This is a genomic window from Granulicella sibirica, from assembly GCF_004115155.1.
GTDB lineage: Bacteria > Acidobacteriota > Terriglobia > Terriglobales > Acidobacteriaceae > Edaphobacter > Edaphobacter sibiricus.
Window position 1 is genome coordinate 686,353 of sequence record NZ_RDSM01000002.1, and the last position, 57,671, is coordinate 744,023.

The 57,671-nt window shown below is 61.5% G+C and carries 45 protein-coding genes, 2 tRNA genes and 1 pseudogene (1 of these 48 running past the window's edge); 30 read left to right on the forward strand and 18 right to left on the reverse strand.

What is annotated here, in order from left to right; all coding sequences use genetic code 11:
* From ftsZ to tsaE, 5 genes and pseudogenes are all read left to right on the forward strand, one after another.
* Positions 1-551: pseudogene (gene ftsZ, locus GRAN_RS13750) on the forward strand (cell division protein FtsZ); its annotated part reaches 676 nt to the left of the window's first position; the annotation flags it as partial.
* Between the two features lie 1,295 nt (positions 552-1,846).
* Complete coding sequence (locus GRAN_RS13755) at positions 1,847-3,145, forward strand: penicillin-binding transpeptidase domain-containing protein (RefSeq protein ID WP_241654585.1); 1,299 nt, start codon at positions 1,847-1,849, stop codon at positions 3,143-3,145.
* A gap of 159 nt (positions 3,146-3,304) precedes the next feature.
* The gene (locus tag GRAN_RS13760) at positions 3,305-4,348 is read left to right on the forward strand and encodes a VWA domain-containing protein (protein ID WP_128913585.1); all 1,044 of its coding nucleotides are present in this window, start codon (positions 3,305-3,307) and stop codon (positions 4,346-4,348) included.
* Between the two features lie 47 nt (positions 4,349-4,395).
* Complete coding sequence (locus tag GRAN_RS13765) at positions 4,396-6,045, forward strand: NAD(P)H-hydrate dehydratase (RefSeq protein WP_338323438.1); 1,650 nt, start codon at positions 4,396-4,398, stop codon at positions 6,043-6,045.
* Positions 6,042-6,497: a tRNA (adenosine(37)-N6)-threonylcarbamoyltransferase complex ATPase subunit type 1 TsaE gene (gene tsaE / locus GRAN_RS13770; RefSeq protein WP_128913586.1), complete on the forward strand. Its 456-nt coding sequence runs from the start codon at positions 6,042-6,044 to the stop codon at positions 6,495-6,497. The genes GRAN_RS13765 and tsaE overlap by 4 nt, the downstream gene beginning before the upstream one ends.
* Here the strand turns inward: tsaE and GRAN_RS13775 are convergent.
* Genes GRAN_RS13775 through GRAN_RS13800 form a run of 6 tightly spaced genes read right to left on the reverse strand, consistent with a single transcriptional unit; the run spans position 6,494 to position 13,377 of the window.
* Complete coding sequence (locus tag GRAN_RS13775) at positions 6,494-7,240, reverse strand: class I SAM-dependent methyltransferase (RefSeq protein WP_128913587.1); 747 nt, start codon at positions 7,238-7,240, stop codon at positions 6,494-6,496. The two genes, tsaE and GRAN_RS13775, sit on opposite strands and share 4 nt — an antisense overlap.
* Before the next feature lie 3 nt (positions 7,241-7,243).
* On the reverse strand, positions 7,244-7,591 hold the full coding sequence (locus tag GRAN_RS13780; RefSeq protein WP_128913588.1) for a metal-sulfur cluster assembly factor: 348 nt from the start codon (positions 7,589-7,591) through the stop codon (positions 7,244-7,246).
* A gap of 13 nt (positions 7,592-7,604) precedes the next feature.
* A complete protein-coding gene (locus tag GRAN_RS13785; RefSeq protein WP_128913589.1) occupies positions 7,605-8,558 on the reverse strand; it encodes a polyprenyl synthetase family protein in 954 nt (317 codons plus the stop codon).
* On the reverse strand, positions 8,551-10,209 hold the full coding sequence (locus GRAN_RS13790) for a glycosyltransferase family protein (protein ID WP_128913590.1): 1,659 nt from the start codon (positions 10,207-10,209) through the stop codon (positions 8,551-8,553). The genes GRAN_RS13785 and GRAN_RS13790 overlap by 8 nt, the downstream gene beginning before the upstream one ends.
* Before the next feature lie 9 nt (positions 10,210-10,218).
* The gene (locus GRAN_RS13795) at positions 10,219-10,734 is read right to left on the reverse strand and encodes an MOSC domain-containing protein (protein ID WP_206662763.1); all 516 of its coding nucleotides are present in this window, start codon (positions 10,732-10,734) and stop codon (positions 10,219-10,221) included.
* Positions 10,735-10,755: 21 nt separating this feature from the next.
* Positions 10,756-13,377 carry a penicillin acylase family protein gene (locus GRAN_RS13800; protein WP_128913591.1) on the reverse strand — a complete coding sequence of 874 codons (2,622 nt, stop codon included), beginning with the start codon at positions 13,375-13,377 and terminating at the stop codon, positions 10,756-10,758.
* 93 nt (positions 13,378-13,470) lie between these two features.
* Between GRAN_RS13800 and GRAN_RS26295 the strand changes: the two genes are divergently transcribed.
* Positions 13,471-13,662: a hypothetical protein gene (locus tag GRAN_RS26295; protein WP_241654587.1), complete on the forward strand. Its 192-nt coding sequence runs from the start codon at positions 13,471-13,473 to the stop codon at positions 13,660-13,662.
* Positions 13,650-15,095 (forward strand): Na+/H+ antiporter, encoded by a 1,446-nt coding sequence (locus tag GRAN_RS13805; protein ID WP_241654590.1) that lies wholly within the window; start codon positions 13,650-13,652, stop codon positions 15,093-15,095. Before GRAN_RS26295 ends, GRAN_RS13805 begins: the two co-directional genes overlap by 13 nt.
* On the opposite strand, the gene GRAN_RS13810 is transcribed toward GRAN_RS13805, so the two are convergent.
* Both GRAN_RS13810 and GRAN_RS25525 read right to left on the reverse strand, forming a co-directional pair.
* Complete coding sequence (locus GRAN_RS13810) at positions 15,096-16,238, reverse strand: CPBP family intramembrane glutamic endopeptidase (protein ID WP_128913592.1); 1,143 nt, start codon at positions 16,236-16,238, stop codon at positions 15,096-15,098.
* A gap of 68 nt (positions 16,239-16,306) precedes the next feature.
* Entirely contained in the window at positions 16,307-16,477 is a 171-nt protein-coding gene (locus tag GRAN_RS25525; RefSeq protein WP_161570974.1) for a hypothetical protein, read from the reverse strand.
* A gap of 290 nt (positions 16,478-16,767) precedes the next feature.
* Between GRAN_RS25525 and GRAN_RS13815 the strand changes: the two genes are divergently transcribed.
* Entirely contained in the window at positions 16,768-17,634 is an 867-nt protein-coding gene (locus tag GRAN_RS13815) for a phosphoesterase (protein WP_421800820.1), read from the forward strand.
* 7 nt (positions 17,635-17,641) lie between these two features.
* On the opposite strand, the gene bla is transcribed toward GRAN_RS13815, so the two are convergent.
* Complete coding sequence (gene bla, locus GRAN_RS13820) at positions 17,642-18,505, reverse strand: class A beta-lactamase (protein WP_128913594.1); 864 nt, start codon at positions 18,503-18,505, stop codon at positions 17,642-17,644.
* 157 nt (positions 18,506-18,662) lie between these two features.
* Here bla and GRAN_RS13825 point away from each other — a divergent pair, with 157 nt between their 5' ends.
* The 4 genes from GRAN_RS13825 (at position 18,663) to GRAN_RS13840 (ending at position 23,060) form a co-directional block, all read left to right on the forward strand.
* Positions 18,663-20,588 (forward strand): CocE/NonD family hydrolase, encoded by a 1,926-nt coding sequence (locus GRAN_RS13825; protein ID WP_128913595.1) that lies wholly within the window; start codon positions 18,663-18,665, stop codon positions 20,586-20,588.
* Positions 20,589-20,663: 75 nt separating this feature from the next.
* Positions 20,664-21,662, forward strand: a complete 999-nt coding sequence (gene fbp, locus GRAN_RS13830) for a class 1 fructose-bisphosphatase (protein WP_241654592.1) — start codon at positions 20,664-20,666, stop codon at positions 21,660-21,662.
* Positions 21,659-22,882, forward strand: coding sequence for an alanyl-tRNA editing protein (locus GRAN_RS13835; protein WP_128913596.1), 1,224 nt, complete (start codon positions 21,659-21,661; stop codon positions 22,880-22,882). The genes fbp and GRAN_RS13835 overlap by 4 nt, the downstream gene beginning before the upstream one ends.
* Before the next feature lie 102 nt (positions 22,883-22,984).
* Positions 22,985-23,060, forward strand: a tRNA-Ala gene (locus GRAN_RS13840).
* Positions 23,061-23,162: 102 nt separating this feature from the next.
* On the opposite strand, the gene GRAN_RS13845 is transcribed toward GRAN_RS13840, so the two are convergent.
* Positions 23,163-24,023 carry a hypothetical protein gene (locus GRAN_RS13845; protein ID WP_128913597.1) on the reverse strand — a complete coding sequence of 287 codons (861 nt, stop codon included), beginning with the start codon at positions 24,021-24,023 and terminating at the stop codon, positions 23,163-23,165.
* 112 nt (positions 24,024-24,135) lie between these two features.
* Here GRAN_RS13845 and GRAN_RS13850 point away from each other — a divergent pair, with 112 nt between their 5' ends.
* The 3 genes from GRAN_RS13850 (at position 24,136) to GRAN_RS13860 (ending at position 26,335) form a co-directional block, all read left to right on the forward strand.
* Positions 24,136-24,996, forward strand: coding sequence for a sugar phosphate isomerase/epimerase family protein (locus GRAN_RS13850; protein WP_128913598.1), 861 nt, complete (start codon positions 24,136-24,138; stop codon positions 24,994-24,996).
* Between the two features lie 33 nt (positions 24,997-25,029).
* Positions 25,030-25,104, forward strand: a tRNA-Gly gene (locus tag GRAN_RS13855).
* A gap of 40 nt (positions 25,105-25,144) precedes the next feature.
* Positions 25,145-26,335, forward strand: a complete 1,191-nt coding sequence (locus tag GRAN_RS13860) for an acyltransferase family protein (RefSeq protein WP_128913599.1) — start codon at positions 25,145-25,147, stop codon at positions 26,333-26,335.
* A 471-nt stretch (positions 26,336-26,806) separates the two neighbouring features.
* Here the strand turns inward: GRAN_RS13860 and GRAN_RS13865 are convergent, their stop codons facing one another.
* Positions 26,807-28,450, reverse strand: coding sequence for a S41 family peptidase (locus tag GRAN_RS13865; RefSeq protein WP_128913600.1), 1,644 nt, complete (start codon positions 28,448-28,450; stop codon positions 26,807-26,809).
* A gap of 350 nt (positions 28,451-28,800) precedes the next feature.
* Here GRAN_RS13865 and GRAN_RS13870 point away from each other — a divergent pair, with 350 nt between their 5' ends.
* Together GRAN_RS13870 and GRAN_RS13875 are read left to right on the forward strand one after the other, a co-directional pair.
* The gene (locus tag GRAN_RS13870) at positions 28,801-30,891 is read left to right on the forward strand and encodes a peptidylprolyl isomerase (protein WP_241654593.1); all 2,091 of its coding nucleotides are present in this window, start codon (positions 28,801-28,803) and stop codon (positions 30,889-30,891) included.
* A 73-nt stretch (positions 30,892-30,964) separates the two neighbouring features.
* Positions 30,965-31,945: a 3'-5' exoribonuclease YhaM family protein gene (locus GRAN_RS13875; protein ID WP_128913602.1), complete on the forward strand. Its 981-nt coding sequence runs from the start codon at positions 30,965-30,967 to the stop codon at positions 31,943-31,945.
* A gap of 11 nt (positions 31,946-31,956) precedes the next feature.
* Here the strand turns inward: GRAN_RS13875 and GRAN_RS13880 are convergent, their stop codons facing one another.
* Complete coding sequence (locus tag GRAN_RS13880) at positions 31,957-32,847, reverse strand: 2-dehydropantoate 2-reductase (RefSeq protein WP_128913603.1); 891 nt, start codon at positions 32,845-32,847, stop codon at positions 31,957-31,959.
* A 96-nt stretch (positions 32,848-32,943) separates the two neighbouring features.
* Here GRAN_RS13880 and GRAN_RS13885 point away from each other — a divergent pair, with 96 nt between their 5' ends.
* From GRAN_RS13885 to GRAN_RS13925, 10 genes are all read left to right on the forward strand, one after another.
* Positions 32,944-33,579 carry an energy transducer TonB gene (locus tag GRAN_RS13885; RefSeq protein WP_161570975.1) on the forward strand — a complete coding sequence of 212 codons (636 nt, stop codon included), beginning with the start codon at positions 32,944-32,946 and terminating at the stop codon, positions 33,577-33,579.
* A 137-nt stretch (positions 33,580-33,716) separates the two neighbouring features.
* Positions 33,717-35,414 carry a DNA repair protein RecN gene (recN, locus tag GRAN_RS13890; RefSeq protein ID WP_128913605.1) on the forward strand — a complete coding sequence of 566 codons (1,698 nt, stop codon included), beginning with the start codon at positions 33,717-33,719 and terminating at the stop codon, positions 35,412-35,414.
* 354 nt (positions 35,415-35,768) lie between these two features.
* The gene (locus GRAN_RS13895) at positions 35,769-36,776 is read left to right on the forward strand and encodes a 4-hydroxy-3-methylbut-2-enyl diphosphate reductase (RefSeq protein ID WP_128913606.1); all 1,008 of its coding nucleotides are present in this window, start codon (positions 35,769-35,771) and stop codon (positions 36,774-36,776) included.
* A 52-nt stretch (positions 36,777-36,828) separates the two neighbouring features.
* A complete protein-coding gene (gene shc / locus GRAN_RS13900; protein ID WP_128913607.1) occupies positions 36,829-38,856 on the forward strand; it encodes a squalene--hopene cyclase in 2,028 nt (675 codons plus the stop codon).
* A gap of 94 nt (positions 38,857-38,950) precedes the next feature.
* Positions 38,951-40,081, forward strand: coding sequence for an adenosyl-hopene transferase HpnH (hpnH, locus tag GRAN_RS13905; RefSeq protein WP_128913608.1), 1,131 nt, complete (start codon positions 38,951-38,953; stop codon positions 40,079-40,081).
* Positions 40,082-40,089: 8 nt separating this feature from the next.
* Positions 40,090-40,536 (forward strand): hypothetical protein, encoded by a 447-nt coding sequence (locus GRAN_RS13910; protein ID WP_128913609.1) that lies wholly within the window; start codon positions 40,090-40,092, stop codon positions 40,534-40,536.
* A 46-nt stretch (positions 40,537-40,582) separates the two neighbouring features.
* Complete coding sequence (locus GRAN_RS25530; protein WP_161570976.1) at positions 40,583-40,726, forward strand: hypothetical protein; 144 nt, start codon at positions 40,583-40,585, stop codon at positions 40,724-40,726.
* Positions 40,727-40,930: 204 nt separating this feature from the next.
* Complete coding sequence (gene hpnA, locus GRAN_RS13915) at positions 40,931-41,956, forward strand: hopanoid-associated sugar epimerase (RefSeq protein WP_128913610.1); 1,026 nt, start codon at positions 40,931-40,933, stop codon at positions 41,954-41,956.
* Positions 41,953-42,696 carry a phosphorylase family protein gene (locus GRAN_RS13920; protein ID WP_128913611.1) on the forward strand — a complete coding sequence of 248 codons (744 nt, stop codon included), beginning with the start codon at positions 41,953-41,955 and terminating at the stop codon, positions 42,694-42,696. The genes hpnA and GRAN_RS13920 overlap by 4 nt, the downstream gene beginning before the upstream one ends.
* On the forward strand, positions 42,693-43,799 hold the full coding sequence (locus GRAN_RS13925; RefSeq protein WP_128913612.1) for a zinc-dependent dehydrogenase: 1,107 nt from the start codon (positions 42,693-42,695) through the stop codon (positions 43,797-43,799). The genes GRAN_RS13920 and GRAN_RS13925 overlap by 4 nt, the downstream gene beginning before the upstream one ends.
* Here the strand turns inward: GRAN_RS13925 and GRAN_RS13930 are convergent.
* From GRAN_RS13930 to GRAN_RS13950, 5 genes are all read right to left on the reverse strand, one after another.
* Positions 43,796-44,410: a class D sortase gene (locus tag GRAN_RS13930; RefSeq protein WP_128913613.1), complete on the reverse strand. Its 615-nt coding sequence runs from the start codon at positions 44,408-44,410 to the stop codon at positions 43,796-43,798. The two genes, GRAN_RS13925 and GRAN_RS13930, sit on opposite strands and share 4 nt — an antisense overlap.
* Before the next feature lie 5 nt (positions 44,411-44,415).
* Positions 44,416-45,294 (reverse strand): hypothetical protein, encoded by an 879-nt coding sequence (locus GRAN_RS13935; protein ID WP_128913614.1) that lies wholly within the window; start codon positions 45,292-45,294, stop codon positions 44,416-44,418.
* 126 nt (positions 45,295-45,420) lie between these two features.
* The gene (locus GRAN_RS13940; protein WP_128913615.1) at positions 45,421-46,857 is read right to left on the reverse strand and encodes a sigma-54-dependent transcriptional regulator; all 1,437 of its coding nucleotides are present in this window, start codon (positions 46,855-46,857) and stop codon (positions 45,421-45,423) included.
* A complete protein-coding gene (locus GRAN_RS13945; RefSeq protein ID WP_128913616.1) occupies positions 46,850-49,822 on the reverse strand; it encodes an ATP-binding protein in 2,973 nt (990 codons plus the stop codon). The genes GRAN_RS13940 and GRAN_RS13945 overlap by 8 nt, the downstream gene beginning before the upstream one ends.
* A 286-nt stretch (positions 49,823-50,108) precedes the next feature.
* Positions 50,109-50,504 carry a VOC family protein gene (locus tag GRAN_RS13950; protein WP_128913617.1) on the reverse strand — a complete coding sequence of 132 codons (396 nt, stop codon included), beginning with the start codon at positions 50,502-50,504 and terminating at the stop codon, positions 50,109-50,111.
* A gap of 254 nt (positions 50,505-50,758) precedes the next feature.
* On the opposite strand from GRAN_RS13950, the gene GRAN_RS13955 reads away from it, so the two are divergent.
* Together GRAN_RS13955 and GRAN_RS13960 are read left to right on the forward strand one after the other, a co-directional pair.
* Positions 50,759-52,942, forward strand: coding sequence for an alpha-ketoacid dehydrogenase subunit alpha/beta (locus tag GRAN_RS13955; RefSeq protein WP_128913618.1), 2,184 nt, complete (start codon positions 50,759-50,761; stop codon positions 52,940-52,942).
* Between the two features lie 102 nt (positions 52,943-53,044).
* The gene (locus tag GRAN_RS13960; protein WP_128913619.1) at positions 53,045-55,123 is read left to right on the forward strand and encodes a DUF1800 domain-containing protein; all 2,079 of its coding nucleotides are present in this window, start codon (positions 53,045-53,047) and stop codon (positions 55,121-55,123) included.
* A gap of 41 nt (positions 55,124-55,164) precedes the next feature.
* Here the strand turns inward: GRAN_RS13960 and GRAN_RS13965 are convergent, their stop codons facing one another.
* Positions 55,165-55,953: a hypothetical protein gene (locus tag GRAN_RS13965; protein ID WP_128913620.1), complete on the reverse strand. Its 789-nt coding sequence runs from the start codon at positions 55,951-55,953 to the stop codon at positions 55,165-55,167.
* Positions 55,954-56,153: 200 nt separating this feature from the next.
* Here GRAN_RS13965 and GRAN_RS13970 point away from each other — a divergent pair, with 200 nt between their 5' ends.
* A complete protein-coding gene (locus GRAN_RS13970; RefSeq protein ID WP_128913621.1) occupies positions 56,154-57,476 on the forward strand; it encodes a DUF1501 domain-containing protein in 1,323 nt (440 codons plus the stop codon).
* The last annotated feature ends 195 nt before the right edge of the window (positions 57,477-57,671 follow it).

The window sequence follows — 57,671 nt, forward strand, 5'->3', positions numbered from 1 at the left end:
CCGGCATGGGCTATGCCGTGATGGGTACGGCGATGCGATCGGGTGGAAACCGGGCGGCGGACGCGGCGATTGCGGCAATGGCGTCTCCTCTGCTCGAGGCGGGGGCTATTGACGGCGCGCGCGGGATTTTGATCAACATCACGGGGTCGAGCAGTCTGCGACTCAGCGAGGTCAATGAAGCTTCGTCGATCATCCAGAACGCGGCGCATGAGGACGCGAACATCATCTTCGGCGCGGTGCTGGATGAGTCGATGGGCGACGATGTGAAGATTACGGTGATCGCGACCGGCTTCCGGCAGGACTCGCACCCGCAAAGGCGCGAGAGGATGCTGGCGGAGGTGATGCTGCCGACGCACCGGGCGGCCGAGGTTCCGATCACTCCGCGTGCTGAAGCTTCCGCACCGGCTGTGGAAGCGCCTGAGCCTGCGGAATTTGCGGGTGAGATCAAAGAGGAAGAGGAGGCGGCTGCTCCCGCCGCTCTTTCTGCCCCCGAGCCTGTTGAAGAGGCTGTTGCGGCTGAGCCTGAGCCGGTCGCGGCTGCTCCGGAACCTGAGGCGGCCGCTGCGTCGGCCGTACCTGAAACTGTTTCGGCGGCACCCGCGCCCGAACCTGCTCCAGCACAACCGGCTGCTTCGGCTTCGCCCGAGCCGGTCGTGGCAGCGCCCGAACCTGTGCATCAGCCTGCTCCGGCTGAGCCAGTACCGGCTGCGCCTTCCTTCGAGCCTGCAGCTCCTGTCGAACTGGCTACGCTGCTCGAGTCAGCACCTTCTGTCGAACCGGCTGCAACGGATGCCCCTGCGCTTATCGCCGCAGCACCTGTAGCTGAGCCTGCACCTGTTCCGCAAACCGCTCCGGCTGCGGCTGAGCCGTTAGCGGCTACACCACAGCCTCCGCCAGCTCCTGCTGCTCCCGTGGTTCCGGCACCTGTACCGGCGGAGCCGGTGGCGGCTGTTGCTCCGGTTCCCGTTCCTCCATCCGCTCCCCCTATCATCATGGCGCATCAGCTTCCCGAGCCTGAGGATGCCAACGTCGTGCGTGAACGGTACGAACTGACTGCTCTGGAAGAGGAGGCTCCGCATTGGGAGCCGGAGGGATCTGAGTTCAGCTCGGCCTCGAATATTGAGGCGGATTTTGATGAGGAGTTCGCCCCCGCAGTGGAGGACGAGTATGTTCCGACGCCGGTAGTCACCACCACGCCTGTCGCAGCTGCCCCGGCGCCGATTCCAATGGTGCCTCCGGTGGCCGCTCCGGCACCTGTGGCGGTTGCTCCTGCACCTGCTCCGGCCCCGGCCCCGCCCGCGCCGCCGATCACGTCCGCCCCACCGGTTGCGGCCCAGGCACCTCCCCCCGTCGCACCGCCAGCCCCACAGCCTCCACCGCGTCCAGCGGCGGCTTCGCTTGTTCCGGAGCGGGTTCCGATGCGGGAACAAGCGAGAGAGCCGCAGTTGAAGCCGGTTTCGGCGTCCGTTTTCGATGATGATTTCTTCCGGCCTTCGTTTATCCGTGGAGCGCGTCCGGCGGAGCCGCCAGTCGAGGCTGCCCCGGCTCGTGCTCAGGAGGACTACGAGATTCCCAAGCCACTGCGTGCGCAGTATGCCGAGTCGAGACTGAACGCTCCGGGGTCAGCTCCGGTCGAACCGACGGTGCGTGTGCCATCGTTCGCAGGTGGCCAATCCGTGGTTCCGAGCCCCGATTCGGATGAGCTGGATATTCCGGCGTTTCTACGGCGGGGGAACTAGACGTATTGTTAGGCCAGGTTGGATGGAACCTCGACGCTTTGGCAGGGAACGTGCTTTCTCCTGGTCGTGTGTACGGTCATATTGGCGATGGATTAGAGGGATAGTGAATGACGGATCTCTGCGGGCGATGTTTTGCGGCGGTGCTTGGCCTGGTTTTGATGTTCGGAGGTTTGGGCGAGGCGTTTGCGGCCAAACATAAGCCCGCGCCTCGGGCGGCCATGAAAGCGTCGAAGACGGCTCGGTCTGCTCATCCCGTCCATCCTGCGCGTGCCGCCGTTGGACGCCGCGCTGTACATGCGATCCCGGTTCGGGGAAGAGCGGTGCGGGGCGGCCATGGACGCGGAGCTGGCCCGGTGGTTGCGGTGCGGCGGTCGCGTTTTACCGAGCGATTTACAGCTAGCTCCTTTGCCGACAATCTGACCGCAGGTGACGTAACCACGGGCGAAGATCCAGTCGTCCGGGCAGCGGCTATCGAGGCGCTCGGCAATATGAACGGTACCGCGCTGGCGATCGATCCTTCTAGTGGCCGCATCCTGGCGATGGTGAACCAGAAGCTGGCACTTTCTCCGGGTGCTGAGCCGTGCTCGACAATCAAGCTTTCGGTTGCGCTTGCGGCGCTCGAGGAGGGAATCGTCAAGCGGGATACTCCGGTCAGTCTTGGGGGTGGCTATCACCTCACGCTCACCGAGGCGCTCGCGCACTCGAACAATCTTTATTTCGAAACGCTTGGGCGGTCGCTTGGCTTTGAGCGCGTGAAGCACTATGCGAACCAGTTCGGACTTGGCGAACTGGCCGGGTACAAAATCGAGGGCGAGCAGCTTGGACGGTATCCTGACCAGGAGCTTCCGAAGGCGCAGGGTGGCGTGGGGCGGATGTGCTCGTTTGGTGAGAGCGTGTCGATGACGCCACTGCAGCTTGGGGCGCTCGTGTCGGCGATCGCGAATGGCGGGACGCTCTACTATCTGCAGCATCCGCAGGCTCAGGAGGACATCGCCTCGTTCGAACCGAAGGTGAAGCGGATTCTCGATATTGCGCCTCTGATTCCGGAGATGAAGCCCGGGATGGAAGCGGTGGTGCAGTATGGGACCGCTCGGTCGCTCCGTGCTAACTTTCGTGAGTTTCCAGTGATGGGGAAGACGGGGACGTGCTCGAACAACGGAACGCGGTACGGTTGGTTCGGGTCGTTCGCCGATACCCCGACCGGGCGAATCGTCACGGTGATCTTCCTGGAGGGCGGTCGGCCTACCTTTGGACCGAAAGCGGCGGAGTTGACGGGGCAATTCTATCGGTCTCTCTCGGCGCGGAACTACTTTACGCCGAAGCCCGGCTTTACTCCCATGGTTACGCCGGCTACTCCGACGGTGACACCGATGTCGGAGGGAAGCCCGGTTGCGGGAACACGGTAACGTTTCTGTCTAGCGGCGAGGCTCCCATGAGTAGGAGCCTTTGTTGTATCTGGGTGCCGGGTCTTCGACCAGCTCGTTTGCGTCTAAGTGTCTAGAAGCTTGCGGCTTGGCCGTGAGGGTTCGGGAGGCGACATACCCCTGCCCGGGCACGAGGGATTCATGCTGATCGACGTGCGCTTTCGCCTGCTTCTTCTTCTTTGCCTTCTACCGGCCTCCTCGGCGATGGCGCAACAGCCGGAAGTTGCCGCTCATCCGGATAAGGGGAGGATCAGCCTTGACGTCGTGGTTGCGGCTAAGAACGGACCACCCGTTGCGGGGCTGGAGCAGGGGGATTTCCTTCTGACCGACAACAAGACGGCGAGGCCGATGACTTCATTCCGAGCGATGGCCCGCGGGCAGGAGCCGGTGGAGGTCGTTCTGCTGATCGACGCCGTGAACACGAACTACGAGCATGTGAGCTACGAACGGCAGCAGATCGACCAGTTTTTGAAAGCGAACGGCGGGAAGCTGGAGCTCCCGACGGCTCTGGCAATCTTTACGGATACCGGAAGCCAGATGCAGCAGACATTCTCCAGGGACGGAAATTCCCTGGCTGACTCGCTGGATCACCAGACGATCGGCCTGAGGGAAATCCGACGGTCGGCGGGCTTCTATGGGGCGGAGGATCGACTGCAACTGTCGCTCGAGGCGCTTCGGCAGTTGATGGCGCGCGAAGGGCCTCGTCCCGGACGGAAGCTCGTTCTGTGGGTCTCGCCCGGGTGGCCGCTGCTTTCGGGAGCAGGTGTCGATCTTTCGATGAAGGAGCGCGAACGCATCTTTCGGACAATCGTCGATACCTCGACCGCGATGCGCGAGGCCGGAATTACTCTCTACAATCTGAACCCGCTTGGTCCGACGGAGAATCTCTCGGCAGCCTTCTACTACGAGAACTACCTGAAGGGGGTACCCAATTCGGGAAAGACGGATCTGGGAGACCTGGGTCTACAAGTGCTGGCGCGGCAGAGCGGCGGCCTTACGCTGACCTCGAGCAACGATGTCAGGGCAATGCTCCAGAAAGCCGTCTCGGATACGGACGCCTACTACCAGATATCGTTCGAACCGGCTCCGGCGGACAAGCCAGATGAATATCACCACATCGAGGTGAAGGTGGAGAAGCCTGGGCTCATTGCGCGGACGCGGGATGGATATTACGCGCAGCCCTAAACCAGGACGCGCATCGCCGGTTTCCTTCATCATAGAGATGAGGATTTATGACCATGATGCAGGTTCTGACGGCGGCGGAGATGGGCGCGGTAGACAAGCGAACCGAGGAGGAGTTTGGGATTCCGCTTGAGGAGCTGATGGAAAGGGCCGGAGACGCGGTGGCCCGGTTCTGCCTGCGGGAGTATCCCGAGGCGAAGCACGTGACCGTAATTTGCGGGAAAGGCAATAACGGTGGGGATGGGCTGGTTGCGGCTCGCCTGATCGCGCTCGCAGGATGCGAGGTCACGGTGCTTCTGCTGGCCGCGGAGGGTGATATCAAGGGTCTTCCTGCGAAGATGCTGGATGACCTTCGTGGCGCTGCGACGGGTGACGATGACGGACCAGCCGTTCTGATCGAGTTCTGCGCTGGGGAAGAAGAATTATTTGAGCAGAGCGCGGCACTTGAAGGGGCGGAGCTCCTGATTGATGCGGTGGTTGGGACGGGTTTCAAAGCACCGTTGCGTGGAGTGGCTGCCGTTGCCCAGGAACGGGTTAGCCGGCTCACGGCTCCGGTGGTGGCGGTCGATTTGCCCTCAGGCTGGGATGCGGATTCGGTTGAACAGAATGCGGAAGGTGCTTTCCGAGCGGATGCGGTCGTGACCTTTACGGCTCCGAAGATGGCACACGTGTTTGGGCATCTGGCATCGTCGCGGGTGTCGGGCGATGCGTTTGGGCCGGTGGTGGTGGCGGAGATCGGGTCGCCGGATGAGGCGATCCAGTCGGCTGGGCGGGTTAGTTGGGCGGGTGAGTCGAAGGCGATCGCGGAAGCCTGGCGGGATATCAATGGGAATAAAGGCAAGTTTGGGCATGTGCTGCTTGTCGGTGGGAGCTACGGGACGTTTGGCGCGCCTTCGATGAGTTCACTCGCGGCGCTGCGGACGGGTGCGGGGCTGGTGACGGCTGGTGTGCCGAAGATGATCGCGAACGAGGTGGGGAGGGTGACGCCGGAGTTGATGGTACGGGCTCTCGCCGAGGGAGACGCTGGCGAGGCTTCAATGGCGAATCTTGAAGAGGAAAAGCTGGCGACGCTGATCAAGGGGATCTCGGTGCTTGCTGTTGGGCCGGGGCTTTCGACGCGAGGGGAGGCGTCGGAGTTTGCGCGGGCGTTGGTGGCGAAGACGACGATGCCGGTGGTAATCGATGCTGATGCCTTGAATGCGTTTGCGGGGAAGACGGAGTTGTTGAAGAGTGCCGCGGCGGGTGGTAGGACGGTTGTGCTGACTCCGCATCCGGGCGAGATGGGGCGGCTTGCGGGGATGACGGTGAAAGAGGTTGAGGCGGATCGCATTGGGCTGGCGCGGAAGTTTGCGACGGAGCATGGGGTGACGCTTGTGCTGAAAGGGTGGAGGACGTTGATCGCGCATCCCGATGGGAGCATCGCGGTGAACACGACCGGGAATCCTTCGATGGCGAAGGGTGGGAGCGGCGATATTTTGACGGGGATCGTTGCCGCGATGATTGCTCAGTTTCCGCAGGATGTGGCGCGGGCGGTTGAGGCGGCTGTGTATCTGCACGGGCTTGCTGGAGACTTCGCGGCGCATGCGATGGACGAGCATACGGTGCTTGCGACCGATACGGTGTCCCATCTGAGCGACGCCTTCCGGTACCGGGTCCGTGACGAGGATGGGTTTACCTGGCTGGCGGGAGTGCATGAATGAGGGAGTGGACGCGGGAGAAGAAGCTCAAGACCAGGAGCGTGAACGGGACGCTCGCGCTGGGGGAGATGGTGTCGGAGATCCTGGTGAAGGCGGGCAAGCTGGTCATCCTCCGCGGGGATCTAGGGGCGGGCAAGACGACGCTGGTGAAGGGGATCGCCTCGGCGCTTGGAGCGGCTGAGGAGGAGGACGTCGTCAGTCCTACGTTCACGCTTGTGCATGCTTTTCAGGGGCGCAAGGTGAGGCTGTATCACCTGGACGTCTACCGCCTGGAGACGGAGCGGGAGCTGGCTACGCTTGGCATCGAAGAGATGGTCGAGGAGCCTGGGTCGCTTGTGGTAGTCGAATGGGGCGAGAAGTTTCCGAGCCTGGTCGAAGCGGCTGATGCCGAAGTGGCGATGGCGCTTGGCGAGGTCGAGAGCGAAAGGCTGCTGGAGTTGAAGTGGCGGGGTTAGCCGGTCTTCGTCTTCGCGCGGCCGGTGTATCGGTAGATCGCACACTCTTCGTCGCCGGTTGAGCCGTACATGGTCTGCTCGGCTATTGCGGCCAGGTCGGCGGCATGATCTTCGGGGGACATGGGGACTGGTCCGAAGAAGAGCCGCGTGAAGGCAGGGTGCGCATCGACCAAATTGGCGTGCTCGCTGTTCACGTAGAGAAGGTCGAGTGTGGCGGGGCGGTTGGCGAACTGTATCTCGATGCGGCGGAGAAGCTTGTTGAGGACGGGCGCTTCGAAGGGGTGAAAGAGGAAGAGGAGGCAAGGCGTCGAGGGGAAGTAGAACTCGGTCGCATCCTGCTCCATCAGGTTGATGGGCGCGAGGTGAGGCTGCGTCGCGACCCAGTGAGTCACGTTGCGCTGCGCCAGGGCGGCGAGGGCCGGGTTTAGCTCGATGCCGATGACCTGCTTGAAGGGGTATTCGCTGGCGACGAGGATGCCGCGTCCCTTGCCGGCACCGATGTCGACAAAGGTGACACGCTCGATGGAGTGCGAGGGTTGTGAGCCGAGCCAACGGTCGATGAGGGAGCGCAGGATCGACGGAGCTACGCCGTAGTAGGCGGTGATGTGCTCGTCGTTGGGGTGGCCGGTGGTGAGGCTTGCAGCGGGGATGAGGCCGCTGGTTTCAACGCCATGCGCCTCGTCGAAGGGGTGGACGGCCTCGGCGGTCTTGCGCTTCCGGGGCGAGGCGGCTGGCTTGCGCATGGGCTACTCGATGCCGAGGAGCTTGCGGCCTTCGGGGCTGATGCGCTGGGGGGTCCACATCGGCTGCCAGACGAGGGCGACATCTGTCTTGCTGATGGTGGGGAAGGCGAAGAGGCGGTTCTCGATCTGGGCGATGATCTGCGTGTGGGCGGGGCAGCCCTTCGAGGTGAGGGTGAGATCGATGTGGACACGGTGCTTCTGCGGGACGCCGGGGATGCCGGCTCCGGGAGCGTCGGGGTCGGGCGCGACGTCGACCTGGTAGACAAGGCCGAGATCGACGATGTTGCACGGGACCTCGGGGTCGTAGCAGTCGCGGAGAGCCTCGCGGATGGTGGTTTCGGTGAGTTGCATGGCGGGTTGCATGTTAGTGGGTGCGCTCGACCAGATACTGCGCAAGTGACTTGAGGGGCGTGGCGGCTTCGCCGAAGGTGGTAAGGGCTTCGAAGGCGTCGGCGATGAGTTGGGAGGCATCTGCTTTCGACTGCTCGATGCCATAGACGGCGGGCCATGTGGCCTTGTCGGTTGCGGTGTCTTTTCCCGCGGTTTTACCGAGTTGGGTGGAATCCTGGGTCATGTCGAGGACGTCGTCGACGATCTGGAAGGCGAGACCAGCTTTTTCGCCGAAGGTGCGGAGGCGGACGATGGTGTCGGCGCTTGGCGGATGCTCGGCTTCGGCCGCGCCGAGGAGACCGCCGGCGACGATGGAGACGGTGATGAGGGCGCCTGTCTTGGCGCGGTGGATGCGTTCGACGAGGTCGGCGGTGGGAGGCTTGCCGCCGGATTCGAGGTCCATGACCTGGCCGCCGATCATGCCTGGCGCGAGGGCTCCGGGGAGATCGGCTCCTACGCCTGTGCCAATGGCGATGGAGACGGCTCGGAGGATCGCGACGACGGTGGCTGGTGGGGCGGGGAGGTCGGAGATCGTTTGGAAGGCGAGGGTTTGGAGGGCATCGCCAGCGAGAATTGCGGTGGCTTCTCCGAAGGCTACGTGGCAGGTGGGCTGGCCGCGGCGGAGATCGTCATTGTCGAGTGCCGGGAGGTCATCGTGAATGAGCGAGTAGGTGTGGAGCATCTCGAGCGCGGCACCGAGGCGGGCGGCGCCATCGGGTGGCTCGGGTGTGCCTGCGACCATGCGCGCGGCTTCTATGCAGAGGATGGGACGGAGACGCTTGCCGCCGGCGAAGGTGCTGTGACGCATGGCGCGGTGGATGGAGTGAGGCTGGGTTTCGGGGCCGGGGAGCAGGCGTTCGAGTGCTTCGTCGGTCGCGATGGCGCCGGTGGTGAGTAGGTGCTTTACAGCGTCGGTGCGGTCAGGCATGTGACTTTGATGATAACCGAGTTAACACGAGGAGGAGGATGAGGGCCAACGCAGATAGGGCGTCGGCGGCCCACTCCAAGGGCGTTGTGACGAAGGCCAGATGGATGTGGGTGGTGCCTGCGGGGACGTTGATAAAGATGAGACCGTCCCTGCGATGTCGGTCGGAAGGACTCTCGGTCCCATTGAGCAGGATGTGCCAGTTGGGATAGGCGCGGAGGTTGAGGATGAGTTTCTGGGCCGTAGGGGAAGTGACTTTGAAGTCGAGCGGAAGGGGGCTAGGTTTGCTGTTGGGAGGAGCGGGTGCGCTGGAGTCGGGTGAGAGCCAGAAGGGGGGATTGTTTTCTTTGAGGAGGTCGTTGTCGGCGGTGGTGGGGGTGTATTCGTCGGTGGGGTCGGAGCCGGTCTGGGATTGATACACGGCCAGGCGAGCGGGGACTGTGTCGGGGTCGTCGCAGGATTGGCGGAAGGTCCGGGTGGCTGGGATGGTGAGGGCTGAGGCAATCGCCAGGGCGAGAAGGACTGTGGGGATGGGCCGCAGGGTGATTTGTTTTATGGCCAGAGCGACGGAGAAGCATGCGATTGCCGCGAGCACGGCGACGAAGCGCCATGGGAATTGCAGGAACTCCAGTTCGGGAGCGTGGTGCCAGATGGGGAGTGCGGCGCGGGTGAGGAGGAAGGTGATGATCGTGGCAAGGATCGCGAGTGGGAGGGCTGGGGCTTTGTCTTTTCGGAGGAGGGTGATCAGGAGGGCTCCGGCGGTGACGGCGATGAGGAGAATGGCAACGATTGACGCGCTATGGAGGACGGCGTCGTGCATGAGTGCGTCTTCGCTGAGACCAGTGTGGTGGAAGAGTGTGTTGTCGTCGATGCGCATGCCGGGGAGGATGACCATGGCGATCTGGACGAGGCGGCGGTCGCTGGCGGCGGGGATGATGTAGTAGGCGGCCAGGGCTAAGCCGAGGAGGGTTCCTGAGACGGTGATGAGGGCGAGCGGGAGGGCTTGCTGTTTCCGGGCTTGGATGAGGCGGATAGCGGCGAGGAGGGCAAGGGTGTAGGTGCCCATCACGGCAGCAGGGGCGTTCGTCAGCCAGAGGAGGGCCAGCGGGAGAGCGATCGCGGGGATTGCGGGGCGGGGTTTGAGGATGGCTTGGATGAGGAGGGGAAACCAGATGGCGGCGAGGAGTTCGGCGTAGGCGGTGCGCTCGTAGGCGGTGAAGAGCATGTAGGGGTTGGCGATGTAGAGAGTGGCGGCGAGGAGAGATGCGGTGGGAGTGGCGTAGGCGCGGGCGAGGCGGTAGAGGCTGAAGCCGGAGGCGGTGAGGACGATCCAGGTGTAGAGCGTCGGGATTGCGGTCCAGGAGCCTAGTGTGTGGCCGAATACGGGGGTCGTGACGAGGAGGCCGAGAATGGCCCCGAGGGTCCAGGAGATGGGTGGGTAGAAAAGGAAACGGGGTTCGCCGGCGTTATAGGCGGGGGAGACGGCCCACTGCGGATGGAGGTTGCCGTGGGCGAACTGGGTAGCGACTTCGAACCAGTTGAGGATGTGGAAGTCGTAGTCGTGACCGCAGGAGGGGCCTTGCAGAATCAGGGGAAGAACGGCGATGAGGGCGGCGACGGGAATGAGGATCCAGAAGAGACGGTCGCTGCGCATTTTTTGAGTTTAGACGGGACCGAGCGGACGATGGGGGAGGGGCGGGAGGGTGATGTGGATGGGGTCGCCTGGGTGGATGTCGCCGGAGGTGAGGACGATGGCCATGATGCCGGCGTTGGGCTGTTTGCTGGGCGTGAAGACGGCATTCATGAGGCCGGGTCTTAGCCCGTTGATCTGGGAGCATGGGGTGCGGTAGCCGGTGATCTCGAGGGTGGTGGTGCCGATGTCTAGGCGGGTGCCGACGGGGAGGCTGTGCAGGTCGAGGTGGCGAGTGGTGAGGTTCTCGCCCATTTGTCCGGGCTCGAGAGAGAGGGCGTCGAGGAGTTCGGCGTGGATGAGGTGGACCTGGGTGAGGTTTCGGCGGGTGGGGTCCTTCTTGCGGATGTAGATGTGCTGGGTGGTTGGGCCGGCGTGGGCGTCTCCCTGAACGCCGATGCCTGCTTCGAGACGGATGTAAAGCTGCGGGCTCTTGCTGAAGGAGTGGGTCGCGGAGAGGCTGGTCGCGATGATCGTTGGGGTAGGCACGCGGTCTCTTGTCACGGCGGTTTACTGAGGGTTCAGGGTTAGGGTGTGACTTGTTGCGGCTGTGGTGGCGGAGGTAGTGAAAGGCATGGGGTAGGTTGTGCCGTGGAGCCAGGAGTTGAACTGGTCCATAAACCATGGGCTGGCGGGGTCGCCGGATTGGCCGAGGACGATGTTCAAGGTGCTCTCGTCCAGGTTGGAGAGGTCGACGGTGAGGCGCTGGGATGGGCCGAAGGTGCGGCCTACCTGCTTGACGGTGGTGCCGTCGCCGGATTGGGGCTGGATGCCGGTGCCGATGGGAACGCGAAGGAGCGAGCGAAGGAGGCTGGAGCGGCTGTAGATGGGGTGATCGATCTCGACAGGGTTGGCCTTGCCGCTGGACCACTTGGAGAGGTCTAGCGGGGCGTGCTGCTCGTTGAGGCCGACGTCGACGGCGGCGGTGAGGAGTTGGTCCCAGTTGTTGAAGCCGGGTGGGAGCCAGCGGTCGGGGGTGTGCATGATGATCTGCTCTTCCGCGTAGGGTTTTTCGCCCCAGAGGTAGAGGTCGGTGTCTGGGCCGAGGCGAGGGGTGAGGATGAGGGTCCAGAGAGCGGCGCGGGCGGCGTCGACGATGGCGGCGGCGGGAGAGTCGGCGTCGACGTGGCCGTTCCAGGTCCGGAGGAGGTCGGCGGCCTGGTGGAGGCGCCTGGCGCTGCTTCCGCCTGATGGCTTTGCTGGCCGAGATTGATCGATTGCGTGATCGAGGGCGTAGGTGAGGCGCTCGGCGATGACCTTGTCGACGTCGGAATAGACGTCGGTCTGGATGGCGAGCATGTCGGCTACGGTGAAGCGGGGCTTCGAGGCGAGTAGCTTCCAGATACGCTCGTTGCGGTAAGGGGCGGCCCAATCGAGGTTGATGGGGTAGGGGTAATTGTCGGGCGTGGTGCGGGCGTTGGCGGTGGCGAGGATGCCGTCGGGTGGGTCGAGGACGGCGGGCATCTTGTCGAAGGGGATGTAGCCGGACCACTCGTGGGTAGCGGCATCAGGCGCGGTAGCGTCGGTGGGGACGGGGGAGATGGGTTGTGGGCTGGTGGGGTCGGAGCCGCGGAGGGGGACTCTGCCGATGGCGTGGTAGGCGATGTGGCCCTGATCGTCGGCGTACATGAGGTTCTGGCTGGGACCGTTGAACTTTGAGAGGGCGGCGGAGAAGGTGGGCCAGTCGTTGGCGGAGTCGATGTCGAAGAAGGGCGAGGTGGGAATGGTGGGGTCGTAGACGATCCAGCGGAGTGCGAGGGTGCGCTGCTCGTTGGGGAACATGCCGGAGATGATGGGGGTGTCGATTTCGCCGTGATGGGTGAGCTGGACGTCGAGGATGACGTCCTTCGAGCCGTGGACGTGGATCAGCTCTTCGCGGTGGGTGACCGGGCGCCAGGATCCGTCGGGGGATTGGTATTCGGTCTGGGAGCCCTGGCCGCGGAGGTGTTCGATGTAGAGGTCCTGAACGTCGCCACCGAGGACGGTGAGGCCCCAGGCCACGTGGGCATTGTGGCCGATGATGACAAAGGGAGCTCCGGGGATGGTAACGCCGGCGGCGTGGAAGGGCCTGGCGGGGTCGGAGGTTGGGGCTTCGAGGTCGGCTTCATACCAGATGCCTGGCGCGGAGTGGCGGAGGTGCGTGTCGTTCGACAGGATGGGTTTGCCGGTGGTGCTGTGATCGGCGGAGACGGCCCAGTTGTTGGAGCCGGCGATGCAGGAGTCGCAGTTGAGGTGGGAGTTTGGGAGGTTGGCGATACCTGCGAGGAGGCTTGCGGCGTGCCCGGGTGTGGCGAGAGATGGATTTTGGAGTTTACTTTGGGACTCGTCGAGGGGGATCTGCTCGATCTCGTCGACGGGCATTGAGAGGTCGACCGTATGGCCAGGTGGGTGATCGCGCCAGGAACCGGCGGGGTAGAGGTCGGCTAGAAGATCGGGGGAGAGTTTGGCGGCGAGGGCCTCGTGGCCGAGCTTTTCGGGGAAGCTGGTGCTGAGGTCCTGGAACATGAAGAGGCCGATGAGGATCGAGTCGCGCGGCGTCCAGGGGGCAGGTTTGTAGCGCAGGATGCGGAACTCGAGGGGAAGGTTTGGGGCCTGCGTGGCCATGCTTGCGTTGACCCCCTTCGCGTATTGTTCGAGCCAGTGGAGTTGGTCCGGTGGAAGGACGGTGACGGCGCTGTCGGCGGAGGCTCGCATCTGGAGGAGGCGCTGGGTGCGGTCGTGGGAGACCAGGCTGGCTCCGAGGATCTCGGCGAGATCGCCTGCTGCGCTGCGGCGGAGGGTGTCCATCTGCCAGAGGCGGTCCTGGGCGGTGACGTAGCCCTGGGCGAGGATGAGGTCGTCGACGTTGGCAGCCTGGATGTGGGGGACGCCGTGAGCGTCGCGCCGAACGCTCACCGGGGCGGAGAGGCCGGAGATGGAGAGTTGGCCGTCAAGCTGGGGGAGAGATGCCTGGAGGGCATTCCGTACCCAGTAGCGGGCTCCGAAGGAGGCGGCGAGGGCTAGTAGGAGCAGGATGGGGAGGATGAGGGCGGCGGCGCGGACGAGGCGGCGGGGCTTTCTGGCGGGCGGTGGCTCGGCATTTCGACGGGTGGCGAGGAGGGGTTCGGGAGCGAGTGGGTCCAGGTAGCTCATGCTTTGATCTGAGTCTAAACGGGGTTTCGAGGCCGCGTGCCGCTGAGAGCGGCGCTGCTATGCTGGCTCGGACGGGTGGAGCAAAGGGGTCTTATGTTTCCGGCAGATAGCATTCACGGGTGGGAGACGGTGTTTCTAGTTCTGCTGGTGTTCGTGGCTGGGTTCGCGCTGCTTGCACGCTGGCTGAAGGTGGCTTACCCGATCGTTCTTGTAGTGGCGGGGCTTCTGGTGAGTTTTGTGCCGCACGTGCCCCGGATTCCGCTCAATCCAACATGGGTGTTCTGATCTTCCTGCCGCCGCTGCTTTATTCGTCAGCCTGGACGACCTCGTGGCGGGAGTTCCGGCATAACGCGGTGAGCATCGGGTTCCTTGCGGTGGGCTTGGTGGCATTCACGGTGTGGGGCGTGGCGGAGTTTTCCGACCGGTTTATCACGTTCATGGACTGGAAGGCTGGTTTCCTGCTGGGTGGGGTCGTGGCGGCTACCGATGCGATCGCGGCGACTTCCATTGCGCGATCGCTTGGGCTGCCAAGGCGGATTGTGGATGTGCTCGAAGGAGAGAGCCTGTTGAACGATGCCACCGCGCTTCTGGCTCTGGAGTTCGGGCTGCATATGCTAATGGGCGGAACGACGCCGTCGGCCGGAGAAGCGATCTTCCGGCTGTTTTACCTGACGGTTGTGGGTGCGGGTGTGGGACTGGCGATCGGGTTTGTGGTGTCGCGGCTGAGCGTGCTGATCGACGATGGGCCGGTGGAGATGGTGGTGTCGATCGTATTGCCGTACGCGGCTTATCTGGCGGGGGATGCGGTGAACGCCTCGGGGGTGTTCGCGGTTGTGGCGTGCGGGCTTTACATGAGCAGGCAGAGCTCGACGATCTACTCGCCTCGGGTTCGGATGCAGATGTACGGGATCTGGGACGCGCTGACTTTCGTGCTGAACGGGCTGGTGTTTGTGCTGATCGGGCTGCAGCTCCCGTTTGTTCTGGCAGCGATTCGCGGGTTGTATAGCTGGGGGACGCTGCTGAAGTATGGCGTTGCCTTCAGCGCGGTGCTGATCGTGCTGCGGCTGATCTGGGTATATCCGGCGGCCTGGGCGGCTTACTGGATCGAGTGCAAGTGCATGAAGCGCGGAGATGCGAAGCCGCGCAATTCGGCGATCTTCGTGATTGGGTGGACGGGGATGCGAGGTGTACTCGCGCTGGCGGCGGCGATCTCGCTGCCGGAGACGATGGGGAATGGGACGGCGTTTCCTACGCGGAGCCTGATCCTGTTTCTTGCGTTCTCGGTGATCCTGGTGACGCTTGTTCTGCAGGGATTATCCCTGCCCCTGCTAATCCGGTGGCTGGGGTTGGGAAAGATAGCGGAAGGCGACGAAGAGGAGCGGAAGGCTCGAGAGATCATTTTGACCAGCGCGATCGAGTATCTGGAGAAAGGGCGGGAGGTGGATGGAGAGAGATTCTCTCACATTTACGAGGACCTGCTGCACCGATACCGGCATCGGCTGGCGGCGGTGGGGAGCGGGAACGAAGATGACTCGTATTCCGGGATGGACGAGGGAACGTACAAGCGCTTGAAGGAGATCGCGGCTGGGGCGGTGAAGACGGAGAGGCGAGCCATGATCCGGCTGCGGGACGAGGGCAAGATCAGCGACGATGCGCTTCGGGCGATGCAGAATGAGCTGGATCTGCAGGAAACGCGATATGAGGGGGCGGTGGAGTAGCTACGACTCGTCCGGATGGCTGAGGTAGTATCCGGGCGGATGTCCGGCGGGGATCGTCAGAAAGACGATCAGGGCGAGGAGGAGGAGGACGGGAAGGACAAAGACGCTTCCCTCCGGGCCTGTGAGTCCGCCGGAGAGGATGGGTTGGCCTATGGGGTGGGTGGCGAAGAGGTGACCTTCAACCATCGTTCCGCTGTCTGCAACGCCGTAGAGGAAGGACTGGCCCCAGTCCCATGAGGCGTGGGCTCCGAGCGCCCACCAGAGGCTTCCGGTGCGGTAGAGGGTATAGCAGAAGACGAGGCCTGCGAACCCGGCGGCTATGAGACCGAGGGGTGACTCGCCAGGGTTCGAGCCGTGGCCGAGACCGAAGACGAAGGAGAGGATGAACGCTGCTGCCCAGAAGCCGAAGAGGTGGCGATGACGTGTCTTGGAGATGGCTCCGTAGATTCCGGCAAGACCACGGGCGAGGGTGAATTGCAGATAACCTCGCAAGAGCGTCTCTTCGAGGATGGCGACGAATGTGAAGCCGAACGCCCAGATAAGGCTATAGCGTAAAGCCGCGGCGTTGGTGAGTAGGCGGCCATCGAAGACGAGAAAGCCTCCCAGTTTCAGGACGAGAATGAGCAAGGAGAGGCAGACCAGGCCCCAGAGGGCACCCTGAAGGAAATGCGCGATGCGATTCTTGCTTCCGAGACCATAGAAGCCGAAGCCGCGCTTTTCGATCCGTGACATTATAAAGGTCACAAGGAGAACGACTAAGGCGGAAAGGCCTTCGCCAGTGAGCATGTTCTTGGGAGGGGTCTCTTTGTGCGGATTGACGGAGGCAGGGGAGGCATTCGCTGACTTTGGTTGGTCAGAGGTCTGCGAGGCAGGAGCCTTCTGTGCGCCTGGTCCGAAGGGCTTGTGCTGGATCTTCGCAACGAGGAACGATGCGGCAAAGGCCAAGGCGGCGAAGAGGACGATGAAGGTAAGAAGACCCCAACCGGCGCGGAGGCCATCTTCTCCATAAAGCACGCGGGAGATCGTGGAACGTGGCGCGGGTTGGACTGGTTCAGTCGGCGGGACTGACCGGGTGTCAGGGGCAGGCTGGATGTCAGTGAGAATGTGCGTATCCGGGCCGGTTTCCGAGTTCAATTCGCTCAAAGGCTTCCTCTTGTCGCTGTAAACGCGCCCTCATGACTGTAATTCTCGAGGCGCTCTGGTCGGACGGGCTACATGGCAAAGGTGAAATACACAAGGGCAAACAGAGAAAAGACCACGACCAGCCCAAGTGGCGCCAAAGCAGATTGATCCGCCCCCGACTTGATGACCGCTCCGAAGGCGAGACCCACCAAACAGAGGAAGATGACCGAGGCGGCGACACCTAAGAGCATGTCATCCATAAGGAGCCCATCGTCTCAACTTTCTCAGTGAATCGCAATCTTTTTTTCATGTTATCGAAGAAGGCTCCAAGGAAGTCTCGGAGACGGAGACTTGACAGCACTGATAGCGGTGTCGATGCTTAGAGATTCGGGCTTGCTCGAAGATCGATGACAGTTGACCGGGGTGAGCGATGGATTGCAAGGTTCTGTATCACGACAAATGCTTCGACGGTGCGTGCTCGGCTTCGCTGTTTACGAGGTTTCACAAGGAATGCATCGGAACAGCTTCGAGCTACAGCTATGAGGGCTTGATGCATCGGGCAGGGGGCTTATTTCAGTTCGCGGACTTCTCGGGTGGTGAGAACGCGATCGTGGACTTCAAGTACTCGCGGGACCCTCGGGTGACTTGGTGGTTCGATCACCATTTGAGTGCGTTTCTAACGCCGGAGGACCAGGCCGAATTTCAAAGGGGGCAGGAGGATGGGACCCAGGTGATGCGGAAGTTCTTCGATCCGAATTACACGTCGTGTACGGGGTTCATCGCGCATGTCGCTTCGACGAAGTTTGGGTTCGATACTTCGGGATTGAAGGACCTGATGTACTGGGCGGACATCGTCGACGGCGCGAAGTATGAGAGCGCGAAGGCCGCGGTCGAGATGGAAGCTCCGGCGATGAAGCTGACGATGGTGATCGAGAGCGCGCAGGACGACAAGCTGATTCCGAAGATGATTCCTCTGCTGACGGCGAGGACGCTGCAGGAGGTGCTGGATCAGGACTTTGTGCAGGTGCTGGTCGATCCCCTGATGGAGAAGCACCAGATGGGGATTGAGCTGATTCGGCAGAGATCTACATGCGAGAAGGGTGTGATCACCTTCGATCTGATGGATGAGCAGATGGAGGGGTACAGCAAGTTCATTCCGTACTATCTGCATCCGGATGCGACGTACGTGGTCGGGCTGAGTAAGTCGAAGTTCAGAACGAAGATCTCGGTGGGGACGAACCCCTGGACGACGAAGCCGGTGAGTGAGTTGATCAACCTTTCGGTGGTGTGCGAGCGCTATGGCGGAGGGGGACATGCGCGAGTGGGGGCGGTGAGTTTTCCGGCGGATGGGGAAGAGCTGGCGCGAAAGGCAGCAGCGGAGATCGAAGCGGAGCTGAAGGCAGCCTACCGGGAGTAGACCTGCGCTAGGTGAGAGATTCGCGGACGAGCCTGCCGATCTCGGAGAGCATGGTTGCGCGCTTGCTCTCGGGGCCGATGCATTGGGTGATGTAGGCGGCGACTATAACGGGAGGCCTGTTGGCAGGCCAGAGCACGGCGATGTCGTTGGTGGTGTGTTCGCCGTTCGAGCCGGTCTTGTCGGCGGCACGCCAGGCTGTGGGCAGGTTAGCGCGGAGCCGGTCGAGGCCGGTGAGGTTTGCCTCCATCCAGGTGGTGAGCTGCTCGCGGGATGATTGGGCGAGGACGTTTCCGAGAAGGATGGACTTCAGGTTGGTAACCATGGAGACGGGAGAGGTGGTGTCGCGTGGGTCGCCGGCGAGGGATTCGTTCAGAGTGGGCTCGGTGCGGTCGAGGCGGGTGACGGGATCGCCGATGGCGCGGCAGAAGGCCGTCATGCCAGCGGGGCCGCCGATGGACTCGAGGAGGATGTTGGCGGCGGTGTTGTCGCTTCGGGTGAGGGCGGCGTGGCAGAGGCTGGCGATGGACATGGTGGCGCCGGCGTGGGGTTCGGTCAATGGGGAGTTGCCGAGCAGGGGCTTGGGAGGGACGGCGGCGAGCCGATCGAGCGTCTCCTGATGGTGATCGACGCGCTGGAGAACGGCTGATGCGAGCAGGAATTTGAAGGTGCTGCACATGGGGAAGCGCTCGCCGGCGCGGTGACCGGAGCGTTCGCTGGTAGCGGTATCGAGGACCGCGACGCCGAGGCGTCCGCCGTTCGTCTGCTCGAGGCGAGCGAAAGCGGCGGGCAGTGGGGTGAAGCGACCCGGTTCGGCGTGGAGCAGCCGGGGCAGGGCGACCGTGGCGGCCAGGAATGTTCGGCGGTTGAGCATGGCATCCAGCAGAACATTCGGGGTCTGCGGGGGCTAGTGCGCATCTGGGTTCCGGGCTTGCCGAGCCTGTGGAAGGGAATGGAGCTGCGCTCTGTTTCGCGATGTGGCGGTCTCTCCGACTATGCTATTTCAATCCGATGTTTTTGAAAGGGCGTGTATGACGCTTCGTGCTGTTGCTGGTCTGATGGTTCTTGTTCTTGCGGGGTGTGGAATCGCCGGGGCGCAGACGCCTGCTCCCAGTGCGACGGAGGACTTCGTCAAGGAGCACTACGCGAAGTATGAGTTCAGGATTCCGATGCGGGATGGGGTGAAGCTGTTCGCCGCGGTTTACGTACCGCAGACGGGTTTCAAGGATGCTGGGCCCTATCCGTTCCTGATGACGCGGACGCCCTACAGCTGTGGACCCTATGGAGAGGATAAGACCCCGACTCGGCTTGGGGTTAGCCAAGAGCTACTGGAGTCTGGCTATATCTTTGTGTGCGAGGACGTAAGAGGACGTTACCAGAGCGAGGGTGAGTTTCTGGAGATGGCTCCGCATATCGATGACAAGAAGTCGCCGAAGGACGTTGATCCTTCGAGCGATATGTATGACACGGTGGAGTTCCTGCTGAAGCATGTGCCGAATAACAACGGCAAGGTGGGAATCACCGGGATCAGCTATCCGGGGTACTACACGTCGGCGAGCATCGCGGACTCGCATCCTGCGATCAAAGCGGCAAGCCCGCAGGCTCCGATGACGGATCTCTTCTTCAATGACGACGGATATCACGGTGGCGCGTTCATGTTGGCTGCGAACCATGGGTTCTATGTGTCCTTCAAGCCGCAAAAGGCGCCTGTGCTTCCGTCAGCAGAGAGAGGGACCTTCGATTTCGGAACTCCGGATGGGTATGAGTACTACCTGAGCAAAGGGAACCTCGCGACGCTCGATACGGAGGCGAATGGGACGAATGCGCTGTTTCATGACCAGGTGGTGCATGACACGTACGACGAGTATTGGAAGAAGCGGGATATGTCGCGGCATATGAAGAGTGTGCATGCGGCAGTGATGACGGTAGGTGGGTGGTTCGATGCGGAGGACCTGTCGGGGCCATTCAAGACGTTTCATGCGATCGATGAGTTCAACCCGGGAGCGGTGAATACGCTTGTGGTTGGGCCGTGGACGCATGGGGGATGGTCGATCTGGGATGGGGATCAGCTTGGCGATGTCCACTTCGGATCGAAGACGGGTGTGTTCTTCCGCAAGGAGATACAGTTTCCGTTCTTCGAGATGTATCTGAAGGATAAGAAGAGCGAGCCTCTGCCCAAGGCGTATGTGTTCGAGACGGGGTCGAATGTCTGGAAGAAGTACGCGGCGTGGCCACCAAAGGAGGCTTCGGCGAAGACGCTTTATTTCCATAAGGGCGGGATGCTGAGCTTCGATCCTCCGACGGATAAGACCGGCGTCGATGAGTACGTGAGCGATCCGGCTCACCCGGTACCGTTTGTGAATTTCACGACCGATACGGTGCCGCAGAGGTACATGGATGACGATCAGCGATTCGCGGCGCGGCGTTCGGATGTGCTGGTGTATGAGACGGAGCCGTTGAAGGAAGACGTCACGATTGCGGGGCCGGTGAAGCCTATGCTGAAGATCGCTTCGACGGGGACGGACTCTGACTTTGTGGTGAAGTTGATCGACGTGTATCCGAATGACTTTCCCAACCCGCCAGCACCGGGTGCGCCGATGGGAAAGAGGATACTTGGTGCGGCTCCGATTCTGATGGGCGGATATCAGCAGCTTGTTCGTGGAGAGCCGATGCGGGCGAAGTTCCGGGATAGCTGGGAGAAGCCAACAGCACTTGTACCTGGAAAAGTTACAAACGTAAACGCGGAGATGCCGGATGTGAATCACACGTTCCGGGCCGGGCACAGGATCATGGTGCAGGTGCAGAGCTCGTGGTTCCCGCTGGTGGATAGGAATCCACAGACGTTTACCGATATTCCATATGCGAAGCCTGACCAGTTTGTGAAGGCTACCGAGAGCGTGTATCGGAGCGCCTCGGAGGCGAGTGGGGTTGGGGTGCTGGTGGTGCCGCAACCTTAGTCACAAAGACAGAAACAGCGAACCCCGTCCGAAGTGCATTCTGCTTCGGGCGGGGTCGAGTGCTTTAGAGTAAACGTGAGGGACATCGCGACGATGGTTACGTTTGAAGAGCATATTCTTGGGCAGGATCAGGAGTTCAGCGAGGCGAGTGGGGCCTTCGGATGGATGCTGGGCGGGTTGACGCTGGCGGTGAAGCGGATCGAGGCGCAGATACGGTCGGCGGGGCTGAGCGACGTGTACGGGGCGCAAGGCACGGAGAACGTGCAGGGAGAGGCGCAGCAGAAGCTGGACGTAGTCGCAAATGACGCGATGATGGAATGCCTTGGAACGCGCGAGGGGGTGGCCGCGCTGGTGAGTGAAGAGGATGAAGCCGCAGTGGTGTTCGACGACGATCCGGCTACGGGTAAGTACATCCTGATCTTCGATCCTCTGGATGGTTCTTCGAACATCGATGTGAACGTGAATGTGGGGACGATCTTCAGTATTCATAAGCGGCTCCCCAAAGACTCGCTCGAGCACTCGATCCTGCAGCCGGGGATGAGGCAGGTGGTGGCGGGGTACGTCGTCTACGGGCCTTCGACCGTGCTTGTCTACACGGCGGGGCATGGGGTGCATGGATTCACGCTCGATGCGGCGTCGGGCGCGTTCGTGTTGACGAACGAGAACATGGTGATGCCGGAGCAGGGGCCCTACTACAGCGTGAATGAGGCGAATGCGGCGCAGTGGCCGGAGGCGTTCGCCGGGTATGTCGAGACGCTGCGGAATGGTGGGTTGGGACGAGAATACAGTTCGCGATATATCGGGAGCCTGGTGGCGGATTTTCATCGCACCCTTTTGAAGGGTGGGGTGTTTCTCTATCCGCCAACGAAGAAGCAGCCCGGTGGCAAGCTGAGGCTTCTCTATGAAGCGAATCCGCTGGCGTTTGTGGCGGAGCAGGCGGGTGGGATGGCAACAAGCGGAGGGGGAAGGATTCTCGATATCCAGCCGGTGAAGATTCACCAGAGGACGGCGTTTTGCGTGGGCGGCAAGCGGGAGATCGAGGCACTTCTGGCGGCGGTGGGGGCTAAGGGTTGAGCGTTGCGGAGAGGCTGTACTACGACGCGCAGGAGCTAATGGACTTCGGCGCGGTGGTTACGGATATCCGGCTGGAGTCGCGGGTCGACGGAAAGAACCGGTGGCAGGTAGCACTGGATCGGACGGCGTTTTATCCGGAGAGTGGCGGCCAGCCGTGGGACCTGGGAACGATTGAGGCAGTGGCTCGAAGTGGGGCGCGGCTTGAAGTTCCCGTGCTCGCAGTCGTGGAAGATGCGGGCGAGGTCTGGCATGTCGTTGAGAAGCCGCTGACGGCCGGCACCGAGGTGACGGGCCGGGTGGACGCGGGGCGGCGTCTAGACCACATGCAGCAGCATACGGGACAGCATTTGCTGTCAGCAGTCTTTCTGCGAGAGCTTGGTGCGGCCACTGTCTCTTTTCATCTCGGGGCGGACAGCTCAACAATCGACTTGGCCGTTGGGGCCTTGGATTGGGAGAATGCCGTTGGGGTGGAAGAGGCGGCGAATCGACTGATTGCGGAGAACCGGGGTGTTTCGGTTGAAGTTGTAGAGCGAGGCTTGGCCGAAACAATGCTGGAGCGAGGAGAGTTGCGCAAGCTTCCAGAACGGGAGGGGACTATCCGGATCGTCGCGATTGAGGGGGTGGAGTGGAACGCATGCGGAGGAACGCATGTGGCGTCGACGGGAAGGATCGGCGGCCTTACGGTTCGGCGGATTGAGAGAATGAAGCAGGCGGTTCGGGTGGAATTTTGCTGCGGGCTGAGGGCAGTGCGGGCTGCACGCCAGGATTTCGAGAGAATTGGAGAGATCGGAAGGCTGCTTTCCAGTGGTCCCGGGGAGTTGGCAGGAAAGATTTCGGTGATGCTCGATGACGCGCGGTCGACTGCCAAACAGAGCCGCACTCTGCTGGAGGAAATTGCGGGTTTTGAGGCACGGACGTTAGCGGGTAGGTTGGTCGAGGCGACGAGTAGGGACGCGGAGTATGCCAAGCTTCTGGCGGCGAAGGTGGTCGCGCTGGATGGAAGGCGAGTCGCGATCATCCGGACTTCGAATGGGGAGCGGGGCACAATTGTGCTGGCTGCGGGGGGCGATGCAGGCGTCAATTGTGGTGCGGTGTTGAAGGACTCTCTTGCAGTGCTCGGAGCGCGTGGCGGCGGGTCGGCCGGAATGGCGCAGGGTGGCGTTGCTGCGGGTGACATGGACCGGCTGTTGGAAGAAATTCGGGTGCGGATTTCCATTTGATGGTCCGGCTTCCGCTTTGAAGTGGGATGTGTGTCCTGTTACACTTGGATTCGTTCCCGGGGACTGTGCCTGCTTACGTGGTGCGCGGTGCTGGTGTGGTGGGGGGCTGTAGCTCAGTTGGGAGAGCGCCTCGTTCGCAACGAGGAGGTCAGCGGTTCGATCCCGCTCAGCTCCACCAAAGAATGAACAATCTGGCCATGCCTGGCTAATCGTCGGCGACACCAGAGCCGCCAATCAGGTTCATAGTCGGCACTTCGGAGCGTGCAGTTGATTCATTGCTCTAGAAGAGCGAAAACCTGTATCCAACGCCGACGGTGAGAACAGGAAAGAATGAGGCGTAGCTCAGGTTGTTATTATTCCGAGCGCGAAACTCATTGAGGCTCTGCTGAAAGTCGGGATCGTCGGTGACTGACTCGCAACCGATGCTTGCGGGGACCGATGGATCGCAGGCGCTGCCCGAGAAGGCTATCTTCAACGTGGGTTGACCGACGTAGTAGAAGCCGAGCTCGACGGGGAAGCTGAGGTGCTTCGGGGTGTGGGCGATGATGTTTCCGAATCCAATGGTGAGCCCTGGAGAGGTCCTGCGGAAGTCGACGGATCCGCTGCCGTGGAGGGGATCGGTGGCGCTGCTGACATAGTCCGAACCGCTGAGGGTGATGGTGGTGCCAGCGGGCACGAGGACGGTGGCCCGGACCCTGTTGTTGTTGACGAAGTTGATCATCGGGCTGATGCGAAAGCTGTTGTTGAAGGGAAACCAGTCGACGGAAGCGTGGCCGGAGCCTAGTTTCAGGGAGGCCGTGACATTGGCTTGATCCTCGACGAAGGTGTCGGTATAGCGGAAGAAGTCGCCGCCGAGACGAATGTTGATGCGGCGGGTGAGGGGAGTCGCGACGTCGAAGCCGATGCCTCCGAGTCCAATGTGCGCGTCCGCGCCGATCGAGGAGAAGGCACCGAGGAAGGAGACGGTGGGGGTTGCTCCGCCGGTGCTTGAGGAGCCGCCACCGATGACAGGAGCGGCAACAAAGCTCGGGAGATCTCTTGTGCTCGTGGAGAAATCTTTTGGCCCATCCTGTGCGAGCGCAATTCCGGTTGACGCGACTCCGAGCAGGAGGGCGAAGGGGACGTACATGCGGGCAGGCATGGAAGGAGTATAGCCCGAAGTAATGCCAGGTAATGTATCCCCAATTGGGGGATTGCTGGGGTTTTCACAATGGGGATGCGCATCGTGTTTCGGTTCGGATATGATTCGGGCGATGAAAAATTACGTCAGCCGTCGAAGTGTCCTGCGCGCCAGCGCCGCCCTCTCCGCTTCTGCTCTGTTTAACCCGCTGGCACGGGCGGGGGGCTTCAGCGGCGCTCCCGATGCCCCGTCGCCAATCCGACTTGGGATTGCGAGTTATACGTTTCGCAAGTTCAACGACACGCAACTGATTGAATTTATGAAGCAGTTGAAGACGCCATACCTGAACCTAAAAGACACGCATCTCCCGATGACGCCGCTCGATCAGGTGAAGACGAAGGCGGATGAGTACCGGGCGGCGGGATTCAAACTTACGGCCGCTGGCACGATCTATTTTCCTAAGGATGAGGATGACGACATCCGGATGAAGTTCGAGTACTGCAAGGCGGCGGGTATTCCGATCATCGTTGGAGCGCCGACGCACCAGACGATCGGGCGAGTGGAGAAGTTCGTGAAGCAGTACGACATCAAGCTGGCGATCCACAATCACGGTACGGAAGATAAGGAGTGGCCTTCTCCGCTCGATGTGCTGAAGGTGGTGAAGAACATGGATCCGCGGATGGGATGCTGCATTGATGTTGGTCACACGATGCGCGCCGGGACGGATCCGGTCGAAGCTGTTCACCTGGTTGGGCCGCGACTCTTCGATATGCATATGAAGGATCTTGCGGATGGCAAGGTGAAAGAGAGCCAGGTCGCCGTCGGCGAGGGCGTGATGCCCGTGCGCGATATCTTCAAGGCACTCATCGCGATCAAGTATCCGGGCAACGTGGATCTTGAGTACGAGATCAAGGAAAACGATCCGATGCCGGGTGTTGTCGAGAGCTTTGCGTATATGCGCGGCGTGCTCGCGGGCCTGGGATACAAGGGATAGATTTTGGTACACTTGGTCTGTCCGATGATGCGAGCGGGAGTAGTTCAGTGGCAGAACGTCAGCTTCCCAAGCTGAATGTCGCCGGTTCGATCCCGGTCTCCCGCTCCATGTAAGACTTCGGCGCTTTCCTCTGATCTATCATCGAGACATGGCGGCTTCTTCCCGTTCGGACCTGTCCACCGCACGGGTCGCGGGATCGCGGCATGTTCCTGCACTCGATGGCATTCGCGGACTTGCTATCCTGATGGTGCTCGCGAATCACTTCGTGATTATCGAGATTGCGTCGAGAGCTCCCGGATTTCCATGGATGCAGGGGCTGCGAGACTCGTTGTGGACGGGTGTCGATGTGTTCTTCGCGCTCTCTGGATTTCTGATCACCAGCATCCTGATCGAGACTGTTGAGACGCCTGGCTTCTTCCGGAACTTCTATGCGAGACGATCGCTCCGGATCTTCCCGCTGTATTACGCGGTTGTCTTCCTCGTTCTTGCCTGCACTCCTCTGTTCCAGATCCATTGGGGAGGGCAACAGTGGCGTCTGCTGACTTACACGAATCGGATTTTCATCGATCCTCATCAGGCAGGGTGGAACTTCGACTTTGGCGGCGGAGTCAGCCTGATCCATTTCTGGTCGCTGCATGTTGAGGAGCAGTTCTACCTGGTTTGGCCGCTGCTTGTCTTTCTGCTGCGGAAGCCTCGCAGGCTGCTTCCTCTTGCGATCATCTTTTCGCTCGCCTCGCTTGGGCTTCGGTTCTGGCTTGCCGGGCGAGGTGTGGATCTGATTGCGTTGTATTCGAGCCTGCCTACCAGGGCGGATGGACTCTTTCTGGGCGCGTCTCTTGCGCTTCTGCTTCAGAGTCGTTTCGCTGCGCTGGCTGGGCGGTTTGCCTTGCTGGTCTTTCTGGCGTCAAGTGGCGTGATGACTGCTATCTTCCTGAGGCGTTCCGGGTTCGTCTGGTGGAATGCAGAACCGTTCCTGTTTGCGATTCAATTTACGGTGGTTGGAATCGCGGCCACTTCGCTGATCGCGCTTTGTCTGGAACCACGGTCTTTGGCGAGTCGAGTGTTTCGCTCGCCGTTTCTCCGGCTCTTCGGGAGGTACAGCTATGGGCTTTATATCTTCCAGGCGGTTGTGCCTATTTTCCTCAGGGAACCGATGCTGCGCCTGGTCGGGTCGGTCCTGCATCGATCGCTGCTGACGCACTTTGTGGTTGCGATCCTGCTGCTTCCGATCATTGTCCTCTGCGCGGTTCTCAGCTATCGGTTCTTTGAGAAGCCTCTGCTTGGGCTGAAGAGGCATTTTGAGTATCGGACGAGGCCCACGATTCCTGCAGCCGTTTGAGGGTGTACCCCCCCTACCATAGCCGGGGTGGAACTCATTTATTTTCAACGGCCTACGCGTGTCCTTTGGCTGCAAATATGAGACAGCAAAAGACTTAGCTGCAAATATTAGTAGATAAAGGAGTTAGCACTGGTTTTTGGTGGAAGGAGCCGAAATCCCCCGGGGTCGGATTCTCTTTCCATCTGTTGTTAATTGTACGGGGCTGACCGTAACTCAATGGACAGTGAGTTTGCGCTTTGTTTTGTGCGAGTTAGATGATTTTGGGACTTGACAGCTGAATTTGCTGGTGTTTTTTGGGTGTTTCTTTGGAAAAAAGTTTTGGTGGCTTTGAAATGAAGGGGTCATTCGCGCGCTCCGGATGACGCCGGGGAACGGGCAGTGGCAAGTGCAGACGCAGATTCCCTTCGGGAATGACAACAAGAGGGGCAGCGGCAAGGGCAACCGCAGCAGCCGGTAGGGCGGTTGCGGTGCTTAGCGGCTGGCGGTGGTCAGGGGCTTCTGGCTGGACTTGTTGTGGTCTTCGAGGGCGCGGGCTTCGGGCAGGAAGGTCATGGCCTTGTTGATCTGGGGATCCCACTCGGCGCGGACTTTGAGGCCTTCGAGCTGGCCGAACTGACTGGTGAAGAGGTCGGTCTTGATGCTCTCCTTGACCCAGTCGATGTTCTTCGTGATGTCGTCGTCGGTGTAGTCGATCTTGCTGTTCTTGAGGAAGCCCTTGAACTGCTGGAGAACGGGGTCGTCGACGGTGAAGTCCTTCGGGATGGTGCGGCTGCCGAGGTAGAAGCGGGCGAAATCGAAGAAGGCGTAGTGCTGGAGGAGCGTGTTCTGGAAGGCGTTGGCCTTGACGTTGTCGATCTTCTCGTCGGGGGTGATGCCTCCGCCACCGTAGACGGTGCGGCCGGAGTCGGTGAGCTTGACCTCGAGGTTCGACTTGTCCTTGGGGGTGCTGGAGCCGTCGCGGACGACGTAGTAGTCGTAGAGGCTCATGTGGTCGTAGTTGCGCTGGATGAGGCGGCCGGAGGGAGTGTAGTAGTGGTAGGTGGTGAGGGCGAGGCCGGAGTTCTCGCTGATGGTGAAGACGGTCTGGACGAGTCCCTTGCCGAAGGTGGTTTCGCCGACGATGAGAGCGCGGTCATGATCCTGGAGGGCTCCGGAGACGATTTCGGCGGCGGAGGCGGTGTTGCGGTTGACGAGGACGACGATGGGGTACTTGGCGTCAGAGCCGTGGGCGGCGCGGTAGACCTGATCGGGGAAGGCGCGGCCCTTTTGGGAGACGACGATCTGGCCCTTCTGGAGGAACTTGTCGCTCATGTTGACGGCTTCGTTGAGGAGGCCGCCGGGGTTGCCGCGAAGGTCGATCACGAGGCCGTTGAGGGTGCCGGCGTCGTTGAACTTGTCGAGCGCGTCTCCGACTTCACGGCTGGTGGTCTCCATGAATTGCTTGACATGGATGTAGCCGATACCGGGCTTGGGCTCGAAGGCCAGGTCAACCGAGGGCTGAGGGATTTCGTCGCGGACGAGGTCGAAGACGAGATTCTTTGGCGAGCCCTCGCGGAACATCGTGACCGAGACGTGAGAGCCGCGGGGACCCTTGAGTAGGGAGGCGACGGCGGCGGAGTCCATGCCATCGGTCGATTTGCCGTCGATGGAGAGGATGGTATCGCCCGGCTTGATGCCTGCCTTGTAGGAAGGAGTTCCTTCGAAGGGAGCCAGAACGACAATCTTGGTAGTGGCGGGCTTGTCTCCGTCGGCGGGCTTGTCGGGCTGGGGCTGGATGGACATGCCGACGCCGTAGTAGCGGCCGTGCTGGTCCTCGCGCATCTGGGCGAAGGCCTTCGGATCGTAGAAGTTGGAGTGGGGATCGAGAACGTGAAGCATGCCCGGGATCGCGCCGTCGTAGATGACCTTGTCGGTCTTATCGGAGGTGAGGGGGTCGGCGTAGTTCTGTTCGACGAGGGAGTAGACGTTCGTGAACTGGTGGAGCGAATCGCGCAGGGTCGACTCGTCGGAGGCGGACTGGGCAGCTACCTTCTGGCTGATGATGGAGCCGAGAACGCCGCAGGTTGCGAGGAAGACGGTGACGGAGAAGAGTGCGCGGCGGGTGCGTGGAGCCATCGGCGTGTTGACCTCGGGGAGCGACGGCGCGGCGTCCCTAGGCGGATCCGGAACGTTTCGCGCGGGTTAAGACAGACCAGCGTTGGACGGAGTATACACCGGGAGGTGAGCCGGAAGGCATCCCCTGGGGGTGTGGTTCGGGTACTCCCAAGGCCTGTGTCTCTCCGATGGGGCGGGGTTCAGGGTGGGGTTCGGTTTGGGAGGCTGTTCGGCCTTAGAATAGGTTGACACCATTTCTTAACGGCTTCGTCTCTTAAGAACGATGCGAGGCATGCGTGCGGAATCTGTGATGTGTGTGGTCTGTCTGCGACAGGCATAAAGGGTTTTCGGGAATGATGGAAAGAACGTTGATGAATCGTCTTCTGCGCGCGGCCATGGTGGGCGGCGCGGCAATGGTGGTATGGGCCGCTCCGCTGTCAGCGCAGGCTCCGCGGTACCAGAGCCCGATCATGGCTCCCGCAGCACCGGCAACCCCGGCGTTGCCGGTGCCTGCGGCGATTACGCCGAACGGGACGGTGGTGGAAGACGTCGTGGTGCGGGTGAACGACCAGATCATCAGCCAGAGCGATGTGCTCCGGAGCCAGGAGCAGTTGAACCAGGAGCTGAAGCAGGCGAACGTTGGTTCCGAGGAAGCAGCGGAGCGGCAGAAGAATATGCTGCGGGACATGATCGACCAGCAGCTCCTGCTGTCGAAGGGCAAGGAGCTTGGGATCAACGCGGATGCGGAAGTGATTCGGCGTCTCGACGAGATCCGCAAGCAGAACCATTTCGACACGATGGAAGACCTGGAGAAGGCGGCACGGTCGCAAAACGTGTCGTTCGAGGACTTCAAGGCGAATATCCGCAACGGCGTGATTACGCAGCAGGTAGTGCGCGACGAGGTCGGACGCCGTCTGCAGATGACGCAGGCGCAGGAGCAGACGTACTACGAGGCGCATAAGAAGGAGTTCGAGCAGCCGGAGCAGATCCGGCTGGCCGAGATCCTGATTCCGACTCCGGCGGATGCGTCCGCCGACCAGGTGGCGCAGGCGCAGGCGAAGGCGGACGACCTTGTCGCGAAGCTGAAGGCTGGGGCGAAGTTCAGCGACCTGGCAAAGCAGTACTCGGGCGGTGCTACGGCGGCACAGGGTGGCGAGCTTGGGCTGTACAAGAAGGGCGGGCTGGCGAAAGTTCTCGAAGACCAGACCTATCCTCTGGCTATCGGGGAGTCGACGGCGCCGATCCGGACACGGCAGGGATTCGTGGTGCTGAAGGTGCTCGAGCATCCGCAGGCCGGCGTTCCGCCGATGAAGGATGTGGAACAGGATATTCAGCAGGGAATCTACCAGGAGCAGATGCAGCCTGCGCTCAGGGCTTACCTGACGAAGCTGCGGGAAGATGCTTACGTGGATATTCGTCCGGGTTATGTGGATTCCGGCGCGAGCCCGAAGCAGACGAAGATCATCAACTCAGCCTATGCGCCTCCGCCGGTGAAGAAAAAGAAGAACCAGGTGAAGACGCGGGCGGGCGAGTTCCGCCGGGCTTCGGTTGGACCGACGCGCGGGGATAGTGCGGACGATACGGCTGCTGCGACACCGGCTCCGGCTGCTGTTGCTCCTGCTACCACCGCCGCGGCTTCGTCTGCTCCGGCGGATGCTGGTGTGGAGAAGGCAGCGGTTGGTGGTGCGGCTGCGGTTCCGGCGGCGGGCGCGGCTGTGGGTTCTTCCTCGTCGGCGGCTGCGGTTGCTCCGGTGAACAACACGGGCAGGCTCTCGCGGGCGAGCTCGGTGAAGAAGGAAAAGGTGAAGAAGGTTCGGCGCGAGAAGATCCGGTTCGGGCAGGCTCCGCGGAATGCGCTTCCGGCTGGTCCGGAGGAGACAGCGGCGGTGGTCAGCCAGCCGAACAATACTCCGGGCATGGCGGTTGGGCAGCTTCCTGCTCCGGCGACGGCAGAGGGCGTGAATGGCGAGGATCCGCTGGCTCCGGTGGCGGCGGCGCAGAAGAAGACACGCTACTCGGCACGGGCTCCGCAGGTGAAGTTCCGCAAGAAGCAGGCGAAGGATGCGAAGGCCAAGGAGAAGGCGGTTGCTACGCCGGTTCCGATGTCGGCGGAGGAGAAGGCGTCGGTGAAGACGCAGTCGGCTCCGCTTGGCCTGAATGGCGATACGACGAAAAAGAAGAAGAAGCGGAAGAAGGGTGATCCGAAGGAGAGGCTGCAGACCAAGCCAGCCGCGCCGAAGGATGACAAGTTCGCGAATCCTACGGGACCGGGTACGACCAACGACCTGCGGAAGACGCCGGTTGGCGGGACGACGGCTCCAGCGACCACGCCGGCGAATCCAACGACGCTTCCTCCGGCGGACGCTCCCGCTCCGGGTGCTCCCGTTCCGCCGACGGTTCCGGGGAGCACAACTCCGGCTCCGGGAAGCACGGTTCCGGCTGGGACTCCTCCTTCTAACTAAACAACCATAAGGCACGGCGGCGCGGGGGCTTCGGCCTCCGCGTTGCTGCGTGTGGGAGGTATTCTGAGTGGCAATGAAAGACTTTTTTATAGCGGATGCGGCGAAGTTCGAGAATGCAGTCGTGACGACTTACTTTGCGCTGGCTACGCTGCAGGTACGGGATCGTAAGGGTGGTGGCGGGCAGTATCTTGCGCTGACGCTGGCGGATAAGACGGGCACCATGGAAGCGCGCATGTGGGAGGAGTTCGCCGATGCGATCACGGCTTGCTCGGAGGGATGCTACGTCAAGGTCCAGGGGCAGATCTCGAAGTACAACGGCAAGTTTCAGATCACGCTGAACAAGATGCGGCATGCGGCGGAGAGCGAAATCGAGAGCGCCGATTTTGTGCCGACTACCATTTTCGACATTGACGAGATGTGGGCGGAGTTGCGGGGATATGTCTCGGGATTTGCTAATGAGGATTTGAAGCGGCTGGTGTTTGCGTTTCTCGATGATGAGGAGATAGGGGCGGCGTTTCGCGTGGCTCCAGCGGCGAAGGTGTTGCACCATGCGTGGATCGGCGGACTGCTCGAGCATGTGTTGACGCTGGTGCGGGTGTGCCGGGGGACGGCTCCGTTTTATCCGGAAGTGGATGCGGATCTGCTGGTGACGGGGGCGATTCTGCATGACATCGGGAAGATACGGGAGCTGAGCTGGAAGAACACGTTTTCGTACACGCTGGAAGGGCAGATGATCGGGCATATCTCGATCGCGCAGGGGATGCTGCGGGAGAAGCTGAAGGAGATTGGCGCGTTTCCGGAGAAGCTACGGGTGCTGGTGGAGCATATGATCCTGAGCCACCATGGGAAGTACGAGTTCGGATCGCCGAAGCTGCCAATGACTCCGGAGGCCGTGCTGCTGAGCGCTCTCGATGATCTTGAGGCGAAGATGCAGAACATGCGGAGTGAGTTCGGGAAGGCTGTTTCGAGTGGGAAAGAGCCAGGGGAGATGACGGACTGGTCGCGGAGCATGGAGCGGCCGCTGCTGGATTCTCAGGCTTATCTGAAGGACTAGGCGCCGTAAGACTAGGCGCTGGGGCGGGGCTTGAGATTTTTGAGCAGGGCGTAGAGGGTGGCGTTCACCGGGGTGGGGATGCCGTGCTTTTTGCCCAGGCGGACGAGGACTCCGTTGCGGGCTTCGTATTCGAGGTCGCGGCCGGCGCGGCGATCAAAGTACATGGAATTTCCCCCGCCTGGAGCATTGGCGAGGTTGGCGATGATGCGGGTGGGGAGGGAGTCGTCGAGGGTGGCGCCTTCGGCCCGGGCGATCGACATGGCTTCGAGGATGATTTGACGGGCCAGCTCGGCGGCATCGGCTTGGCGGAGGACGGATTGATCGCGTTCGGTGAGGGCGGTGATGGAGCCGTTCGCGGAGTTGAGGCACATCTTCTCCCACATCGCCTTGAGGAAGTCGGGCGTGGTTTTCACGGGGAGGCGGGACTTGTTGAAGAGGTATTGAAAGGCGGTGCCGAGGGGTTCGCGGGAGACGACGAGGTGGGGGTCTCCGGTGAGCTTAACAACGCCCGGGGCGGTCCGCTCGGCGGGGATCTGGACGACGACGGGGAGGATACGGGAGCCGTCGCCGATGATCGGGGTGACGACCTCGCGATGCTCGACACCGTTCTGGAGGACGGCGACGCGGGTGGCGGGGCCAACGAGGGCGCGGAGCCAGGGGGCGGTGCCGGGAACCTGGTGGGCTTTGACGCAGAGGAGAACCCAGTCGACAGGGGCAAGGTCTTGTGGGGTAGTGACGGATTTGGCGGGGCCTTCGAAGGCGGGGCCGGTGGGGTAGGTGACGTGGATTCGGTCGAAGGCGGTGTTGCCACAGAAGAGGACCTGCTCGCGGCCGGTTTCGACGAGTGGTCCGCCGACGGCGCAGCCGATGGCTCCGGGTCCGATGATGGCTACGGTGGGCATGCTTGGCTCCTTGGCTCATGTTCACTGTAGCGGAGGTAAGCGAGAGAGGCGTCGTCTATCATGCAGCATGAGTCGTCTAACAGGGGTGGAGGCGCGATGCAGACTTTGAAGGGACGGATCGGAGTCGATGGCCGTAGCCGGGGTGCGCGGCTGCGGAGTGATGGTCTTTCCGCCGGGATTCACCTTGGATTGATCCTCGCGGTGATCGGGGTGTTCCACAAGGCTCCGAAGCTTGCTCCTTATCGCTTGCCGGGCACTCATGAGGGGGTCCGATTTCTGGCGTACTACAGCCCTGGTGGACCGCCTCAGCCGAAGAGCGAGATTGTAACGAAGAAAGAGCCGGAGAAGACGGTTGTCGCTACGCTTCATTCTCCTGCGGCTGAAGCGAAGCCCGTCGAGAAGCAGGCACCCGCTGCCGAGAGCGGCTCCGGAGCCGCCGCTCAGAGCGGTCGCGGCGAAGGCGACATCACGATTGCGCTGCAGACATTCTTTCCCTATCCAAAGCCGAACCTTTCGGTGCTTCCCCATGGCACGAAGGGGGACGTGATCCTGAATGCCGTGATCGACGAGCAGGGCCGGATTGCCGATCTAACGCTTGTTCAGGGACTTGGGCAGCAGATCGACGACCTGGTGATTGCGACGGTGAGGCAGTGGTCGTATACGCCGGCAAAGAAGAACGGTGTTCCGGTGGCCAGCGAGCAGGAGTTGCACTTTCACTATGAGCGGAGCTGATTGGGAGCGTAGCTGATTGGGAGCGAAGCTGATTGGGAGCGAAGCTGATCGGCAGCGGAGCTGCTTGGCTGGGTTGTAAGGATTGGACCGGCGGGCCGTGCTATGCTTCGCCAAAGCGAAGGTGAGGCGAAGCGACGATGCTGTTGGAGTTGCGGGCAGAGAACTATGCGGTGATCGACCGGGCGGTGGCGACGTTTGGCCGCGGGCTGAACCTGCTGACGGGCGAGACGGGCGCGGGGAAGTCGATCCTGATCGATGCCCTTGCGCTTCTGCTTGGTGGCAAGGCTTCGGCTGACTTCGTGCGGCATGGCGCGGAGAAGGCGGTGGTGGGGTGCGTCTTCGAGATGACTCCGGGAGCGCGCGGGATCCTCGAGGCGAACGGAATTGATGCGGATGCGGATGAGAGCTCGATTCTCCTGCGGCGGGAGATCCTCACGGGCGGCAAGGGGCGGGTCTTCATCAATAACCAGCCCGCGACCGTGGGGGTGCTGCGGCAGTTGGCCCCGGAGCTTGCGCTTGTGCATTCGCAGGGGGAGACGCTGGGCTCGTTCGACGAGGCCCAACAGAGGATTCTGCTGGACCGGTTCGGCGGCATCTCTGCCGAGGCGGTGGCGGAGGCATTTCGGGCGTGGAGGGGGACGACGGCGAAGCTAGCGGAGCTGGAGTCGGATGAGCAGGACCGTCTGCGGATGGCGGATCTTTGGCGGTTTCAGAGCTCGGAGATCTCTTCGGCAGGCTTGACGGCGGAGGATGAGGATACGCAGCTTGAGGCGGAGAAGCGGGTGCTCGGGAACGTTGAGCGGCTTTATACCGCGGCGATGAGCGCGCACGAGGTGCTGTACGAGGCGGAGCAGTCGGTGGAGTCGATGCTTGGGGCTGCGTTGAAGCATGTCGAGGAGCTGGCGCGGTTCGATGCGCGGTTCGAAGGGGCGGCGCAGCAGTTGGCGGCGGCGAAGGCCGGGGTCGAGGATGTGAGCGCGGAGGTGCGGGACTTCGCGGACAACCTGAGCGCGTCGCCGGAGCGGGTGGACGAGATTGAAGAACGGCTGGAGGCTCTGGACAGGCTGAAGCGGAAGTATGGCAAGACGCTTGCGGAGGTGATGGCGTTTGGGGCGGAGGCGTCGGCGCGGCTGGCGGAGGTGGAGAACCGGGATGCACTGCTGGCGGAGTTGAAGGCGAAGCAGGCCGAGGACGCAAAGGCTTACGTGGCCGCGGCGGAGGCAGTGACGGCGTTGAGGGTGGCGGCCGCGGCTCGGCTCGAGAAGAGATCGGAAGGGCAGATCAACGACCTAGCGATGAAGACGCGGTTTCATGTGCAGGTGACGCCGGAGAAGGGCAGTGACGGGTGGACGGCGCATGGGTGGGACCGGGTGGAGTGCCTGATCGCGACCAACGCGGGCGAGCCTCTGAAGCCCCTGGATGAAATTGCTTCGGGTGGGGAGATGTCGCGGGTGATGCTGGCGCTGAAGGTGACGGTCGAAGAAGAGGCTTCGGGCGGGAAGCGGGGGAAGAAGTCGATTCTGCCGCGAACGCTGGTTTTCGACGAGATCGACATTGGGATCGGTGGCCGGGCCGCGGAGGCGGTTGGGCAGAAGCTGAAGACACTCTCGCAGGGGCAGCAGGTGCTCTGCATTACGCACCTTCCGCAGATTGCCGCGTTTGCCGATCAGCACTTTTTGATTGCGAAGACGGAGAAGGCGGGGCGCACGCAGACAGAGATCCGGCGGATGGATGACGGCGAGAGAGTGGAGGAGATTGCGCGGATGTTGAGCGGGGCGAAGTTGACGGAGACGAGCCTTAAGCATGCGCAGCACCTTATGGAGACGAGCCGTTGACACATCTTGTCAGAGCGGGTGTGCATCCCACAGGGTGAACTCCGGAGGATCTACCGATGTCGACTGAGAAATGCGCGCATAAGAGCTGTAGTTGTATGGCGGCTGAGGGAAGCAAGTTTTGTTCACAACAGTGTGCCGATCAGAAGGACATGACGACGCTTGGGTGCGAGTGTGGTCATCCGCATTGCACGGGTGCAATCTAACTTCAGCGGAAGCTTACTCGATATAAAAACGCAGGCCTGGCCGTGACTGGTTTGCAGGAGTTGAAGCGAGCCTGTCGCGGCTTTGCGTTCGTTGCACCAATGTTGGTGCAGGACAGTCGCTCCCTTTACCGGGAAGAGGTATACTTGGAGGGTGACGACCTCTACTCTTGATCACGTTGATGTTGACGACTCAGTAAACCTCCCGAAGACAAAACGGGTTCTCCTTCTCAAGCCTCGCGGATTCTGCGCGGGTGTTGTCCGTGCGATCGATATCGTGCAGATTGCGCTCGATGCATTCGGCGCGCCGATCTATGTCCGCAAGGAGATCGTGCATAACAGCTACGTAGTGACGGATCTGGCCAAGAAGGGCGCGATCTTCGTCAACGAGCTGGACGAGGTGCCGGAGGGTGCGCGCGTGATCTATTCCGCGCATGGCGTGTCTCCTGCTGTTCGTCAACGGGCCAAGGAGCGTGGGTTGAAGGTGGTGGATGCTACCTGCCCGCTCGTGACCAAGGTCCACGTCGAGGCGATCAAGTTTGCCAAGCAGGGATATTCGCTTGTGCTCGTTGGGCATCGCGACCATGAAGAGGTCGAAGGGACGCAGGGAGAGGCTCCGGATGTGACGCAGGTAGTGTCGACAGTGGAAGAGGTTGCGGCGCTTGTGGTGCCGGATCCGGACAAGGTCGCTTACCTCACGCAGACGACGCTTTCGCTCGATGAGGCGCGCTATATGATCGAGGCGCTCAAGGAGAAGTTCCCAAACATCGTCGGGCCGCATGCGCAGGATATCTGCTATGCGACGGAGAATCGCCAGACTGCCGTCAAAAACGTCGCCCATGGCGCGGATCTGGTTCTTGTCGTCGGCTCAAAGAACAGTTCTAACTCGAACCGTCTGGTAGAGGTTTCGAAGAATCTGGATACAAACTCCTTCCTGATCGATTCGGCTGAGTCGATTCAGCCGGAATGGCTGGACGGGGTGAATACCGTGGCGGTGACCGCGGGTGCTTCGGCTCCCGAGGTGTTGGTGAAGGACGTTGTCGAGTATCTGCAGTCGATGGGGTATGGGGACGTGGATGAGGTGGAAGTGATGCCGGAGAATGTACGCTTCGGGCTTCCTCCGGAGATCGTTCAGGCCATTGCATCGGCTCCGCGGCTGTAGCTCGGGCCAGTCAGTTCGTACGAGGACGCGGCGAGAGGGATAGAAACATTTGATGGAACAAGAATCAGCTTCAGGGAAACCGCAGGCCATCCAGCAGCCCGCGCGGCCGCGTTATGGCCGCATGGATCTGGGGCTGGAGCACGTCACCGCTGGTATTGAGCGGGCGAAGAAGTGGCTCTTTGGGATGCAGCATGGCGAAGGGTACTGGTCGGGTGAGCTTGAGGCCGACTCGATGCTTGAGGCCGACTACATCTTTCTGCACATGCTTTTCGGCAGTGGCGATCCCAAGCGGATGGAAGGCGCGGTTCGCGAGATCCTGCGCCATCAGAATGATGATGGCGGATGGAGTATCTATCCGAATGGGCCGTCGAATATCTCGCTTGGCGTGAAGTGCTACTTTGCGCTGAAGCTGATGGGCTGGTCGAAGGATCACCCTGTGCTGGTTAAGGCGCGGACGTGGATCCTGGCCAACGGTGGCGTCGTCGAGTGCAACACGTTTACGAAGATCTACCTGTGCTTCATGGGGCAGTACGACTACGACGCGGTTCCGGCCGTGCCGCCGGAGATCGTACTGTTTCCGAACTGGTTCTACTTCAATATCTACGAGATTTCTTCGTGGTCGCGGGCGATCGTGGTTCCGCTTTCGATTGGCTACGCCAAGAAGCCGTTCAAGAAGATCGAGGCCGGGCAGGGGATTGAAGAGCTTTTTGTGGGTGGGCGGGAGAATGCCAACCTGCACCTGAAATGGGATACGAAGAAGCTGCTTGGGTGGAGAAACATCTTTCTCTTCTTCGATCGGCTGACGCACTGGCTGGAACGGGTGCATATCCGTCCGTTGCGCAAGGTGGCGCTGAAGCGAGCCGAGAAGTGGATGCTGGATCGGCTGGAGATGTCGGATGGGCTGGGCGCGATCTATCCGGCGATGATGAACGCGATCATTGCGCTGCGCTGCCTTGGATACTCGGCTGACGATCCGCAGGTGATCCGGGCGATGGATGAGTTCGAGAAGCTTGGGATCGAAGATCCGGGGGTTGAGGGCGTTCGTCCGCCTACGTTCCGGATGCAGCCTTGCATGTCTCCGGTCTGGGATACCGCGTATGCGATGTACGCGCTGGGTGAGGCTGGTGTGTCGAAAGATGATCCCCGGCTGCTGAAGGCGGCGGACTGGATTCTATCCAAGGAAGTGCGGCATACGGGCGACTGGGCGGTGAAGGTGAAGAACGTCGCGCCGGGTGGATGGTACTTCGAGTACAACAATGAGTTTTACCCGGATGTGGATGATTCTGGACAGGTTTTGCTGGCGCTGAGCTGCGTGGCGAATCCTCGCGAGCGGTATCAGCATGAGGTATCGCAGAGGGCGCTGGACTGGATCTTCGCGATGCAGTGCAAGAACGGCGGCTGGGCGAGCTTCGATCGCGACAATACGAAGATGATCTTCCAGTACATTCCGTTTGCCGACCATAACGCGATGCTCGATCCGCCGACGGTCGATATCACCGGGCGCATTCTGGAGATGCTCGCGACCTACGGGTATACGCGGCGGGATCCGCGGGTGGAGAAGGCGATCCAGTTCGTGCTCAAGGAGCAGGAGTCGGATGGGAGCTGGTTTGGACGCTGGGGTGTGAACTATCTCTACGGGACGTTCCTCGTGCTGCGCGGGCTTGAGGCCATGGGCTTCTGGAACCATGAGCCTGCGGTTGTGCAGGCGGCGGAGTGGATTCGGATGGTTCAGAACTCCGATGGCGGCTGGGGCGAATCGTGCCGGAGCTACGACGACCCGAACACCCGCGGCGAGGGGCAGAGTACGGCCTCGCAGACGTCGTGGGCGATTCTTGGGCTGCTGGCAGCGGGAGATGTGCGGTCGGACTCAGTTGCGAAGGGCATTCGGTGGCTCGTCGATCGGCAGAGGCCGGCGGGGAACTGGGATGAGTTTGCCGATGGACGGGATGGCGCGTCGGTGTATACCGGCACGGGATTCCCGAGGGTTTTCTATCTTGGGTACCATATGTATCGGGACTACTTTCCGCTGCTTGCGCTTGCTACCTTCAAGAAGGCGTCCGAAGCGGCGGTTGCGGAGTAACGAAGGCTTGCGGCAGGAGTCAGATAAGTTTGAGTGGGTTTTAGCCGTCGCTTGAGAGGTTCGCGCGGTTTTCAGGGAAGCGGGAGGACGACAAATGGCTGTACCGGTATCGCAGGCTTGGACCGTCGCGACGTACGTGTTGAAGCAGAAGATGATGGGGCGCAAGAAGTATCCGCTGGTGCTGATGCTGGAGCCCTTGTTCCGCTGCAACCTCGCATGCGCGGGATGCGGGAAGATTCAGTACCCAGCGCACATCCTCAAGGCTGAACTCTCGCCCGAGGATTGCTTCAAGGCTGTTGAGGAGTGCGGGACGCCGATGGTTGCGATCCCGGGCGGCGAGCCTCTGTTGCACCCGCAGATGCCGGAGATCGTTGCCGGCCTGGTTGCGCGTAAGAAGTATGTGTACATGTGCACCAACGCGCTCCTCCTCAAGGAGAAGCTGCACCTCTTCAAACCGAGCAAGTATCTCTCGTTCTCCGTGCATGTCGACGGTCAGCGGGAGCACCATGATTTCTCGGTCTGCCGTGAGGGTGGATATGACATCGCGATGGAGGGCGTTCGTGTCGCTGTCGAAGCAGGCTTCCGCGTGACGACAAACACGACGCTCTTCGATGGCGCCGACCCGAATAGCGTTCGCGCTCACTTCGATGAGTTGATGGTCGCGGGTGTCGAGAGCATGATGGTTTCGCCTGGATACACCTATGACAAGGCTCCGGACCAGAAGCACTTTCTGGGCCGCGCGCGTTCGAAGAAGCTGTTCCGCTCGATCCTCGCCAACCGCAAGAAGACGTGGCGCTTCAACGCTTCGCCGATGTTCATGGAATTCCTGATGGGGAAGAAGGAACTTACCTGCACGCCGTGGGGCATGCCGACCTTCTCGATCTTTGGCTGGCAGAAGCCCTGCTACCTGCTTCAGGATGGCTACGCGGACACCTTCCAGGAGTTGATGGAGACCGTCCAGTGGCAGAACTACGGGACTGAGAGCGGCAACCCGCAGTGCGCGAACTGCATGGTTCACTCCGGATACGAGGCCAGCGGGGTCAACTACACCTTTGGCTCGATCAAGGGCCTGCTCCAGACGGCGAAGGCTATCTTCTTCAGCGAGTACAAGGACGAGCACGCGATGAAGATGCTGAACGAGTGGAAGCCTGCGGTGCATGCTCCCCTGGTGCAGATCGCTGCTCCTGCCAAGGTCGGCGAGTTGCAGGAAGTTTCGGGAGACTAAGGACGGTTATGGCGACTGAAGTACAGGAAGCAGCGAAGCTGCAGCAGTTGGCACATGAGAATCCGGATGACATTGAAGTTGCCGCAGGACGCGACCGGGAGCAGCTTGAAGGATGGGTCCCGGCGCTTGCCACCGAGGCAGAGACCCGCGAGGCCCTGGAGAAGGCGTTCGACTATCGTGGCGATGTGACGATTACCAGGAAAGATGGTTCCGTCGTCGAAGGCTATCTCTTCGATCGGCGCTCCGGCTCCTCTCTGTCGGACTCCTATGTTCGGATTATTCCTTCGAAAGAGCGCACCAAGGTCAACGTCGCTTACAGCGAGATTGCCGCGCTTGCCTTTACCGGGCGCGACACTGCCGCAGGCAAGACGTTCGAGGCGTGGGTGAAGAAATACTGGGAGAAGAAGGCGGCCGGGGAACGGAATATTCAGATCGAGCCGGAGAAGCTGGATTAGTTCTATCACCGCTCTCCGCAACGACTAGACTGGCGTGGAGGGTGTGATGAACCGGAATGCCGTGGTGATCTCTTCTGATGGAAAGCTCGAGGTTCCCAAGGAAGTGCAGGAAGAGATGCACCTCTCGGAAGAGGCTCGGCTCCGTCTCGTATCCTCGTCGAGCACCGGTTTCCAGGCAGAACTCGATTGATGATCCGCTGAAGGACTGTGTCCCGAACGAAAACTGGCGGTCCCTCCGGGTATCCTAAGCGGCCATCCAGAGCACGACACGACCAAGGCGCGATCGGAAGAGCGGGCCTGGGAACTGGAGCACGATGAGCGAAAGTCTGGTCCTTATCCCAAGCGGTGAATCACGCTTTCGTGAAGGTCTCCCGCATCTGGAGTGGCTCGAAATATGAAGGTCTTTCTGACCGGAGCGACGGGCTTTGTCGGGAGCCATGTAGCGCGCGCTTATTGTGCGGCCGGGGCGGACCTGCGCCTGCTTACCCGGTCGACAAGTAATCTCAAGGGACTGGAAGGCATCCCTGCCGAGACTGTTGTCGGAGACCTCCGTCAGCCGGAGACGTTCCGATCTGCGCTCGAGGGATGCGACGCGGTCGTACATGTGGCGGCGGATTACCGGCTCTGGGTGAGGGATCCTGATGCGATGCACGCCGCAAATGTCGGCGGGACGCGGGAGCTTCTGCGCATGGCGCGTGAGGCTGGAGTGGGGAAGGTGGTTTACACCTCGAGTGTGGCGACGATGGGGTTCAAGAGGGATGGGACGATCGTCGATGAGGCGACGCCGGTATCGCTGGCGGACATGATCGGGCACTATAAGCGGTCGAAGTTTCTTGGAGAACAAGAGGCAATTCGCGCCGCAGGGATGGGGCAGCACGTCATGATCCTGAATCCGACGACGCCTATCGGAGCGGGCGATGTGAAGCCGACACCTACCGGTCGAATCATCGTCGACTTCCTCAACGGCAACTTTCCCGCCTATGTCGATACGGGGCTTAACCTCGTCGATGTGGCCGAGGTGGCGCGCATGCATGTGACGGCGCTCGATCGAGCCACGCCTGGCGAACGCTACATCCTCGGCGGGGAAAATCTCACGCTCAAGCAGATCCTCGACCGCATGTCCGCGATCACCGGGATTCCATCGCCGAAGATGAAGGTGCCGCACGCAGTGGCGATGGGGTTCGCTTTCTTCGACGAGAACTTCACCGGGAAGCTGCGGGGCAAGGAGCCGCGCGCCACGGTCGAGGCGGTGCGCATGGGAAAGAAGATGATGTTCGCCACGTCGGCGAAGGCGGAGCGGGAGCTCGGGTTTCGGGTACTTCCAATCTACTCGGCGATGCGCGCGGCGATCGACTGGTTTACGGCGAATGGATATGCGCCGAAGTACGCCGCGCAGATCGCTGGCGGCAAGGCGAAATGAAGGGTAATGTCGCCGTTATCGCAGCTCTGCCGGGAGAGTTGCGGCCCCTGATCCAGCATCGGGCGGGCGTTCCCTGGACGAGGCTGAAGACAGCAGACGGCGTCTACGCTTGGGAGTACCGGCATGCGCATGGCTGCTGGCGCGCGGTCTGTGCCGGGATGGGCGCCCGACGGGCAGGGCTGGCGTTTGCGGTGGCGGAAGAGACCTCGGAGATGGACGCGGTCGTTTCCGTTGGCTGGGCCGGTGCGCTCGAGGACGGGCTGAAGGCGGGAGATACGCGCCGCGCCGGGATGGTAGTCGACACGCTTACTGGGGAGCGCTTCCGGACGGCTTTCCAAGAGGCCGGGTTGGGTACGCTGGCGACCTCGGACCTTGTTGCCGATGAGCGCGAGAAGTCGCGACTGGCTGCGGCGTACGGCGCGTCGATGGTCGATATGGAAGCGGCTACGGTGGCTCGGCTTGCGAGAGCGCATGGAGTTCCGTTTTACTGTCTGAAGGCCATCTCGGATGAGCGTACGGCGCATCTGCCGGACTTCAGCCGGTTCATCGCGCCGCACGGGCAGATTCGCCTGCGTCCGTTCATGATGCACTCGGCGGTGCGGCCACATACCTGGCGCGGATTGATTCGGCTTGGCCGGCATTCCGCACGAGCAGCGGCGCGGATGGCCGAGGCGATCTACGGATGGCTCGATGAAGATGGCTCGATTCGAGCCGAGGCATTGGTGAAGGGGAAGCGATGATTGCGTTGGATCAAGTTGAGGCGAAGACGTTAGACAGCGTACCGGCGACGATGCGCGCGGCTGTCTATCGCGGGGTGAACGATGTTCGCATTGAGACGGTTCCGGTTCCCGAGATCGGGCCGGGTGAGGTGCTTGTCCGGATCGATACGTGCGGGATCTGCGGGACGGATCTGAAGAAGATTCATACCGGGTCTCACTCGGCTCCGCGGATCTTCGGCCACGAGATGTCGGGGACCGTGGTGCGCGTGGGTGATGGCGTGGAGACCTTCGCGGTTGGGGACCGCGTGATGGCCTTCCATCACATCCCGTGCGGAGAGTGCTTTTACTGCCGCAAGAAGACCTTCGCGCAGTGCGAGACGTACAAGAAGGTGGGGACGACGGCCGGGTTTACGGCTGCGGGTGGTGGGTTTGCCGAGTACATCCGGGTGATGGACTGGATTGTGCGATCCGGCGGACTGGTAAAGGTGCCGGACGATATTCCGTTCGAGCAGGCCGCGTTCATCGAGCCGGTGAATACCTGCTTCAAGGCGGTGCGCATGCTGAGCCTTGAGGCCGACGACACGGTTCTTGTCATTGGGCAGGGAAGTATTGGCGTGATTCTGGCGGCGCTGGCCCGGAGGACGGGTGCGACGGTGCTGACAAGTGATCTCTACGAGGAGCGGCATGCGGTTGCGGCGCAGTACGGGCTCGACCGGCCGGTCGATGCTCGGGGGGATGTGGTTGCTATTGCGAAGGCAGCGACCGACGGGCGCGGCGCCGATGTCGCGCTGGTTGCGGTCGGGGCGGATGCGCTGATCTCCATGGCGATGGATGCGATCCGGCCGGGGGGCCGCGTGATGTTGTTTGCGAGCACGCAGCATGGGACTGCGGCCTTCGATCCGGCAGCGGTTTGCATGGATGAGAAGACGTTGATGGGCTCTTACTCGGCGTCCGTCGCTATCCAGGACGAGGGGATTCAGCTTGTGTTCGATGGTTACCGCGACGGCTCGCTGGATCTGACGAAACTGATCTCGCATCGGTTCGGGTTGGAGGATGCTGTTGCGGGGATCGATCTGGCCTCGCACCCGGTGGCGGACTCGATGAAGATCGTCATCAAGCCTTAGGGCTCGTCGGGTATGGCGGACAAAAGGTGCGCGTGGACGATGAAGCGCCTGGGCGCCGCACCAATGTAGTTGAACGGGTAGCAGGTGATGAGGGTGAGCTCGGGCCGGTTCTGAACGTCGAGGACGCGGACCTGATCGGGGGTCACGATCTCGGTGGTGTCGACTTCGTAGTGATAGACGCCGGTCTGGTCGGCCACGCGGATGTCCATGTTGGCGCGTATGCCGCGTAAAGGCTTGAAGTAGGTGTCGCGATGGCCAGCGAGGCCAAGGGTGCCAAGGCCGCCGGGTCGCGCAGTGCCGGGGATGTAGCCTACACCCTTCCGCAGGCTCTCTGACTCGTAGTTTGAGAAGATGGGGACGGAGAGTTTGAGGTCGCGGATCTCCAATCTGCCCATGATGGTCGCTTGGCCGGTGGGGGGCGTTTGTTCGTCAACAGAGCTCTGATTTTCGGCAGGGGAGCTGATGGGCCGGGCGAACAGGCTGCGGCTCGCTCGTTCCGCGGAGATCGCCTTCACTTTGACGGCGGCAAGGTAGACGGCGCACAGGACTCCTGCCACAAGAAGGAGGAGTTCGGTGCGCCGAAGCCATGCGTGACTGATCTGCCGCTGCATTGTCCTTAGACGGCGTCCCGGGTCATTGTCCGAACGACGCGCATGACAAGAGCGGCCATGAGCGAGAAGAAGCCGAGGAGGGCAATGAGAGGAAGACTGCTCGCCGTGTGAGGCAGTGTAGAGATAACTGGCGTGCGGTGAGCGCGGCTCGGGGCCTGCTCCTCAAACGCCGGACGGATAGGCCTGGGCTGCTCGAGGCGCGCGACCTGAGGCTCAGGCGCGGCAGGTGGCGCAGCCGCAGGAGGCGGAACGTAAGCCGGCTGTGCGGATGGTGACGATGGGAAGCGCGCGATGACGGGTTGGTCGCTGTTGATGAGGCGGTACCTCTCAGCGAGGATCGCGGGCGTTTTTCTGTCCGTGCCCGTTGTGGTCAGGCTTAGCATCCAGAGATTGACGGCCCGCAATTCATCGGGATTGAGGCCATTGAGGCTCTTGAGATGCTCGCTCTCATAGTCGACCGCGACGACCTGGGCATCGTTGAGCTTCGCGAGTTGTACAGCATCAGGCTTTGGGTAGACGAACTCGACGACCTTGCCGGAGCCGAAGGAGAAGCCGCGAAGCGTCTGCTGATGATTCGCGCCCGAGGACCAGTCGATGATCCCCGGAGCGGAGGAGCGAGAAGCCGGGAAGCCGAGGACTCCGAGAAAGATCGCGTGTTCTTTGTTGGTCGGGCTGTCTATCTGGACGATGAGGCGATCCCCGAAACTGTCGACGATGTGGATCGTGTAGTCGCCCGGTTTCAGGGTCTCGCTTGGGATCTGGGTGGAATGATCGAGGGTGAAGGTACCGTTCAGGCCCTTGAGATCGGCGGGGTTGGGGGCCGCAAACAAACTCGCTGAGATAGCCAAGGTGCCAGTAAGAGAAACGATCGACCTGAGAGACATGGGTGAACTCCTGAACTGCTGGGTCGCTTGCCTCACAGTTCAGATGTCGCCGTTTCAATACGGAGATGCGCGACGAGCCGCAATAAGTGGCCGGATTACCATAGGGTTGGTTACCCGTCAAGCTTGTTAATCGCGCGCTCGCTTCTTTACTTCCACGTTCAGCCGCTTGATCTTCTGGTTGAGGGTGCTGAGGGGGATGCGGAAGAACTCGGCAGCTTCGGTCTGGTTCCAATGGCAGCGCTCGAGGCGGTCGGCGATGATGCGGCGTTCGATCTCTTCCATGAGATCGAAGAGCGAGGCGCCGGGGCGATGGTCGAGCAGGGCGGCCGAGTAGGTCGAGCCGGTGAGCTGGCTGGGCAGAAGGTCCGGCGTGATGAGGCGGCCGGAGGATAGGACCACGCCGCGCTCCATCGCGTTTTCGAGCTCGCGGACGTTGCCGGGCCACTCGTAGTCCATGAGGACGCGGAGGGCATCGGGCGAGAGGGCGCGATCGCCCGTGCCGTTCTCGTCGGCGTAGATCTTGAGGAAGTGCGCGGCGAGCAGGGGAACATCTTCGCGGCGGGCGCGAAGCGGAGGGAGCTCGAGGAAGATGACGTTGAGGCGGTAGAAGAGATCCTCGCGGAACTTGCCTTCGCGAACGGCCTCGCGGAGATCGACGTTGGTGGCGGCGATGATGCGGACGTCGACCTGGATCTCGGAGGTTCCGCCGAGGTGCATGAAACGGCGGTCCTGGAGGACGCGCAGGATCTTGGCCTGCATGTCCATCGTCATGGTGCCGATCTCGTCGAGGAAAAGCGTGCCGCCGTTGGCGACTTCGAAGAGGCCCTTCTTCGAGGAGATGGCGGAGGTGAAGGCGCCCTTGACGTGGCCGAAGAGGGTCGATTCGAGGAGCTCGGAGGGAACGGCACCCGTGTTGACGGGGACGAAGGGGTTGTCGCGGCGGGGGGAGTTGGCGTGGAGCGCTTTCGCGATGAGCTCCTTGCCGGTGCCGCTCTCGCCCTGAATGAGGACGGTCGAGCGGCTCGGTGCGACCTGGGCGATGAGGTCGAACATGCGGAGCATGATGTCGCTCTTGCCGATGATGTTCTCGAAGTTGTATCGCTTCTTGAGGGTGCGCTTGAGCTGGACGACTTCTTCTTCGGCCTTGTGGCGAGCGATGGCGGTGCGGATGTCGGCGAGGAGCTTCTCGTTGTCCCAGGGCTTCTGGACGAAGTTCTCGGCTCCCGCGCGGATGGCGTCGACGACGTTGCCGACGGTGCCGTAGGCGGTGATCATGATGACCGGCAGATCTGGATGCATCTCGGTGATGCGAGGAAGCAGGTCAATGCCGGATTCGCCGGGGAGGGCCAGGTCCAGAAGAAGAAGATCGTACTGGTTGCGGGCGAGGAGGTCGAGACCGGAGGGGCCGTCGATTGCCATCGAGACGGTGAAGCCTTCAAAGGTGAGGAGCGTGTCGAGAGATTCGCGGATCGCGGCTTCGTCGTCGATGATGAGGATGCGAGGGAGGCTTGTGGGGGTGATATCGGTGGTGCGGGTGGCCGGTGTATCGAGAATCTCAGGCATGTATTGATTCCTTGCTTGGGTCGGAGACGGTGGTGGCCTGGCGGGGGCGTGCGTCGGCTGCGGGGAACTCGAGACGGAAGGTGGTTCCTACGCCGACTTCGCTGTCGACCTGGATCTTGCCCGCGTGCTCCTGCATGATGCCGTAGGTAACGGCGAGGCCGAGGCCGGTACCCTTGTGCTGGCCCTCCTGGGGTTTCACCTTGGTGGTGAAGAAGGGGTCGTAGATGCGATGGAGATGTTCACGCTCGATGCCTCCGCCGCAGTCCTGGATGGTGGCAAAGACCTTGGTCGAGCCTGCGGTAGAGTCTTCTCCGGTTGCGATGCGGAGGACGGCGTTCGGTACGCCGTGCATGGCGTCCTTGGCGTTGAGCATCAAGTTGAGAATGACCTGCTGGAGCTTGCCTTGATTTCCGTGAATGCGTGGGAGGCTGGGGTCGTAGCTGACTTCGAGGCGAATGACGGCGGTCTTGAACTGATGCTCGAGGAGCGTGGTGGTGTCTCGCAGGAGCTGGTTGAGATCGATCGAGGTGAATTCAGAGCCGCTGGTGCGGGAGAAGTTCAGCAGTCCATTGACGATCTCGGAAGCGCGGAAGGTCTGCTGGGTGATCTTTTCGAGGACGGGGGCGACCTTGGCATCGTCGCGCATGTGCTTTGAGAGCATCTGCGTGTAGCTGGAGATGACGGCAAGAGGCGTATTGACTTCGTGGGCCACGCCGGCGGCGAGGAGGCCGATGGAGGAGAGCTTCTCGGCCTGGGTGAGCTGGGTCTCGAGCTGGATGCGGTCGGTGATGTCGTCGACGAGGATGATGCGTCCGACCTTGACGAAGTCGCGCGTGACGAGGGGGGCGATGGCGATGTTGGCGATGCGTGCCTCGCCTGAGGGCAGGGTGACGCGGAACTTATAGAGGGTGTGGGTGCCGACCTCGTCGCGCAGGCTGTCGAAGCGGGCGGCGAAGTCGTCCGGGAAGATAGCGGAGAGGGGCTGGTTGAGGGCTTCCGAGCGGCGGATGCCGTACATGGTCTCCATCTGGGTGTTCCAGCTTCCGATGTGACCGCCGAGGTCGACGGCGAAGATGCCGATGTTGATCGATTCGACGATGTTCTCGTGGAATTCCTTGAGTCGCTCGAACTCGGAGATCTTGTCTTCGAGACGGCTGTAGAGCTTGGCGTTCTGGATAGCGATGCCGATGTAGCCGGCGAGCGATTCGAGAAGCTCCATGTCCTCGCTGGTGAGGAAGTCGCCATCGTTGGTGCGGCCGAGGCCGATGACGGCTACGGTGCGGGTGCCGACACCTTCGCGGTTGGCGACTCGACATGGGAGGTAGTAGTTCAGGTCGAGGCGGCTTGCGCTCTGGCGCTGCGGTTCGGGGAGCGACAGGGCCTGGTGGGGGTTCTCAAGGAAGAGATGGTTGGCCGCGCCGAAGTGGTCGAACTCGAAGAAGCCCATGTCGAGCCGCTCGGTGTCTTCGGGTTTGAGGTTGTGAAGGCCGTGTGACGCGGCGAGGACGAACGGGTGCTTGCGGCGGGTTCCGTCGTCGTTGGCATCGAGGAAGACGGCGACGCGCGTGACGAGGAGGGTTTGCGGGAGGCGCTCGACAATGGCGTCAAGGAGAGCGCGGAGGTCGGTCTGGGAGTTGAGGCCGCGTCCAAAGTCGACGAGGGTCTCGCGATAGTCGAAGCGTTTGCGGTCGAAGAGCCGATCGACGCGCGCCTGAATCATGCGCTTGAGCGGATCGAAGAGAAGGCCGGTGGTGATGATGGCAGCGAGCAGACCCCAGGTACCGAGGCTCTGCAGACGCGAGCGCAGGATCTCGGCGGTGATACCGACAACACCGAAGTAGAGGCCGACGATGGCCGCGGTCGCGAGGGTGTAGGTGACGCCGCGCTTGAAGATGAGGTCGACGTCCATGAGGCGGTAGCGGACGATCGCCCAGCTAAAGGTCAGGGGGATCAGGACGAGGGAGAGCCCGGAGACCTTGACCAAGAGCGCGGGGACGCTCCAGTCTGCGAGGTAGGGAATGACGTAGAGGATCGTGAAGGGGATCACCGCGAGCAGGGTGCCACGGGTGAGCCACTTCAACTGCTGACGCTGCAGGGGGAACTGGGTGCGGCGGTAGCGGAGACTGAAGACGACGGCCGCGATGACGTAGTAGAGGGCAAGATAGCCGACGGCGATCTGGTCGAGACGGTGCCGGAGGATTTCGGTGGCTGACCAGAGCTGGATGGCGGCGATCTGCAAGCCAACGAGGAAGAGGCCGGGGAGATAGAGGAGCGCGGCGAGGGCGCGGCGGCGTAGATAGTGGCGGCCGGCTCCGGGAGTGTCGGAGAAGCTGACGGCGAAGTGGAGGAAGAGTGCCGGTTGAAGGCCGGAAGCGACGATGCTTGACCAGAAAATGATCCAGTCCAGGGCGTCGAACTGGCCTGTGTAACGGAACGTGTAGAGCACGAACGAGACGAGGCAGAAGACGAAGAAGTGGGTCGACTTCGGAGCCGTCCAGCGGCGGAAGAGGACGTAGAGACCGATCGACAGGTAAACCAGGGCCATCAGGCGGAAGGGCTGGTAGGCGCTGCGGTCGGTGGGCTCGAGAATGACCTGGATGTCGAGTTTTGCGTACGAAGGAGCGGTCGCGGCCGTGTGGTTGAGCTCGCGGGCAATGCTGTAGCTCGCGCGGGAATAGACGCCGAGGCGAACGGTCTCACGGACATACGGAGCGAGACGAAGAGTGGGGCGATCGTCGACCGCCTGGAGGATATCTCCCTTGCGGATACCCGCGCGTTCGCCGGGAGACCCGACCGGGACCTGTTCCGCGCGAAGACCGCCGTGGGCCTCGATCCACCAGATGCCGTCGGAAGGGGTTAGGAAGGTGCTCTCGCTGGAAAGATTGAGGCCCGCCAGCACACAGGCACCAAGCGTCGCAAAGGCGAGCACGAGGGCGAGAACGCGTGTCTGGAAGGCGTCTTTCATCTATTTCGACGGGTTTGTTGCAACTAAGTAGCCAAACGCTGCAGAGAAGGGATTTCTGCATTCAAAAGGGGATGCGTTTGCACCAGTTTATCGACAATTCCGATAATCATAGTTCATTCCATATAAAGGATTTCATTGGTTCCAAAAGGGATACGGCGAATGTCCTATGTTGGTTCCTTTGCCAGGACGAGGCACACGCTTCGACTTGGTTTGGACGTGTGAGTCCCGAAGATAGAGTCGTTCGAGTGCGAGCCTCGAGGCTTTCACTGGCCAGGATGTTCGGGGATTACGCGAAGGTACGGGTCGTTCTCCCATGCTCTCCGAAGCGGAGCAGATTGCCATCGGGATCATTCACCGTGAGTTCGTTCATGTGCCATGGGCGCATCGCGAGGGGCGAACTGATGGGGACTCCCGCTTTGATGAACTCCGCCTGCAGTGCATCAAGCGTCCCCGGGGGTGGATAGAAATACGCACCACAGCAGCTCGCGGTACACGGTTCGGTCTCCCTCACCGAGAGGTGAAGGTGGGCGTGCCGCCAGAACAGGACTGCGTATTCCTTGTTGGCTGTCTGGACGATGAAGCCCATCTTCGCGTAGAACGCGAGGGCGCGCGCCATGTCGCTGACCGGAAGGACAGGGGCAATGAGAATGACCGGGCTTTGTGCTGCTGGATCGAAGGACACAGGAACCTTTCGCGGGGAGAGCGATGTTAGCTGCCGAAAGACGTAGGTACGACGCCTTGATCTTGTAAAGAGAACGAGATCGCGGTTTCTTTGGATTGCTATTTTTTTCTGAAATCTTATGTACGCCAGTCGCTCCGGGTGTGGCAAGGCGCAGATAGGGCAAAGGGCCTAAGCGTCCTCGGAGACTGGTGGCCGCTGTACGCTTTACAATCGGATGAACGGTCGGTGATCATGAGCGTCCGCGAGGGGTTTGGATGGCAGAGAAGTCGGTGAAGAGCGCGGAGGTTCGACTGCGTGGCCGCGAGGCGGCTGAGCATCCGCTGTCGCGGGAACAGATGATCGAGTTCTACCGGCTGATGTACCTGTCGCGAAAGACCGACGATCGGGAGATCGTGCTGAAGCGGCAGCAGAAGATCTTCTTCCAGATTTCCTGCGCGGGACATGAGGCTCTGCTGGTTGCCGCGGGGATGGCGCTCAAGCCAGGGTACGACTGGTTTTTTCCATATTACAGAGACCGGGCGATCTGCCTGGCGTTGGGAAATACTGTTGAGGAGCAGTTGCTGCAGTCGGTGGGCGCGGCCGACGATCCGGCGAGCGGCGGGCGGCAGATGCCGTCGCACTGGACGAGCAAGAGGCTGAATGTCGTTACGCCGAGTTCGGCGACCGCGACGCAATGCCTGCACGCGATCGGCTGCGCGGAGGCTGGACGGTACTTCTCGCGGCACCCGGAGGCAGCGGAGAAGCATACCGGGGATTACCGGGAGTTCAAGGACGTCACGTTTCACGGCGATGAGGTGACGTATGTGTCGATCGGTGAGGGGTCTACCAGCCAAGGGGAGTTCTGGGAATCGCTGAATACGGCCTCAAACTCGAAGCTGCCGGTGCTTTATGTCGTTGAAGATAATGGGTATGCTATTTCGACGCCGGTTGAGGCGAATACGCCCGGGGGAAATATTTCGCGGCTGATCGCGAACTTCCCGAACTTCCACTTTGCCGAAGTGGACGGCACGGATGCGGTCGAGAGCTACAAAGCCATGGTGGAGGCGGTGGCGTATTGCCGGTCAGGACGTGGTCCGGCGCTGGTACACGGACACGTCATTCGGCCGTACTCTCACTCGATGAGCGAGGACGAGCGGGACTACCGGGCGGCAGACGAGCTTGAGGCCGATGCGCTGCGGGACCCGATCTCGAAGATGCAGGTGGTGCTGATTCGCGAGGGGATTCTGGACGTTGCCGGGATCAATGCGTTGGAGCGCCAGGTAGATGCCGAGGTTCAGTGGGCGGCGGATCGGGCGGTCGCGGCGAAGCTGCCGGAGGTGTCGTCGATCCTGAAGCACCAGTACTCGGAAGATTTATCGCCGACGGATTCCAGGTTCGCGACAGATCCGGTTGTCGCTGATGCTGGCACAGAGCGGACGATGGCGGACCTGATCAACACCTGCCTCAAGGACGAGATGCGGCGGGATCCCAGGATCGTCGTATTTGGCGAAGATGTGGCCGACGCGACGCGGGAGGGTGCGCTCAAGGGCGGGAAGATCAAGGGCAAGGGTGGGGTCTTCAAGCTGACGGCGGGATTGCAGACGGAGTTTGGCAGCGACCGGGTTTGGAACTCGCCGCTGGCCGAGGCGAACATTGTCGGGCGGGCGATAGGCATGGCGGCTCGCGGAATGAAGCCCGTGGTCGAGATTCAATTCTTCGATTACATATGGCCTGCTATGCACCAGATCCGGAACGAGTTATCTGTCTTCCGGTGGCGCTCGAACGGAACGTTCAGCAGCCCCCTGGTTATCCGTGTGCCGATCGGTGGGTACCTGACGGGCGGTTCGATTTATCACTCGCAGTCAGGTGAGAGCATCTTTACGCACACTCCAGGCGTTCGCGTGGTGATGCCTTCGAACGCTCAGGATGCTCTTGGGCTGCTGCGGACGGCGATCCGCTGCGACGATCCGGTGCTGTTTCTGGAGCATAAGAGGCTTTACCGGGAGACCTTCGGGCGAGCCGCCTATCCAGGGCCGGACTATACGATTCCGTTTGGCAAGGCGAAGATCGTTCGCCCGGGGAAGGATCTGACGGTCGTGACTTATGGGGCGGTGGTGCCACGGGCATTGCAGGCGGCACAGAAGATTCACCGTGAGGCCGGGATCGACGTGGAGCTGATCGATCTGCGGTCGCTGAGCCCCTATGACTGGGATGCGATTGCGACTTCGGTAAAGAAGACGAATCGTGTGATCGTGGCGCACGAGGATATGCTGAGTTGGGGCTACGGGGCCGAGATTGCGGCGCGGATTGGGGAGGAGCTATTTCACGATCTGGATGCGCCGGTACGCCGAGTTGCGGCTATGGACACCTTCGTGGCGTACCAGCCGTTGCTGGAGGATGCGATTCTGCCGCAGCCTGAGGACTTGTACCGGGCGATGAAGGATATCGCGGCTTTTTAGGAGCCTTCTCGCAACTGACGGAAACAGGGCGTGTTCCTTCTGGGGACGCGCCTTTTTCTTTGCCCTCGATCTCGAGCAGGCTCGCGCGCTGGAGGTCTTCTGATGCGTTTTCTTCTTGATGGAATCGTGGTGGGGGCGGTGTGCTCGATGCTTGTGGTGCAGCCGGTCTTGGCGGCGGGTGCGGTTCCCATGCCCGCAAAGGGAAAAGCCACGGAGATCCAGGGAGACGAGCGTGTGCTCCATGCGCTCAACCGGTTTACGTTCGGGCCGAGGCCGGGAGACGTGGCGGCGGTGCGGTCGATGGGACTGGAGCGGTGGTTCGAACGGCAGCTCGATCCGGCGTCGATCGACGACTCGGCGCTGGACGCGAGGCTTGCGGCGTTTTCGGCGATGCGGCTGGACCAGGTGGATCTGATGCACAGGTTTCCGAACCCTGCCGTGATCCGGGTGATGGCGCGGCAAGGGGATCCTTTGCCGATGGATCCGGTGGAGCGAGCCATCTATGGCGATCAGATCGAGTTCTACAAGATGAAGGTGGCGGCCAAGAGCAATGCGGACAGTGCCGGAAAGAAGATGGCTACCGACGACAGCATGGAAGCACAGGCCAATGCTGCGTCCCAGGCGAAGGCGGAGAACGAGGGGGCTGATCCGCTGGCTGTTGCTCCGGAGCAGCATGTGGGAGCGCTCTATGCGCAGGATGCGACGGACAAAATGATGGATATGCCTCCGGATGTGCGCTTCCAGGCGATTCTGCGGATGCAGCCGAAGGAGCTGGCTGGTTTTCGGCGAAGCCTGAGCAAGCGGGAGCTGTTGCAGGTGGTGTCGGGCATGACGCCGGAGCAGAAGGAGATCCTGCTGGCGCTTGGCGGGTCAAACCGGGTGATTGCTCCGGAGTTGACGCAGTCGCGGCTGGTTCGAGATATCTACAGCGACCGCCAGCTCGAGGCGGTGATGACGGACTTCTGGCTGAATCACTTCAATGTGTATGTGAAGAAGAGCCAGTTGGAGCCGGACCTGATTCCTGCCTATGAGCGCGAGGTGATCCGGCCAAATGCTCTGGGGAGGTTCGAGGATCTGCTTGTGGCTACGGCGAAGAGCCCGGCGATGCTGGTTTACCTGGATAACTGGCGGAGTGCCGGGCCGGATTCGGCGCAGGCTCGGCGGCGGGCGAAGTTTGGTGACGCTTCGAAGAATGGGGCCGAGGGGCTGAACGAGAACTATGCGCGTGAGTTGATGGAGCTGCATACGCTTGGCGTGGGCGGCGGGTATACGCAGGCGGATGTGACGCAGGTGGCGAAGGTGTTTACGGGTTGGGGAATCGAAAAGCCTTACCTCGGCGCGACTTATTCGTTTCAGGCCAATCGCCATCAGCCGGGTGACAAGACGGTGATGGGGAAGACGATTCGCGGTGGGGGCGAGGAGGAAGGTTTGCAGGTGCTGCACATGCTCGCGACCAGCCCAGCGACGGCGAAGTTCATCTCGACGAAGCTGGCGGTTCGGTTCGTCAGCGACGATCCCCCGCCGGCGCTTGTGGACCGGATGAGCAAGGCGTTTCTGTCGAGCGGCGGGGATATGAAGGTGGTGCTGCGGACGATGTTCCGGTCGCCGGAGTTCTGGTCGCCGGAGGTGGACCGGGCGAAGGTGAAGACGCCGCTGGAGTTCGTGGTGTCGGCGGTGCGGGCGAGTGGGGCGGAGGTAAAGAATGCGCAGCCCCTGGTGCAGGCCCTCGACAAGTTGGGGATGCCGCTCTATGGGATGCAGACGCCGAATGGGTACGACTGGAAGAAGGAGCCCTGGGTGAGTACGGGGGCTCTGGTGAGCCGGATGAACTTCGCGCTCGTACTGAGTGCGAACAAGGTCAACGGGGTTCGGACGGATTGGGTGGCGATGCTCGGGAGCGGGGGATTGGCGGTTCCTGTGTCGGTCAGTTCCGAGACGGCGGAGGCGGTGAAGGAACGGAAGCTGGAGGACATGCTGCTTGGCGAGCCTGTGGGCGAGAGGACACGGGCAGCGGTGCTGGCGCAGTTCGACGATGCCTCGATGAAGGAGAACGCGGCCAAGGAGTTCGATCTGCGGGGTGATGAAGTAGGTGGTGGGCGCAGAGTGCAAGCGCAGGGGGATGCGCAAGCGGCTGGGATGGCTGGTTTGCTGCTTGGATCGCCGGAGTTCCAGAGACGATAGATGCAGCGGAGCCCATGAGCCCGGGCCCCGCTGATGTTGAACTACTGCTTCTCGTAGATCAGGACTTCCTTCTCGGATTTCTTGCCGGCGGACCAGACCTCTTCGGTGTAATACTTGCCGTCCGCACTGAGCGTTCGAGTTCCTTCGCCGAAGAGCTTTCCGTTGAGCTTCTCCGAAAAGAGGACCTTTCTTGGTCCTTCGGCCGTTACTCCCATTGAGGCGCCCGTCGGCATCAACGGGCCGCTCAGCTTGGCGTCCGAGCCGTCCAGTTTGTAGTCCATCGTCTCCTTGAAGCCCGGGCCCTCCACGTGCTGCCAGTCAGACTGAGCCTTGATGATGACGATGTCGGAGGTGTTGGAGGACGTCTTCGCGGTCTTCCACTCGCCCGCGAGGCCCTTGGAGCCCGTGATGCGGATGGAGGTTGTCTTATCCGTAAAAGGGGTTCCATCCGGCTGCTTGCCTGTGGCGGTGGTCGTCATGGACTTGCCATCGGGCGAGATAACGCGATGAATCATGGAGTAGGGTTTGCCGTCTACTTTGACGGTGGTGTCGAAGACGCTGTCTCCAGAGGCAGTGCAGGCGACGGTGCGGTTGGCGAGTGTCGGGTAGTCTTTGCCATCGCAGGCGAAGTCATACTCGAGGCTGCTGCCGTTGGAGTAGTGGTAGCCGCCTGTGGGCTTCGCGGTATAGGTGAACGTATTACCTGTGAGTTTGCTTTTCGCTTCGTTGAGCTTCCAGGTGCCGTTCCAGGGGGAATCGGCGGCGAGACACGGCGATGCGGAGGCCGTGGCGAGGATCACTACGCTGAGTGAGCAGAGAACCTTTTTCATTTGGAGTTCCTCGAACAGCAATGGGCCCGGGATCAGCCATTCTTCGCCCGTCTCCGCGGTCCGTCAATGGAAAAGGAAGCGGAAAGCGATTCGAGGCGCCGGGCGTAGGATTGCGTATCTGGGAGAGATTTGGCAACTTAGCAGACAATGCGGCGTTTGTAGATGTAGCGCACATTGAGATTGGCGCGCGGGAGACGACGATGGGAATCTTCGATAAGGGCTTGATGGACGACAGCAACTGGGGCTGTGACCTGCACGGGCGGGACCTGGCGCGGCGTGGGGTGTCGCGCAGAGGCTTTATGAAGAACGGCGCGCTGGCGTTGGTGGGGACGTCCGTCATCCCGGCGTTTCTGATGAAGAGCGTCATGGCGGAGGCTACTACCGCCGCGGCGAACAACAAGAAGCTTGTTGTCTTGTTTCAGCGGGGAGCGGCGGATGGGCTGAACATCGTCGTGCCGCATGCGGAGAAGAACTACTATGCGATGCGGCCCTCGATCGCGATCCAGCAGAAGGATGTGCTGGACCTGAACGGCTTCTTCGGGCTGCATCCGGCGATGGCTTCGTTCAAGCCGCTGTATGACCAGGGGCATCTGGCCATCGTGCATGCCGCCGGGTCTCCTGACGCGACACGGTCGCACTTCGACGCGCAGGACTATATGGAGAGCGGGACGCCGGGGGTGAAGGCGACACAGGATGGCTGGCTGAACCGTGCTTTGCAGGCGGAGGCTTTGAAGGGCAAGCCGTCGGCGTTCCGGGCGGTGGCACTGGGGACGCAGGTTCCGCGAACGTTGCAAGGCAAGCAGGCAGCGATCGCGGTCAACAACCTGGAGGACTTCTCGGTCGGGGGCAAAGGGCCGCAGACGACGCCTATCTCGAACGCGTTTCAGGCTATGTACGACCAGAGCACGGACGCGGTATTGCATGGGACCGGGCAAGAGACGTTCGAGGCGGTGAAGATGCTGAAGGCGGCGGATCCGGCACACTACAAGCCGGCGGATGGGGTGGTGTATCCGAATACCCCGTTTGGCAACAGCCTGAAGCAGATCGCGCAACTGATGAAGGCAAACCTTGGGGTCGAGGCGGCGTTTTCGGATATTGGCGGATGGGATACGCACCAAAACCAGGGGAATGTAACCGGGCAGTTGGCGGGCCGGCTGAAGGAGTTTTCCGAGTCGATTGCGGCGTTCTGGAAGGATATGGGGCCGGAGACGGAGAACATCACGCTGGTGACCATGTCGGAGTTCGGGCGGACGGCGCGTCAGAACGGAACGGGCGGAACGGACCACGGGCACGCGAACGTGATGTTCGTGCTCGGCGGCAAGGTGAAGGGTGGCAAGGTCTACGGGAAGTGGCCGGGCCTCTGGAATGAGCAGCTTAACGAGGGGAGAGATCTGACGGTGACGACGGATTTCCGGAATGTTCTGGGTGAGGCGGCCTACCGGACGCTCGGATCCCGAAATATGGATCTGGTCTTCCCCGGAGGGCAGATTCGTCCGGAAAAGTTCCTGAACTTCACGGTTTAGAGATTGACTTCTCCGGCATACTCCGGGTGGCTCGTTCGATTTGCCTTTTGTTGATCTTGACGTGTATGGTGAGTGGTCGGTTCAACCTCAGGTTGCATCGAATGAAGTAGCGCAGGAAGGAAGTGAGTACCGTTATCCTGTTTTCGGGATTTTATTTCTCCAGAAAATACAGAATGGTGGAAAACTCACACAACT

Bases quoted from the DNA above. Each gene is read 5' to 3' on its own strand.
- GRAN_RS13755 (WP_241654585.1), top strand. From the start codon at position 1,847: ATGACGGATCTCTGCGGGCGATGTTTTGCGGCGGTGCTTGGCCTGGTT.
- GRAN_RS13760 (WP_128913585.1), top strand. From the start codon at position 3,305: ATGCTGATCGACGTGCGCTTTCGCCTGCTTCTTCTTCTTTGCCTTCTA.
- GRAN_RS13765 (WP_338323438.1), top strand. From the start codon at position 4,396: ATGACCATGATGCAGGTTCTGACGGCGGCGGAGATGGGCGCGGTAGAC.
- tsaE (WP_128913586.1), top strand. From the start codon at position 6,042: ATGAGGGAGTGGACGCGGGAGAAGAAGCTCAAGACCAGGAGCGTGAAC.
- GRAN_RS13775 (WP_128913587.1), bottom strand. From the start codon at position 7,240: ATGCGCAAGCCAGCCGCCTCGCCCCGGAAGCGCAAGACCGCCGAGGCC.
- GRAN_RS13780 (WP_128913588.1), bottom strand. From the start codon at position 7,591: ATGCAACTCACCGAAACCACCATCCGCGAGGCTCTCCGCGACTGCTAC.
- GRAN_RS13785 (WP_128913589.1), bottom strand. From the start codon at position 8,558: ATGCCTGACCGCACCGACGCTGTAAAGCACCTACTCACCACCGGCGCC.
- GRAN_RS13790 (WP_128913590.1), bottom strand. From the start codon at position 10,209: ATGCGCAGCGACCGTCTCTTCTGGATCCTCATTCCCGTCGCCGCCCTC.
- GRAN_RS13800 (WP_128913591.1), bottom strand. From the start codon at position 13,377: ATGAGCTACCTGGACCCACTCGCTCCCGAACCCCTCCTCGCCACCCGT.
- GRAN_RS26295 (WP_241654587.1), top strand. From the start codon at position 13,471: ATGTTTCCGGCAGATAGCATTCACGGGTGGGAGACGGTGTTTCTAGTT.
- GRAN_RS13805 (WP_241654590.1), top strand. From the start codon at position 13,650: ATGGGTGTTCTGATCTTCCTGCCGCCGCTGCTTTATTCGTCAGCCTGG.
- GRAN_RS25525 (WP_161570974.1), bottom strand. From the start codon at position 16,477: ATGGATGACATGCTCTTAGGTGTCGCCGCCTCGGTCATCTTCCTCTGT.
- GRAN_RS13815 (WP_421800820.1), top strand. From the start codon at position 16,768: ATGCATCGGGCAGGGGGCTTATTTCAGTTCGCGGACTTCTCGGGTGGT.
- bla (WP_128913594.1), bottom strand. From the start codon at position 18,505: ATGCTCAACCGCCGAACATTCCTGGCCGCCACGGTCGCCCTGCCCCGG.
- GRAN_RS13825 (WP_128913595.1), top strand. From the start codon at position 18,663: ATGACGCTTCGTGCTGTTGCTGGTCTGATGGTTCTTGTTCTTGCGGGG.
- GRAN_RS13845 (WP_128913597.1), bottom strand. From the start codon at position 24,023: ATGCCTGCCCGCATGTACGTCCCCTTCGCCCTCCTGCTCGGAGTCGCG.
- GRAN_RS13850 (WP_128913598.1), top strand. From the start codon at position 24,136: ATGAAAAATTACGTCAGCCGTCGAAGTGTCCTGCGCGCCAGCGCCGCC.
- GRAN_RS13860 (WP_128913599.1), top strand. From the start codon at position 25,145: ATGGCGGCTTCTTCCCGTTCGGACCTGTCCACCGCACGGGTCGCGGGA.
- GRAN_RS13865 (WP_128913600.1), bottom strand. From the start codon at position 28,450: ATGGCTCCACGCACCCGCCGCGCACTCTTCTCCGTCACCGTCTTCCTC.
- GRAN_RS13870 (WP_241654593.1), top strand. From the start codon at position 28,801: ATGAATCGTCTTCTGCGCGCGGCCATGGTGGGCGGCGCGGCAATGGTG.
- GRAN_RS13875 (WP_128913602.1), top strand. From the start codon at position 30,965: ATGAAAGACTTTTTTATAGCGGATGCGGCGAAGTTCGAGAATGCAGTC.
- GRAN_RS13880 (WP_128913603.1), bottom strand. From the start codon at position 32,847: ATGCCCACCGTAGCCATCATCGGACCCGGAGCCATCGGCTGCGCCGTC.
- GRAN_RS13885 (WP_161570975.1), top strand. From the start codon at position 32,944: ATGCAGACTTTGAAGGGACGGATCGGAGTCGATGGCCGTAGCCGGGGT.
- recN (WP_128913605.1), top strand. From the start codon at position 33,717: ATGCTGTTGGAGTTGCGGGCAGAGAACTATGCGGTGATCGACCGGGCG.
- shc (WP_128913607.1), top strand. From the start codon at position 36,829: ATGGAACAAGAATCAGCTTCAGGGAAACCGCAGGCCATCCAGCAGCCC.
- hpnH (WP_128913608.1), top strand. From the start codon at position 38,951: ATGGCTGTACCGGTATCGCAGGCTTGGACCGTCGCGACGTACGTGTTG.
- GRAN_RS13910 (WP_128913609.1), top strand. From the start codon at position 40,090: ATGGCGACTGAAGTACAGGAAGCAGCGAAGCTGCAGCAGTTGGCACAT.
- GRAN_RS25530 (WP_161570976.1), top strand. From the start codon at position 40,583: ATGAACCGGAATGCCGTGGTGATCTCTTCTGATGGAAAGCTCGAGGTT.
- hpnA (WP_128913610.1), top strand. From the start codon at position 40,931: ATGAAGGTCTTTCTGACCGGAGCGACGGGCTTTGTCGGGAGCCATGTA.
- GRAN_RS13920 (WP_128913611.1), top strand. From the start codon at position 41,953: ATGAAGGGTAATGTCGCCGTTATCGCAGCTCTGCCGGGAGAGTTGCGG.
- GRAN_RS13925 (WP_128913612.1), top strand. From the start codon at position 42,693: ATGATTGCGTTGGATCAAGTTGAGGCGAAGACGTTAGACAGCGTACCG.
- GRAN_RS13930 (WP_128913613.1), bottom strand. From the start codon at position 44,410: ATGCAGCGGCAGATCAGTCACGCATGGCTTCGGCGCACCGAACTCCTC.
- GRAN_RS13935 (WP_128913614.1), bottom strand. From the start codon at position 45,294: ATGTCTCTCAGGTCGATCGTTTCTCTTACTGGCACCTTGGCTATCTCA.
- GRAN_RS13940 (WP_128913615.1), bottom strand. From the start codon at position 46,857: ATGCCTGAGATTCTCGATACACCGGCCACCCGCACCACCGATATCACC.
- GRAN_RS13945 (WP_128913616.1), bottom strand. From the start codon at position 49,822: ATGAAAGACGCCTTCCAGACACGCGTTCTCGCCCTCGTGCTCGCCTTT.
- GRAN_RS13955 (WP_128913618.1), top strand. From the start codon at position 50,759: ATGGCAGAGAAGTCGGTGAAGAGCGCGGAGGTTCGACTGCGTGGCCGC.
- GRAN_RS13960 (WP_128913619.1), top strand. From the start codon at position 53,045: ATGCGTTTTCTTCTTGATGGAATCGTGGTGGGGGCGGTGTGCTCGATG.
- GRAN_RS13965 (WP_128913620.1), bottom strand. From the start codon at position 55,953: ATGAAAAAGGTTCTCTGCTCACTCAGCGTAGTGATCCTCGCCACGGCC.
- GRAN_RS13970 (WP_128913621.1), top strand. From the start codon at position 56,154: ATGGGAATCTTCGATAAGGGCTTGATGGACGACAGCAACTGGGGCTGT.